The following is a 57,671-nucleotide window of genomic DNA, read 5'->3' as shown; positions in this document are numbered from 1 at the left end:
GTGGGTTAATAGGCATAGGAGGTGGGATTATCATGGTGCCTTTGCTGTTGCTTTTGGGATTGTCTCAACATGAGTCTCAAGGTACCAGTTTAGCCGTTCTTTCGGTACCTGTTACGGCTTTGGCTGCATTTAATTATTATAAAGAAGGATTTGTAGATTGGAAATATGCCGCAGTCGTGGCTGTATTTTTTGTAATTGGGGGCTATATCGGAAGCAAGTTTGCAATTAATATTGATGAGAAAATGCTAAAAAAAATCTTTGGATTTATTTTGCTACTTGTTGCCGGAAAACTTTTATTGGGTAAGTAGAAGTTAGGATTTAATTGGTAACCAACATGCCCTTTCTTTCTTCTTTCATTTTTATAAGTTCAGAAAGACGATCACTAAAAACGACATAGTGCATTTCCATTGCTTTTTTAGAAGGAGTTTTATATGGTGTAAGAGCTGCTCCTCTTTTAATATTGACTACTTGTAAGTTTTCATCTATCATGTAAGAAGTTGGAAAACCTAAAGTTTCCCGCATGTTTTCTACAATTTCATTATCATTTTTATAGTTTTTATGAGCATAACAAATCTCAATATGACTATTAAATTTTTTTGCAAATTTTTTTACTTCGTGTTTTTTACCCCAAACAATTACAATAAACTCGACATCTTTATTTTCTTTTGCTAATTTATTCAGAGCCGGAATTTCGCCTTTTCCGGGTACACACCAAGAAGAATAGGTGATTAGGAAAATAGGTTTTTTAACTTTACTCATTTTAAGTTTTCGGTTGGAAACTCTTTTGAGCGTATAGTCATTAAATTTAGAACCAATAAGTTGATTTTGTACTAGACTGTCAAATAAAAACTGACCTCTCTCAAAGTCTCCCAAACGATAGGCTTCATTACTTTGGGATTTAAATTTATGGAAGTTTGCACGAACAGCTTCTGTGAATAATTTTGGAGAATCCTCAACGGTTTGACTTAGAAGGGCTAAGTTTGAGGCAACAAATACTAATATGAGAATAATTTTTTTCATATTTGAAGTAATTTGATTCAAACAAAGCTATTTAATTTTATTAACAAATCCAAAAAATAACGGTTAATAACCTGTTGATAACTCGAATAGTAAATAAATAGCTACAAAAGAAGAGGTTTATTTCACAATCATCTTTTTAACACTCTTTTTATTTCCTTGATAGACTGAAACAACATACATACCTTTTGGTAAATTTTTGATATTTATGGGTTCGTTTAAAGTTGAAGAAACTAAAACCAACTTACCGAGTAAATTGTGAATTTCTATTTTGTCAATTGGAACAGTTGAATTTATATGTATGTATTCTTTTGTCGGATTTAAAAAAGTAAATAAATCAGTTTCAGTTGTAGGATTAATGGTTAACGTGCAATCATCTCCAACTAAATAAGAAAAATACTTTGTAACAGATAATCCACCGGCATAAGCAAATTTAACCGCATAACTGATTGTTGTACCAATGCTTTGTTCAGTTATCGTGTAAGTAAAATTATTACCCGACAAATTTGTCATTTGGTATTCGGTAAAAGGATTTTGCCTCCATAAAAAGGCAACTACGCCCACTTTATCGGTATCTAACAATTCAAAAGTAATTTGTACATCATTGCCAATTGTCTCAAATGAATAGCTATAACCGATTGAAAAAGAGCCTTGCTGAGCTTCAGTATCTGTTCCGGAACAACCTGTAAATCCTGTTGTTGTGGCACTAAGAAGAATAGGGTTATTAGCGTATTCGTTTCCGGTAACATCGCTAGCAGCAACTGAAAAATCATAGGTAGTGTTCGATGTTAAATTCGGAATGATAATTGATTTTTCTTCCCCCGAAGGGTTTGCCGTGGTAATGTTTTCGTCACCATAACTAATCGTGTAGGTTACATTGCCTGAATTGTCTTCAGCATTAAGTAACAACTCAATGGTACTGCTTGTCACCTCACCAACAGATGCAGTAAAATTAATGGGAGCTTCGTTATCATCCAATATATTTTGATAGACTCTCACGTAATCAATTTCCATTGTTGCTTGAGAAAAATTGGAAGGAATATTGCCTGCAATTCCACCCATAGCAATGTTTAATAAGATATATTGCTCAGAATCAAAAGGCCAAGTTTGTGGGTTTTTAACTGCTGGATTATAAGTGTAAAAAGCTACACCATCCAATAAAAATGTAATTTCAAAAGGCGACCAATTCATAGAATACACATGAAAATCATTTCCTAGGTTAGCAGCAATAGTTCCACCATGATTTACAGTACTTCCAAATGAAGAAGGTGTATGAATGGCACTTTGAATGTAACCTTCAGGTTGCGATTGCGTGATACCGTGCTCCATGATATCAATTTCACCGCAAGCAGGCCAACCGGTATTTCCAAATTCTGCATCAAAAAAACCACCGTCTTCGTTTACGTTTTTTCCTAACATCCATAAAGCAGGCCATGTTCCCTGATTGGTTGGTATTTTTGCTCGAATATCAACACGACCATATAGAAATGCAAATTTTGAATTTAAACGTGCCGATGTAAATTGTTTGGTAACACCTTGATTAGTATAGTTTTCTCTCTTTGCCACAATGTTTAAAAAACCATTGTTTACAAAGGAGTTGGTGATGAGGTTAGTATAGTGTTGTACTTCACCATTGAACCAACTTCCTCCGTTAGGAAGTTGTGTTTGATGATGCCATTTAGTAGAATTGATTGCACCATTTGTCTCAAATTCATCAGACCAAACCAAATCGTTGTATACTACATCAACTTGTGCATTGACTGCAAAAGGAGTTAGTATTATTAATAGAAAAAGTACTAAAAATAGGTTGTTTTTTATACTAAATAAATATTTTTTCATAGCATTTTTTTAAAAGGAAAAACCTTTAGTTAATAAATTTATAGTATAAAAAAAATTGGTGTTTTTTTATTTTTTTTCTTGGTATTTTAATTCCTCATTTTTATCCCACAATCCCCAGTAAGCACCGACTTCGCCTTCCGGTCCAACTTTCCATGATTCATCAAAAGATGAAAAATAAAAAATTTCAATATCGTTTTGGTCTGACCAATTCTGTGTATCGATAAAATATTTCATGGCATTTTCATGTGAAGCAAACGCACCTTTGAGTGACCCTCCTTGGCTAGGCCATCCGGTTTCGGTAATAATTACGCGTTTTCCGTTTCCGGCCTGTTTAGCGGATTCATACATGCTTTTCATGTGATTGAAAGCATACTCAATAGGACATCCTTCCCAGTAAGGATAACAGTTGGTTAAAATAACATCACAAGCTTCCGTAATTCTTGGACGATGGGAAAACTCGTAATACGCATCCACGTAGCCAACAGGAATGTTTGGAAGAGCTTTTTTTACTCGATATATGTATTCCAATAATTGATCTTCGGTTAAATCGTTTCGGTACATTACTTCATTGCCAACGGCAGCGATTGTAACACAACCTTCGTTAGCCAGTGAAATTAAAGCTTCGATTTCAATTTCATTTTTTTCTAAATCATTTCCCAACCAAGCACCAACTAATGTTTTCATTCCATTTTGATGAGCAATTCTTGGAATATGTTCGTTGCCTTCTATACATGAAAAAGACCGTACCCATTTGGCATAGGGTTTTAAGATTTGAATACGTCGGTTTACTTGTTCGCCATAAATAACATCACCCGGTTTTTGATGGTTTTCATACATACTGAAACAAATACCATGCATTCCTTTTTTTAAGGTTTTTAACCATAATTTGGATAATTCTTCTGTTGTATACTCTGCGATTTGTATTTCCTGATGATTATTTTCACCATCAACATAATTTCTATTTTCATCAAATGAAAAATAATGACCTTCTCTAAATGACATACGTACCTGTTTTAAGTGCAAATTTTAGCTTTTCGTTTTTATCCCAAATTCCCCATGCGGTTCCAACTGTTCCCTCTTGTTTTACTTTCCATGATTCGTCGAACGATGAGAAATAGAATAATTCAATGGTGTTATGGTTGGCCCATTCCTGTGCTGCTATAAAATAGTTCATAGCATTTACTTCAGACGGAACAGCTTCTTCAACATTTTCTCCTTTGCTAGGCCAGCCCGTTTCAGCGATAATGATTTTCTTTCCATTGGCCACTGATTGTGTGATTTCTAACATGTTTTCTAAATAGGATAGAGCATAATCGGCATTCGCACCTTCCCAAAAAGGATAGAAATTTACTAAAAGTACATCACATGCAGATACTAATTCGGGTTTGTATAGGTAATGTATAGGTAAGTAATTTAAAATAGTTTTACAATTAAATTCTTGCTTACCAATTAGTTTATTCAAAATGAATTTCTGCTTAGAAAAAAATATGCTGTAAATTAATTATCAAGAAATTTAAGATTTGAATAAAAAAAATCGATTCATACTAGCAATGAATCGATTTAATAATTAATTGTATTTTTTTGTCTAATTAAATTTTCTTCAACTGTTGTTTCATCATTGTTATTTGTTCTTTCAGCATATTTTGTTTGTCAAGCTTATTCGCTTCATTTAATAAATTGGTTGCCTCTATTTTTCTTCTTCTAGACATAGCAATTCCGGCTAAATTTAATTTAGCTACTGCCAAATCCATATCCATCGAAAGTCCTAATTCAATTGCTTTTTTGAAAAATTTCTCAGCTTGATTTAAATTGGTTTGAGAAACCATCAATCCATGAAGATAGTTGTAATATCCTTGTTGTTTTCTTACCAAGGCAGTTTCAGGATTTTTGATTTTATCTAACCAATTTTTAGCACCTTCAAAATCTTGCTTTCTTAATTTTAAAAAAGCAAGTAAAATAAATTCATTTTTAAAATATAAAAAAACTGGAATAGCAATTAATAAAATTATGAATATACCATTTCCAATGTTATTTTCGGTAAATTGCCAAATGGCGGTTGCTAATAGAAATGCAGCAAAAACTAATTTGATATTTTTATGAAACATAATCAGGGATATTAATTTGTGGTTGCAAAGGTAATAAAAGAAATGAAAATATTTTTAGAAAACCACTTGCGAGAAAAAAAAGTCTTTGTATATTTGCACTCGGTTTTTTAGGAACCTGTTAAATGATAATTATATTACGATTTTAAAGATACAAAACAATGAGTAAGAGAACGTTTCAACCATCGAAAAGAAAAAGAAGAAATAAACACGGGTTTATGGATAGAATGGCTACTGCAAATGGTAGAAAAGTCCTTGCTCGTAGAAGAGCCAAAGGAAGACACAAATTGACTGTTTCCTGCGAACCAAGACACAAAAAATAATGATTAGAAATTAATCAAATATAAAGGCGTTACTCTTTTAGGTAACGCCTTTTTTTTATACCTTGTCAACTTAAAAACTACTAAACTTCTATAACACAACAACATGCCTAAAGACAATTCTATTCAATCGGTTTTAATTATTGGTTCAGGTCCAATTGTTATTGGACAAGCCTGTGAATTTGATTACGCAGGATCTCAAGCTGCTCGTTCCATCAGAGAAGAAGGTATTGAGGTAATTTTAATTAACTCCAATCCGGCAACAATTATGACTGATCCAACGATGGCAGATCATGTCTATTTGTTACCCTTAACCACAAAATCAATTATTGAAATTCTCAAAAAACACCCCAATATTGATGCTGTTTTGCCAACGATGGGAGGTCAAACTGCGTTAAATTTATGTTTAGAAGCAGATGAAAAAGGAATCTGGGCTGATTTTAATGTAAGGTTAATCGGGGTAGATATTAACGCTATAAATATTACCGAAGATAGAGAACAATTCAAACAACTATTACAAAAAATAGGAGTTGGGGCCGCTCCGGCAAAAACAGCTACTTCCTTTTTGAAAGGGAAAGAAATTGCTCAAGAATATGGTTTTCCTCTAGTAATCAGGCCATCGTTCACGTTAGGTGGAACCGGTGCAGCTTTTGTTCATAGAAAAGAAGATTTTGATGAACTACTGACGAGGGGTTTAGAGGCTTCTCCAATACATGAAGTGCTCATAGACAAAGCATTATTGGGTTGGAAAGAATACGAATTGGAACTCCTTCGGGATAAGAATGACAATGTGGTGATAATTTGTTCCATCGAAAATATGGATCCAATGGGTATTCATACCGGAGATAGTATAACAGTTGCTCCGGCAATGACATTATCCGATACTACTTTTCAAAAGATGAGGGATATGGCCATATTAATGATGCGAAGCATTGGGAATTTTGCGGGAGGTTGTAACGTACAGTTTGCAGTATCTCCTGATGAAAAAGAGGATATTGTAGCCATTGAAATTAATCCGCGTGTTTCTCGTTCTTCAGCTTTAGCCTCAAAAGCAACAGGTTATCCGATTGCAAAAATTGCCTCAAAGCTAGCCTTAGGATACCATTTAGATGAACTTCAAAATCAAATCACTAAATCGACATCTGCTCTTTTTGAACCTACACTTGATTATGTTATTGTAAAAATTCCCAGATGGAACTTTGATAAATTTGAAGGTTCAGACAGAACATTGGGACTTCAAATGAAATCGGTTGGTGAAGTGATGGGAATTGGGCGTTCTTTTCAAGAAGCGTTACACAAAGCAACACAATCATTAGAAATTAAAAGAAATGGTTTAGGAGCTGACGGAAAAGGATATAAAAATTATGAACAAATAATCGATAAATTGACGCATGCTAGTTGGGATCGCGTTTTTGTGATTTATGATGCTATTCAAATGGGCATTCCGTTAAGTAGAATTCATGAGATTACTAAAATAGACATGTGGTTCTTAAAACAATATGAGGAATTACATTTATTGGAAAAAGAAATTTCTAATTATTCCATCGATTCTATACCAAAAGAGTTATTGTTGGAAGCTAAACAAAAAGGATTTGCAGACAGACAAATTGCGCATATGATTCGTTGTTTAGAAAGCCAAGTACATAAGAAAAGAAAAGAACTTGCTATTAACAGAGTGTATAAGTTAGTAGATACTTGTGCCGCAGAGTTCAAAGCTTTAACACCTTATTATTACTCAACTTTTGAGGCTGATATTCAAACATCCAATGGAGAAAAGTATGTGCACAATGAAAGTGTTGTAACAAAAAGAAAAAAAGTGATTGTTCTGGGATCGGGACCTAATCGAATTGGACAAGGCATCGAATTTGATTATTCCTGTGTCCATGGTGTTTTAGCTGCGAAAGAGTGTGGGTATGAAACCATTATGATTAATTGTAATCCGGAAACAGTTTCAACTGATTTTGATACTGCTGATAAGTTGTATTTTGAGCCGGTTTTTTGGGAACATATTTATGATATTATTCAACATGAAAATCCCGAAGGTGTAATTGTTCAATTAGGAGGTCAAACAGCTCTTAAACTAGCTGAAAAATTAGATCGTTATGGCATTAAAATATTGGGGACTAGTTTCGATGCGTTAGACTTAGCTGAGGATAGAGGTCGCTTTTCTGAATTATTGGCAGCATTAAAAATTCCGTATCCAAAGTTCGGAGTTGCAGAAAACGCAGATCAAGCTGCTGCATTAGCAGATGTGTTGGATTTTCCTTTGTTGGTTAGACCTTCTTATGTATTGGGTGGACAAGGCATGAAAATCGTTATAAACAAACAAGAACTTGAAGAGCATGTGATTGATTTATTAAAAAATATACCCGGTAATAAACTGCTTTTAGATCACTATTTAGATGGAGCCATCGAAGCAGAAGCGGATGCCATTTGTGACGGTGAAAATGTATATATCATTGGGATTATGGAGCATATTGAGCCTTGTGGTGTGCATTCGGGTGATAGTAACGCAACTTTACCTCCGTTTAACTTGGGTGAGTTCGTTATGCAACAAATAAAAGAACATACTAAAAAAATTGCACTAGCATTGAAAACAGTTGGCTTAATCAATATTCAATTTGCAATTAAAGATGATATTGTTTACATCATTGAAGCTAATCCAAGAGCTTCCAGAACGGTTCCGTTTATTGCGAAAGCGTATGGCGAACCGTATGTAAATTATGCTACTAAGATCATGTTAGGTGAGAATAAAGTAACCGATTTTACTTTTAATCCACAACTTAAAGGTTATGCCATTAAGCAACCTGTTTTTTCTTTCAGTAAATTCCATGGGGTAAACAAAAAATTAGGACCTGAAATGAAATCAACCGGCGAAAGTATTTTGTTTATCGACGATTTAAAAGACGATCAATTCTATGAATTGTATTCCAGACGAAAAATGTATTTAAGTAAATAAATGAAAAATCCCAAGCATTAAACACTTGGGATTTTTTATTTTAAAACAAATTTTTTTGGTATACTTTATTTGTTTTTAAAATATTTCCAAGGTACAACTAACATTCCAAAGCATTCGCCATCTTCTTTACCAAGATGCTTGTGATGCATTTTGTGTGCTCTTCGTACAGCTTTGGCGTATATATTATTGGCGTTTCTAAATAGCTTAAAGCGTTGATGAATAAAAATATCATGTACAAAAAAATATGCAACACCGTAAGCAAATATTCCAATACCAATAGCTAATCCGATTTCTAGGATGTTATATTTCCATAGTAAAAAGAAACTAATACTCACGATAGCATAGAAAATAAAAAAAGCATCATTTCGCTCAAACCATGAGTCATGATCTTTTTTATGATGATCGGCATGTAAATGCCATAAAAAACCATGCATAACGTATTTATGGGTAAACCACGCCATAAATTCCATCATAAAAAAAGTAAGAAAAAAAACTAATAAATGAATCCAAATGCTCATGATTAAATGATTTTAAAATGATAGTTTAAATAGCATTTTGCTAATAGACCAACTTTTTCATAGTCAGGAACTCTAATTCTGGTATTTTTGATTGACAATGAAGGTGTATTTTTAAGTTTAGAAAGTAACTTTTTATAATAGACATATGCAGTATATACACCAAATTTCGCTTCAATCGGCAGATTTCGAATACCTATATAGCCAATTTCAAAATCATTTTCAATTTCAGTTATAATATTTTGTTTTGCTATTTCGTCTAATTGATTTAAATCGGTATTAGGGAAATAAGTACGGTTTAATTCTTCAAAATCAGCTTTTAAATCCCTAAGAAAATTTACTTTTTGGAAAGCTGAGCCTAATCGCATGGCACTTTCCTTCAATTCGTTATATTTTGTAATATTTCCATTTACAAAAACTTTCAAGCACATTAATCCAACTACATCGGCCGAACCATAAATATAATTGTGATATTCCTCAGTGGTTTTGTATTCCGTTTTATATAAATCTAATTTCATACTTTCCATAAAAGCATCTATTAATTCGGCAGGAATAGCATACCGATTTACTGTATGTTGAAATGCATTCAATATAGGATTTAAACTAATTTTATAACGAAGAGCATTTTTTAAATCTGTTTCAAATAAAGCAAACAGTTCTTTTTTGTCATAATCACGGAAAGAATCTACAATCTCGTCTGCTAACCGAACAAATCCATAAATATTGTAAATATCCTGACGGATAGATGGGGCTAACATTTTTACTGCCGAAGAAAAGGAAGTGCTGTACGTTTTTGTCACTTTTCTGCTGCATTCATAGGAAAGAGTATCAAATAAAGATTTCATAGCAGTATTTTTTTAGATTTGTTTACTTTTTTTAAAATCATTTCAGAAACTAATTTTCCTGAAATTAATGAAGGAGGCACTCCGGGACCGGGCACAGTAAGTTGACCTGTAAAATATAAGTTGTCTACTTTTTTACTTTTTAACTTAGGTCTTAAAAATGCAGTTTGAAACAAGGTATTGGCCATTCCATACGCATTTCCTTTGTATGAATTATAGTCTTTGATAAAATCATTTACACAATACGAAGCTTTAAAAAGAATATTTTCTTTAACAACTTGACCGGTAAGTTTTTCAAATCTATCCATAATAATAGTGAAGTATTTTTCTCTTATCTCCTCATTATCTTTTATTCCAGGAGCAAGAGGAATTAAAAATATACCGGCCTCCTTTCCTTGTGGAGCTGCAGAATCATCTGTTTTGGAAGGAAAACTGGCATAAAAAAGAGGTTCTTCAGGCCAATCAGGGTTGTCATAAATTGCTTTTGCGTGATTTTCAAAAGGAACATCAAAAAATAGAGTATGATGTTCAACGTGGTCAATTTTTTTGTCAAATCCTACATAGAAAAGTAGGGAAGAGGGTGCAAATATTTTTTTCCCCCAATATTCTTCAGTGTAACTTCTATAATTAGCATCTAAGAGTGATTCAGAATGATGATAATCTGCCCCACTCAATACGATATCGCAATCCTTTTTTTTACCGTTTACGATGATTCCGGTGGTTTTCTTATTTTCAACTACAATTTTTTGAACGGGAGAATTTGTTAAAATGGTAACCCCAAGTTCTTTAGCTAATTTTTCTATTGCTAGAATAACACTGTACATTCCATTTTTCGGATGCCAAGTACCCATACCAAAGTCAGCATAATTCATGAAACTATAAAAGGCGGGAGTATCTTGAGGTTTTGCTCCTAAAAACAATACGGGAAATTCTAGCACTTGAATTAATTTTTTATTTTTAAATCGCTTTCTGACTTCTTTGCTGATATTAGAAATAAATTGTCCAATTTTAAAAGCCGTTTCTGGGGTTAATAATTCTAAAGGAGAAACACCGGGTCTGTAGACTAAATCTTTTATGGCGATTTCATAGTTTGTCTTTGCTTGCTCCATAAATTTTTTTAACTCACTACCACTACCTTTTTCAATGTTTTCAAAAGTGTTGATGATGTCCGGTAGATTATCTGCAATGGTTATAAAATCTCTTATGCCATAGTAAACTTGATAAGCAGGTGATAGTTTTATGAGTTGGTAATAGTCAGATGGTTTTTTTTGAAAGTCGTTAAAGAAACGTTCAAAAACATCGGGCATCCAATACCAAGTTGGTCCGATATCAAATGTAAACCCTTCTTTCTTGTACTGACGGGCTCTTCCACCTATAGTAGCGTTTTTTTCAAAAACAGTCACCTTGCAACCTGCTTTGGCTAAATAGCAAGCGGCAGCTAAAGATGAAAATCCTGAACCTATAATAAAAATGTCTTTTTTCATATTGTTTAACAAATATATACAAAATGTTAAACAAAAAAAAGATTTAAGTAAAATTTATAAATTTTTTGCTAGTTCTAAAATTGAATCAAAAACTTTTACGTTTGGATGGTCTTCTTGCTTAATAAATTCAGTTAATCGTCCAATTGTCCATAATTCAGCATGAGAACTCTCTAAAATTTCGTTATGAATATCCTTCAAGTATTTATTTATTTCATCTTTTGTGGGTTCAACAGTCATATACGAAACATAGGTAATATTGTCAAAATATTTTTTGATATCCTTCAAGCTATCTATAGGAACACTTTCTCCTAAATATATTGTTTTATAACCATTTAATATAATCTCATAATTGAGATACATTAAACCCAATTCATGAACTTCATTCAAAGGAAGAAAAAGTACAAAAACCCTATTTTCTTTTGTTGGATCTAACAATTGTATTTTTTCGGTATTAACTAATATTTTTTGTTTGACCAAGTAACTGATAAAATGTTCATGAGCTGGCGAAATAGTTTCTGATTGCCATAATAAACCGATTTCATTCATCAATGGAATAAAAATATCATAAAAAATTTCACGAAATGATTTTTCAGATAATAAATTATTGTAAGTTTTAAAAAATAGTGTTTGATCAAAATTCATCATAGCCATTTTAAAAGCATTGATAGCATGATGTTTTACACTTTTTTCATTAACAATCTCTCTAACTAAAACGGTTATCTTGTCTGGAGTAAGTTTCGATATTTTAGATATTTTGTAACCGTGATTATGAAGAAGTGTAATATTTAAAAGTTTTTGAAGAGCAGGTAAATCGTAATAGCGAATATTAGTGTCAGTCCGCATTGGCTCTAAAACATTATATCGTTTTTCCCAAATCCGTATCGTGTGTGCTTTTATTCCTGATAAATTTTCAAGGTCCTTGATGCTGAAAACATTTTTAACACTGTTCATTTTTTATGTAAATTTGTTAAACAAAATTAGAAAAAATATTCATATAAACTATTTTTTCCTGTGTTTTTTACAAAATTCATTTTGATTTATCTGAAGAAACAACTGTGTGTAGTTAAAAAGCAAACGGTTTGCTCGTTTTTTATTTGATAAAGGAGGTAAAATAAAAAAACGCTAAGAGAAACTTAACGTTTATTAATTTGAATGTGACCACGATGGGATTCGAACCCATACGCCTTGCAGCACCACCCCCTCAAGATGGCGAGTCTACCAGTTTCTCCACGTGGCCAAAAAAAGGAAAGACGTTGCATGCAACGTCTTTATAGTGACCCGACTGGGGCTCGAACCCAGGACCCCAACATTAAAAGTGTTGTGCTCTACCAACTGAGCTATCGAGTCATTGCATTTAGAAATTTCAATAATAATTGTGACCCGACTGGGGCTCGAACCCAGGACCCCAACATTAAAAGTGTTGTGCTCTACCAACTGAGCTATCGAGTCAAATGCAATTTCTTGAATGCGGGTGCAAATATACGGTCTTATTATTTATTTTTCAAAGTAAAATTGTCTTAAATTTGGATTTTTACATTAAACTTTTTTAATGTACTATTATACAAGGATTTATTATGAAAAAAAAAATAATTTTGCTTGGATACATGGGTTCAGGTAAAACAATAATAGGATCAAAACTAGCAAATGAATTACAAATTCAGTATTTTGATTTAGACGATTTTGTTGAAAAACAAGAAAACAAATCAATTACTTCTATTTTTGAAACTAATGGAGAGTTGTATTTTAGAAAAGTAGAACACCTTGTTTTGAAGCAAATTGTGACCACAAAGAATGATTTTGTTTTGAGTTTGGGTGGAGGAACCCCTTGCTATGCGAATAACCACCTTTTTTTACAAAATCATGATATTATTTCAATTTATTTAAAGACTTCTGTTGGAGAGCTAAAAAAACGTTTAAAAGAGGAAAAGTTAGCCAGACCGTTAATTTCAAATGTAAAAGAGGAAGAACTCGAAGAGTTTATAGCAAAACACCTTTTTGACAGAAGTTTTTATTACCATCAAGCCAAACACATTGTTGTAACGGATGGCAAATCAATACAAGAGGTTGTAAATGAAATCAAGAATTTAATTACTTAAATAAGCATAACTTGTGTTCTGCTCAAAAATAACATGTACGTGTTCGTGCAGGGAAGTCGAAAGTGAAATACCTTTAAAGTCAGCTTTTACAGGGTATTTTTTATGGTTTCTGTCAACCAAAACAGCGGTTTTAAATTTCTTTAACGGTACATCCAAAAAGTGTCTTACTCCATACACTAAAGTTGTTCCGGAGTGTAACACATCATCTATTAAAACCAATCCTTTATTTCGGTATTCATCTTTTGAAAGTGAAGTGGTAATGGGTTCAAACGGATTATTTTTATTAATTTTTACTTCACATAATTCAATTTCTAATGAAGAAATTTTATTGAGTTCTTTTGCCAATTTTTCAGCTAAAATATAACCGTTTTTGGTAATTCCGGCTAATACAATTACTTTTTCGTCAACAAAAGTTTCATATATTTGATAGGCAATTCGCTTGATCTTTTGCTCAATTTCCTGATGAGTAAGAATTGTAATTTGAGGCATCGTTTTTTATTTCAAATATATGAAGATAATCCCACAAGAAAAATGTAATATGAAAGTATTTTTAATAATGAAAATACAAACTATATGAATTAATATCAGATTCGGTTTTGAACAAGACTATAGAAGTTGAATGTAAAAGAATTTTAATCAGAAAGAATAAAATAAAAAGAGTTACCATTTAAGGTAACTCTTTATGTTAAGTAAGTTGAATCGGGTTATAAAAACGTTTATTTAACTTTTTTCACAATAGCTTTAAAAGCTTCCGGATGATTCATTGCTAAATCAGCAAGTACCTTACGGTTTAATTCAATACCGTTAGATTTTACTTTTCCAATAAATTGTGAATAACTCATTCCTTCCATTCGGGCACCAGCATTAATACGCATAATCCACAATGATCGGAAGTTTCTCTTGTTTTGTTTTCTGTCACGGTAAGCATAAATCATGGCTTTTTCAACCGCGTTTTTAGCTACCGTCCAAACGTTTTTACGTCTACCAAAGAAACCTTTGGCTTGCTTTAATACTTTTTTTCTTCTTGCTCTTTTAGCAACTGAATTTACTGATCTTGGCATAATTTTCTTGTTTTTTGTAGCAGGCGTCCCGAATTAAATCAAGGGAACTTGTTAGCCATACTCCAAGGTTATTAAATTGTTTTAACCTAAAGGGTAAAAGTTCTCAGTTTTCAGTCTCAGTTAACAGTTTTAAACTGTTTACCGTGACTGTGACTGGATACTTAGATTATCCTTAATTGTTCTTTTACACTTTTCATGTCAGATGAATGTACTAACGCTGAATGTGTTAAAGCTAATTTTCGCTTTTTAGATTTTTTAGTCAAAATATGACTTTTGAAAGCGTGCTTTCTCTTGATTTTTCCAGAACCGGTTACTTTAAAACGCTTCTTAGCACTGGATTTTGTTTTCATTTTAGGCATAATTTCCCAAATTTATTTGTGATTTAACTTACTTACTATTTTTAGTTTCTGAGTGACTAAGTAACGGAAAGTAAACTCAGTAACTCAGAATCTCAGTTGCTCAGCAACTTATTTCTTCTTCTTAGGAGCGATATACATAATCATTCGCTTACCTTCTAAAACCGGTAAAGCTTCCACTTTTCCAAGTTCTTCTAAATCTTGAGCTAATCTTAACAATAGAATTTGACCTTGTTCTTTATATATAATAGAACGTCCCTTGAAGAATACAAAAGCTTTTAACTTTGCACCTTCTCTCAAGAACTTTTCTGCATTTTTCTTTTTAAATTCGTAGTCATGTTCATCTGTTTGAGGTCCAAATCGAATTTCTTTTACAACAATTTGTGTTGATTTGGCTTTGAGCATTTTTTCTCTTTTCTTTTGCTCATAAATGAATTTGCCGTAATCCATTAATTTACAAACGGGAGGTTCTGCATTTGGCGAAATCTCGACCAAATCTACCTCTAACTCCTCTGCTAATCGCAAAGCTTCGGTTATTTTGTAAACACCCGGTTCTATGTTTTCACCAACCAACCGTACTTCAGGAACTCTAATTGAATTATTTATCCTATGAGTTTCCTTTTTTTCTACTCTGGGTTGATACCCTCTGTTGTTTCTAATTGCTATGACTTTAAAATTTTAAGTTAAACAATAAATGGTTTTAATGTTTTGCTAATTTCATTCGCTACAATTTCAGCAAATTCTTCTACTGTTACCGAAATGTTGCCTTTCCCTTCTTGACCATGTCTTCTAACAGAAATGGTGTTATTTTTCTCTTCCTCTTCACCTACAATAATCATAAACGGAATTTTTTTAACTTCCGCATCCCTTATTTTCTTTCCAATAGTTTCATTTCTATTGTCAATTAGGCCGCGAATTTCGTTATTTTCTAGCAAAGTTAAAACTTTTTGAGCATAATTTTCATATTTCTCGCTCAAAGACAAGATTATAGCTTGCTCAGGCATTAGCCATAGTGGGAAATTTCCTGCAGTATGTTCTAATAAAATCGCAATAAAACGCTCCATAGATCCAAAAGGTGCTCGATGAATCATCACCGGACGATGCATTTCGTTGTCTGCTCCTTTGTAACTTAATTCAAATCGCTCCGGTAAATTATAATCAACTTGAATTGTTCCTAGTTGCCACTGCCTTCCCAAGGCATCTTTCACCATAAAGTCTAATTTAGGACCGTAAAAGGCTGCTTCTCCATATTCCACAACTGTATTCAAACCTTTGTCTCGAGCCGCATTAATTATTGCATTTTCGGCTTTTTCCCAATTTTCATCACTACCTATATATTTATCTCTGTTTTCTTGATCTCTCAAAGAAATTTGAGCAGTAAAATTTTCAAATCCTAGAGAACCGAACACATAAAGCACTAGATCGATGACATTTTTAAACTCAGCATCTAATTGCTCCGGAGTGCAAAATATATGGGCATCATCCTGAGTAAAACCGCGAACCCGTGTCAAACCATGTAATTCACCACTTTGCTCATATCGATAAACTGTTCCAAATTCCGCATATCGCTTCGGTAAATCTTTATAACTCCAAGGCCTGGTGTTGTAGATTTCACAGTGGTGCGGACAATTCATTGGCTTTAACAAAAATTCTTCGCCTTCTGCCGGCGTGTGAATTGGCTGAAAACTATCAGCACCATATTTTGCATAATGTCCCGAAGTAACATAAAGCTCTTTCTGACCAATATGAGGTGTTACCACTTGCTCATAGCCAGCTTTCTTTTGTGCTTTTTTTAAAAATTGTTCCAAGCGGTCACGTAATGCAGCTCCTTTGGGTAACCATAACGGCAAACCTTGACCCACTTTTTGTGAAAAAGCGAATAAGTCTAGCTCTTTTCCTAATTTTCTGTGATCTCTGCGTTTCGCTTCTTCCAGTAATTCTAAATATTCCGTCAGTTCTTTTTGTTTAGGAAACGAGATGCCATAAACGCGAGTCAATTGCTTATTTTTTTCATCACCTCGCCAATAAGCTCCGGCAACACTCATGATTTTCATAGCCTTAATTAATCCCGTATTAGGAATATGGCCACCACGACATAAGTCAAAGAAATTAGAATGATCACAAAATGTAATCGTACCGTCTTCTAAATTAGAAATCAATTCCGTCTTATATTCATTATTTTTATATACTTCCAAAGCCTCCGCTTTCGAAACCGAACGCATTTTAAACTCATGTTTTTCTCTCGAAATCTCTAAAACACGATCCTCAATGGCTTTAAAATCGGCTTCTGTAATTTTTTTATCACCAAAATCTACATCATAATAAAACCCATTATCAATTGCTGGTCCAAGTGTTAGCTTAATTCCTGGATATTGCTCCTCTAAAACCTGAGCCATCACGTGCGAAGTCGAATGCCAAAAAGCCTTTTTACCTTCCTTATCATTCCACGTATATAATATAAGTGAACCGTCGGTGGTCAGTTCCGTCGTTGTTTCTACAATAGTGCCGTTATAGGACGCAGAAATCACATTTCTTGCCAAACCTTCACTTATACTTCTCGCAACATCCATCGGAGTCGAATTCCTCTCAAACTCCTTAACTGAACCGTCAGGTAAACTAATTCTTAACATGCCTAAAATTTTATGGACTGCAAATATATAAGATTACAAAATCCCATACAATATATATAAGTAATATTAAAATAAGATTTTTATTTTCCAGAAGCTATTTCCCGCTTTGCATTCCAAGCTTGTTTGTCTTGTTGTTTTTTTTCTAAGACCAAAAGAGCTTCCGTTGGTCGCTTTTTTTCGCCAAGAAAACATACATCAATCCTTCACTAGGCTTTCCATTTCAATCGGGGCTAGGGGTAGCAGAGATAAAAAGAAGTTTCAAGTTTCAAAGCTTCGTGTTTTGATTTCTTAGTGGTAAAAACAATCAACCATTGTGAAGCAATCCTTTTCTGTGTATTTTGTGTTTTCCGTGCGAAATAAAGTTTTCCACCAACCCACCCCTGCAACTTTAAGCCCACCAGCTAAAACCTCAAAGAAAAAAAACTTTCGTTTATTTTCGTCTCAGATTCAGCGAGTTAAAAAAAAGATTAAAAGAGTTTAAAAAAGATTTTGAAAGGCGAAAAAGAGTGCTACTTTTGCACCCGCAATAAGGGGCGATGTTCAGCATAGTATATTGTGAGAAAAAATCTATAAAAGATTTGGTAGGAGAGTAGAAAGAGTAATATCTTTGCCCTCCGCAAATGCCAAAATCAGGGTTTAGAAAAAGGGAAAAAGAAAAATAAATTTTTTTTCGAAAAGTTTGCCTAATCAAAAGAAGTTGTACTTTTGCACCCGAGAGACAAGCAGAATAAAATAAGTAGATACGTTCATAGACATATTGATTGACAGCACAATTAGACAGTGATGTTTAATTGAAAAAAGAGAGAGAAGGTTAATCGAGAGATTAAGAAAAGACTAGTAATCTTTGTCTAAAAACAGTTTGGTTAATATAACCAAACGAACAATATACGATGAAGAGTTTGATCCTGGCTCAGGATGAACGCTAGCGGCGGCCTAACACATGCAAGTCGAGGGGTATAGTAAGCTTGCTTACTAGAGACCGGCGCACGGGTGCGTAACGCGTATGCAATCTACCTTGTACAGGGAATAGCCCAGAGAAATTGGATTAATGCCCCATGGTATAGTTGACGCATCATTTGACTATTAAAGTTTCGGCGGTACAAGATGAGCATGCGTCCCATTAGTTAGTTGGTAAGGTAACGGCTTACCAAGACGATGATGGGTAGGGGTCCTGAGAGGAGATCCCACACTGGTACTGGAGACACGGACCAGACTCCTACGGAGGCAGCAGGAGGAATATTGGGCAATGGGCGGAAGCCTGACCCAGCCATGCCGCGTGCAGGAAGACGGTCCTATGGATTGTAAACTGCTTTATACGGGAAGAAACACTCCGACGTGTCGGAACTTGACGGTACCGTAAGAATAAGATCGGCTAACTCCGTGCCAGCAGCCGCGGTAATACGGAGGATCCAAGCGTTATCCGGAATCATTGGGTTTAAAGGGTCCGTAGGCGGCCTTATAAGTCAGTGGTGAAATCTCCTAGCTCAACTAGGAAACTGCCATTGATACTGTAGGGCTTGAATTTTTGTGAAGTAACTAGAATATGTAGTGTAGCGGTGAAATGCTTAGATATTACATGGAATACCAATTGCGAAGGCAGGTTACTAACAAACGATTGACGCTGATGGACGAAAGCGTGGGGAGCGAACAGGATTAGATACCCTGGTAGTCCACGCCGTAAACGATGGATACTAGCTGTTCGGATTTATCTGAGTGGCTAAGCGAAAGTGATAAGTATCCCACCTGGGGAGTACGAACGCAAGTTTGAAACTCAAAGGAATTGACGGGGGCCCGCACAAGCGGTGGAGCATGTGGTTTAATTCGATGATACGCGAGGAACCTTACCAAGGCTTAAATGTAGAGTGACAGTTCTGGAAACAGGATTTTCTTCGGACACTTTACAAGGTGCTGCATGGTTGTCGTCAGCTCGTGCCGTGAGGTGTCAGGTTAAGTCCTATAACGAGCGCAACCCCTGTTGTTAGTTGCCAGCGAGTAAGGTCGGGAACTCTAGCAAGACTGCCGGTGCAAACCGTGAGGAAGGTGGGGATGACGTCAAATCATCACGGCCCTTACGCCTTGGGCTACACACGTGCTACAATGGTAGGTACAGAGAGCAGCCACAACGCAAGTTGGAGCGAATCTATAAAACCTATCTCAGTTCGGATCGGAGTCTGCAACTCGACTCCGTGAAGCTGGAATCGCTAGTAATCGGATATCAGCCATGATCCGGTGAATACGTTCCCGGGCCTTGTACACACCGCCCGTCAAGCCATGGAAGCTGGGGGTACCTGAAGTCGGTGACCGTAAGGAGCTGCCTAGGGTAAAACTAGTAACTGGGGCTAAGTCGTAACAAGGTAGCCGTACCGGAAGGTGCGGCTGGAACACCTCCTTTCTAGAGACAAAAGAAGGATAGGAATTTTTAAGATTAATTTACTCTCGCTGTTAGTTCAAAATAAAACAAAAGCAAAATACAGAGTCTCGTAGCTCAGCTGGTTAGAGTACTACACTGATAATGTAGGGGTCCCCAGTTCGAGTCTGGGCGGGACTACTATTTTTAAGAAGCTTAAAGGAAATTCTGGAGGTTGGCTAACCGTTTTAGTTACTGTTAACTGATAACTGTTAACTAATCACTGAAAGCGGGGATTAGCTCAGCTGGCTAGAGCGCCTGCCTTGCACGCAGGAGGTCACCGGTTCGACTCCGATATTCTCCATATTCTAGTGAATAGTAATGAGTAAATAGTCCTTAGTCTTTTGACTAAGTGCTAATTACTGCGGACTAATGACTAGAAAAAGTTCATTGACATATTGAGATAAAAAACATTTAAAAAGTAGAAAACACATATAATTGTAATTATTTACGATTATATAATAATAGAGTAGAGTCGTGACAATGTTACGATTTTACAGAAAGGTCTTGTTATGAAAATAGCAAGGCGGCACATAAGCAAAATAAGGGCGTATGGGGATGCCTAGGCTCTCAGAGGCGAAGAAGGACGTGATAAGCTCGCGAAAAGCTACGGGGATTGGCACACACGAGATGATCCGTAGATATCCGAATGGGGCAACCCAATGCATTGAAGATGCATTACACCGATAGTGAGCAAACCCGCTGAACTGAAACATCTAAGTAGGCGGAGGAGAAGAAAACAAAAAGTGATTCCGTAAGTAGTGGCGAGCGAACGCGGATTAGCCCAAACCAGAGTTGTTACGGCAATTTTGGGGTTGTAGGACCACGACATTTCTTGCTAATTGAATTAGAACTACTTGGAAAGGTAGACCAAAGAGGGTGATAGTCCCGTATAAGTAAGAGGATAAGGATAGTGGTATCCTGAGTAGGGCGGGGCACGTGAAACCCTGTCTGAATTTGGCGGGACCATCCGCTAAGGCTAAATACTCTGAGAGACCGATAGTGAACCAGTACTGTGAAGGAAAGGTGAAAAGAACCGTGAATAACGGAGTGAAATAGATCCTGAAACCATACGCTTACAAGCGGTCGGAGCAGAATTATCTGTGACGGCGTGCCTTTTGCATAATGAGCCTACGAGTTAACGTTGCCGGCAAGGTTAAGTGATTCAGTCACGGATCCGTAGCGAAAGCGAGTCTGAATAGGGCGAATTAGTCGGTAGTGTTAGACGCGAAACCGTGTGATCTACCCATGGGCAGGATGAAGCTGTGGTAACACATAGTGGAGGTCCGAACCGGTTGACGTTGAAAAGCCTCGGATGACCTGTGGGTAGGGGTGAAAGGCCAATCAAACTCGGAAATAGCTCGTACTCCCCGAAATGCATTTAGGTGCAGCGCTGATCGTAAAGTTATATAGAGGTAGAGCCACTGATTGGATGCGCTTCACCGCCTACCAATTCCTGACAAACTCGAATGCTATATAATGTTTATCAGCAGGAGGGCTTCGGTGCTAAGGTCCAAGTCCGAGAGGGAAAGAACCCAGACCATCAGCTAAGGTCCCCAAATGTATGCTAAGTTGAAAAAACGAGGTTTGTCTGCCCAGACAGCTAGGATGTTGGCTTGGAAGCAGCCATTCATTTAAAGAGTGCGTAACAGCTCACTAGTCGAGCGGACGAGCATGGATAATAATCGGGCATAAGCATACTACCGAAGCTATGGATTTGTAGTAATACAAGTGGTAGGGGAGCATTCTATGTGGGTTGAAGGTGTAGCGTGAGCTATGCTGGACCGTATAGAAAAGAAAATGTAGGCATAAGTAACGATAAGCGGTGCGAGAAACACCGCCACCGAAAGATTAAGGTTTCCGCAGCTATGCTAATCAGCTGCGTTAGTCGGGACCTAAGGCACACCCGAAAGGGGAAGTCGATGGCCAACGGGTTAATATTCCCGTACTACTTATTATTGTGATGGAGTGACGCAGTGGTGAAAGTACCGCGGACTGACGGAAGTGTCCGTTGAAGGTTGTAGCTAAACGATTTATAGGCAAATCCGTAGATTGTGGCAAAGACTGATAGTACTCGGAGTCTTCGGACAAAGAGATAGTGTACCTAAAGGCTGCCAAGAAAAGCTTCTAAACTTAGATAATAAGTACCCGTACCGTAAACCGACACAGGTAGTCGAGGAGAGAATCCTAAGGTGCTCGAGAGATTCATGGCTAAGGAATTAGGCAAAATAGACCTGTAACTTCGGGAGAAAGGTCGCCTCTAGCAATAGAGGCCGCAGTGAAAAGGTCCAGGCGACTGTTTATCAAAAACACAGGGCTCTGCAAAATCGTAAGATGAGGTATAGGGCCTGACACCTGCCCGGTGCTGGAAGGTTAAGAGGAGATGTTATCTTCGGAGAAGCATTGAATTGAAGCCCCAGTAAACGGCGGCCGTAACTATAACGGTCCTAAGGTAGCGAAATTCCTTGTCGGGTAAGTTCCGACCTGCACGAATGGTGTAACGATCTGGACACTGTCTCAGCCATGAGCTCGGTGAAATTGTAGTATCGGTGAAGATGCCGATTACCCGCAGTGGGACGAAAAGACCCTGTGCACCTTTACTATAGCTTAGTATTGGTCTTGGATAAGTGATGTAGGATAGGTGGGAGACTGTAAGCGGCGTCGCCAGGCGTTGTGGAGTCATTGTTGAAATACCACCTTGTTTATCTGAGGTCTAACCCGTCTAAGGCGGGGACATTGCTTGCGGGTAGTTTGACTGGGGTGGTCGCCTCCAAAGAGTAACGGAGGCTTTAAAGGTCCCTCAGCACGCTTGGTAACCGTGCGTAGAGTGCAATAGCATAAGGGTGCTTGACTGTGAGACATACAGGTCGATCAGGTACGAAAGTAGAGCATAGTGATCCGGTGGTTCCGCATGGAAGGGCCATCGCTCAAAGGATAAAAGGTACGCCGGGGATAACAGGCTGATCTCCCCCAGAGCTCATATCGACAGGGGTTTGGCACCTCGATGTCGGCTCGTCACATCCTGGGCTGGAGAAGGTCCCAGGGTTGGGCTGCTCCGCCCATTAAAGTGGCACGCGAGCTGGGTTCAGAACGTCGTGGACAGTTCGGTCTCTATCTACTGCGGGCGTTAGAAATTTGAGTGGATCTGATTCTAGTACGAGAGGACCGAATTGGACAAACCGCTGGTGTATCTGTTGTTCCGCCAGGAGCACCGCAGAGTAGCTACGTTTGGAAGGGATAAGCGCTGAAAGCATATAGCGCGAAACCCACCACAAGATGAGATTTCTTTAAAGGGTCGTGGAAGATGACCACGTTGATAGGCTATAGATGTAAAGGCAGTAATGTCATAGTCGAGTAGTACTAATAACCCGTAAGCTTATGTGAATAAAGTTCCCCTGATGCAAGTCGGGGGATGAAAACCTTTTCTACAACATTAATTTTTATCCAGTATGTTAAGATATTAGCCTCGTTTTATAACGAGATAGTTAGGAGTTGAGAGTTAGGAGTAAGTAGTGAAAACTGATTACTGTAAGCTGAGAACTGAAAACTAAAAATTTAAGGTGGTTATTGCGGCGGGGCTCACCTCTTCCCATTCCGAACAGAGAAGTTAAGCCCGCCTGCGCAGATGGTACTGCATTTTGTGGGAGAGTATGTCGCCGCCTTCTTTTGAGTAGGGTTGTCCAAATAGGATAACCCTATTTTTTTATAGGGCGTCGCAGTCGCAAGGCTCGTGTCGCCGCCTTCTTTTGAGAATCCTCATTCACTAGAGCGAATGGGGATTTTTTGTTTTAGTTTTGCCTGAATCAAAGAAAGGCACTCGTCTTAGGTTGATTTAGAGCTTAGCAGTGTGCTTTTTTAAAAGCTTTATATACTGAATGTTTGCATCAGGGATAGCAGCACAAAGCCCACAGAGAGGAACACTAACGACGAATAATAGCCCGACCCGAAATTTGTACTTGTTGAAGGGGAATGCTTAAATTGAATTAGATGTTTATATCAAGGCTTTTTATATAATCTTCGTGTTCGTAGAAAAAGTATTCAAAAGACTCCATTTTCACAGCAAAAAAACTGAAAATTGTCTTCCAAGTGGATTTGTTGTTGATGCTGATGTTATTGATTTCGACCCAAATGCGGCTGATTATTTTTCCGTTATCTAAGTTGTAATTTTTCTCGAAGTAGGCATCTTGCAAATAGTTTTCTAACAATATAGTTTTGAGCGATTCTATTTTCTCATAGTAGATTTTGCGGTGTTCTTCGTCTTTGGATTCAATATCTAAAGAAACCATCGCTTTTTTGTTATCGACATGAAATTTAAAGGTTACATCTTTAATCTTGGTATTGTAAAGCAACCACTTTTTAGGGTATTCTTGAGCAAAAGTTATCCAAAATTCACGTTTTATTTTTTGTGCTTCTTCTTTACTGAACATTAGTTGACAATGCTTATTTTGATTTTGATATTTAATAATGGAAATTCCTTCTTATCTGTTTCTTGGGAGGCAATTATATTCATGACTTCAAATCCTTTTGTTATTTTTCCGAAAACAGTGTGTTCATTATCAAGGTGGTGGGCTCCATTTTTATTTTGAACGAGATAGAATTCAAAGGGATTGCTAAGTTTATGAGGGTTGTCTTCCCATAATCTTGCTGCTGCCAATGCTCCGTAATGGTGTTTAAGTGTCTTATTGAATTCAGAAGGAATGAGGTACTTGCCAATACTTTTTCTATCTTTTTTAGTAATGGATTCATCAGAACTTCCGCCCTGAATAATAAAATTTTTAACCACTCGGTGAAAATAGGTTGTATTAAAATATTTTTTTTTCACTAAATAAATAAAATTGGCTCTGTGTAAAGGTGTTTTGTCAGATAGTTCTACTTCGATATTTCCATATTCTGTCGAAATAAGTACTTTGTTTTCTGGGTTTTGCAATCCATACCATGTTAAAAAATCAACTACATTTTCATCTGTAAGTACAATAGTTTCTAAATCATATTTTGGTTTTGACGTATTATTTATAGACTGAACTGTATTATTTTTTTGCTCTCTATTTTTTTCTGTAGTATCTTTAATCTTATTTTTACATGAAACGAATGCGAAAAAGCTAAAAAAAATGAAGGCTTTATGGAATTTCATAGTTTTTTAAAATATGTTCCAAAAATAGCAAAAGAATCACTTCCTGCTACAAGTGCTCATTTAAAAATGACACCATTATTCAGGCATGAGTTGATGAGAGCAATAAACTATGATTCCTTACAACCCAAAAAAGCAGCAGTGTTGATGCTGGTTTATCCCAAAAATAATGAAACACATATAGTGTTGATAGTGAGGAATACCTATCCCGGTGTTCATTCTTCACAAATAGCCTTTCCAGGTGGAAAAGTTGAATTAGAAGATGATTCATTAGCTCACACTGCTCTACGTGAAGCAGAAGAAGAAATCGGTGTAAATCGAATGTATGTTGAAATTATAAAATCATTTACAGAAGTATATATACCTCCGAGTAATTTTTTGGTTTCACCTTTTTTGGGAATAAGTACGCAAGAGTTAAATTTCGTCAGACAAGAGAATGAAGTAGCAGATATCATTGAACTTTCTATGAACGATTTTTTAGATGATAGTAATGTAGTTATGCGTAAATTGACGACGTCCTATGCAAATGAAATAGATGTGCCGGCTTTTTTAGTAAAGGAGCACATCGTTTGGGGAGCGACCGCTATGATGATGAGTGAGTTAAAAGAAACTATTAAAAAGGTACTATAATTGATTTGATTTTTATACATTCGCATTCAATTTTACCAATTCAAAACGATTATGGGATTGTTTAAAAGAAATCCTTTCGGTCATATATTGTTTTTAAAAAAATGGCTCATCCGTATTTTTGGAGTCATGACGCATCAACGTTACAGAGGTTTTAATGAAATGCAAATTGAGGGTTCGGAAATTTTGAAGAACCTTCCACAAGAAGGAGTTTTGTTTATCTCTAATCATCAAACTTATTTTGCCGATGTTGTAGCAATGTTTCACGTTTTTAATGCAAGTTTGAGCGGACGTGTAGATACGATTAAAAATGTAGGTTATTTGTGGAGTCCCAAGTTAAATATCTATTATGTTGCTGCAAGTGAAACAATGAAAGAAGGTTTGCTACCCCGCATTCTAGCTTATGCCGGAGCAATTACAGTTGAGCGAACTTGGCGTGCGAAAGGAAAGGATATTAAAAGAGAAGTTAATCCTAATGATACAGAGAACATCAAAATGGCGTTAGACGACGGTTGGGTAATTACATTTCCTCAAGGAACAACTCGGTCTTTCAAACCCGTTCGCAAAGGAACAGCACACATCATTAAACAACATAAACCCATTGTTGTTCCGATTGTTATTGACGGTTTTAGACGTTCATTTGATCGAAAAGGACTTCGCATCAAGAAAAAAGGAATTCTTCAGTCAATGGTGATTAAAGAACCACTTCAGATTGATTATGATAATGAATCAATTGAATCGATTGTAGAAAAAATTGAATATGCCATAGAGCAACACCCTTCTATGTTAAAGGTAATTCCTATTGAGGTCTTAGAGGAACAGAAAGAATTAGACAAAAAGAGAATGTGGGAATATTAAAAAACAGGATCTACTTTATAACCTGCTTTACGGAGTAAATTTATTACGCCATTTTCACCACCAAGGTGGCCGGCACCAACCCCAAAAAAAGTAGGTTTTTCTTTTGCAATACTAATTATTCTGGGAACCCATTTTTTATTTCTTTCAGTTAACATTATCGTTTCGAATTTTGAGCTAATTTCATTTTCAGAAGTTCTCATTAAGGTTATCATCGCTTCAATATCTTCCGATTGATAGGTTTCGAAAAGCAAATCGATTTCTGACTTATCCCCTTCTAAGTTGTTTTTTGCCGACTTAATTAATTCGTTCATTTGTACTTCGTAAGGAATTGCATCGAAAACAGCCAGTTGCTCATCAATTGTTTCTAAACCATAAATTTCTTCATTTTGTTCTTTGGATAAGGAAACCAAACCTTCTTCAACTGATTTCATTTCACAATCAATCATTTTAGGATAAAGCATAGCACTTACCATAAAAGGTTTGATGGAGTTTAGCATTTGGGCAGATAGACCGAGTTGTTTTTTTAAAAAATCATCAACAATTCTAAAATCTTCTTTTGTGGCTAAAGAACTCATAGTGGTGCCTTCTTTCATCATCATACCATTCATCATTGCCATTTGCAGCGAAGGGTCATCCATATCTAATTCTAAATAAAGCTGTTTGGTTTCCTTTAATGCATGAATAACTTTGACAGGTAATTCCTCTTTACAAGTAATGTGAATGGTGCCGAATAGGAAGGAAGTCTCTTTGATTTCATTTCCGGTTATTTTCCACAAAAGTGTTTTTTCTAAAGATTGTCCAAAAGTCTGATGTGATATGACAAATAAAATTAATAGTCCTATTTTTTTCATGATTAAAAGTCTATTTTTTTTAATTCTTCATAATTTTTGAGGAGTCTTCTCATTAAAAAACCGTAGATTAAACGATAGAACAACCAGAATAATCCTAGTGTAACGGTAAATAACACAAAATAGGTTAGTCCAATCACTATCCAAAAGGCCTGGGGATTGCTATCTTTTGTGTTTTCTAAAACTGAATTAATATTTGGGTCATAAATAATTTGCGAAATAACTACAATGATAAAAATAACGGCAAACATTGCTAAATTGTACCAAATATAATATTGAACAGTTTTTCTGGTTCTAATAATGGAACGCATTAATTTTTTTATTGTATCGGTTGAGGATATCGTTTTAAAGTTTTTATAAAACTTGTAAATAAAAATAAAAACAATAATATAATTTACAACGGTTAATACTTTAAATAAGCTGTCAATGTGATACATTTCTAAAGTTTTCAGGTAATCTTCATCCACAGTAAACAAACTTATGCATGCCCATAAAATTAACTCAGCAATACTAATCATCAAAATCCATTTCACTATGGAAGATGATCGTTTGTGAATCATTTTATAAATTTGGTTTTCCGTCACCTGCTCGTAAGCATGTGGGTCGTTTCGCCAAGCTTTTTTTAATAAATCCAATTCCTCAGTCATAATTACTTATGGATTAACGATTTTTTTTAATTTTCCTTTAATTCTATTCATTTTCACTCGTGCATTCACCTCGCTGATACCTAACGTTTCGGCAATTTCTTCATAATCCTTATCCTCTAAATACATAAACACCAACGCTTTTTCAATATCATTCAATTGTTGCACGGCTTTGTATAACAATTTAATTTGTTCTTCTTCTTCGAAATTATAATCATCCGGTGCAATGAACTGTTTTTTGCCTTCCATGTCTGTTGTAGCAATTGATCGGGTACTTTTTCGATATAATGTAATCGCAGTATTTAACCCGACACGATACGCCCAAGTCGAAAATTTCGAGTCGCCTCTAAATTTTGGATAAGCCTTCCACAACTGGATGGTAATTTCTTGGAATAAATCATTATGAGCATCTTCACCCGATGTGTACAAACGACAAATCTTGTGAACGATGTTCTGATTTTCCTTTAATTGGGTAACAAAAGATTGCTCTAGTGAATTACTCATGCTGTGTTAGTAGTCGGATGGTGAAATTTGTTACAAGATAGTATTTTTTCAGAAGCTATTCCCGCTATCCGTTCCAAGCTTTTTTGTCTTGTTGCTTTTTTCTAAGGTAAAAAAAGAGCTTCCTTTGGTCGCTTTTTTTTGCCAAGAAAAAATAAAACAATCCTGCAAAAGGCTTTCCACTCCTATCGGGGCTAAAAGTTGTGGTTGAAAAGTTTCAAGTTTCAAGTTTCAGGTTTTCCGATACTTCGTGCCTTGTCTTCTTCATGGTAAAATCACAAACCCAAAAATGATAAAATTCAGTTAAATTTTGATCTATCAAAAAAACGAGTAATTCATCAAATGTTAAAATCAACTATCTTTGTCATACAAAAATCTCAGTGGCTGATTAATTCAGCAACTCAGTAACTCAAAACTATGAATATCCCAAATACCAATCTTCCCAGAATCGTCATCATCGGTGGCGGATTTGCCGGAATTGCACTCGCCAAAAGCCTCAAAAATAAACGGGTGCAAGTCGTCTTAATTGACAAACATAATTATCATACTTTTCAACCGCTTTTGTATCAAGTCGCCACGGGCGGACTCGAAGCCGGTTCCATCGCTTATCCCATTCGGAAAGTAGTTCAGGAATACCAAAACTTTTATTTTCGTTTAGGTTTTGTCAACGAAATCGATACCCAAAATCAAAAAGTAAAAGCCGACATTGGCGAATTGCGATACGATTATTTGGTGTTAGCTACCGGTTCCAAAACCAATTTTTTTGGCAACAAAGAAATTGAAAGAAACAGTGTGGCAATGAAAACCATTCCGCAATCACTCAACATTCGCAGTTTGATTCTCGAAAATTTTGAACAAGCATTGTTGACCAACGATATTCACGACCGACACAGTTTGATTAATTTCGTGCTTGTGGGTGGCGGACCCACCGGAGTTGAATTGGCCGGAGCTTTGGCCGAAATGAAAAAAGCTATTCTCCCAAAAGATTATCCTGATTTGGATGTGCGAAAAATGCAAATCAACCTCATTCAATCCGGAGAGCGAATTTTGGATACGATGAGCGAAAAATCATCGCAAGAAGCAGAAGATTTTCTTATCAATTTGGGCGTAAATGTGTGGAAAAATGTTCGTGTGACCGGTTACGACGGTAGTACAGTGACTACCAATACCGATTTAACGTTTAATTCGGCCACGGTGATTTGGACAGCCGGAGTGCAAGGTGCTTTACCGGCCGGAATTGATTCCAATGCGGTAATTCCACGTGCTGAACGCTTGAAAGTAAATGAATTTAACCAAGTTGAAGGCTACGAAAACATTTTTGCTATCGGAGATATTGCGGCGATGATGACTGAGCAATATCCAAAAGGTCATCCGATGATGGCACAACCGGCCATGCAACAAGGTAAATGGTTGGGAGAAAATATTGTCAAAAAAATTAATAAGCAACCTCTCAAGCCTTTTGTTTACAGCGACAAAGGTTCGATGGCAACCATCGGCAGAAACAAAGCTGTTGTGGATTTACCGAAGTTTCATTTTAGTGGCGTATTTGCTTGGTTTGTTTGGATTTTTGTGCATTTATTTTCGCTTATTGGATTTAAAAACAAAGCAGTTGTGTTAACCAATTGGATTTATAATTATATCCGTTTAGACCGCGAAGGACGATTAATTATCAGACCTTTTAAAAAGAAAAATGTGACGTCTTTTGTGGCGGATGAAATTTAAGTTGATAGTTATTAGTTTGGAGTAGGTGGTATGGAGTAATTCTCCCAACTAATAACTCCTTACTCCATACTTCTCTCCATCCCAATCATCAATCCCACAAATTTGCTATAGCCTTCCAACCCGTCTTTTTGTTGGTTGAATTTTAAGAAGTTGTCGTAAAAGGTTTTGAAAATCGGTTCTAAAAACGTTTTATATTCTTCATGGAATTGTTTGCTTTCTTCAAAGTTTTTGATAACTCCGAGATTGAGTAATGGTAGAAATTTTTCACTTCGCCCTTCTTCGATGCGTTCTAAATTTCGTAGGCAATGTTTCACCGCAAAACTATAACCGGAATATTGAAAGTAAAGATCATCACTTTTGATAGAAGCTAAAAACCCGATAAAATTGGCTTCGCTTTCGCTGGCATATCCAATTTGATGAGCCATTTCGTGCAACGTAGTAGTTGGAAAATTATACTTCGGCAAACAATCATTCACTTGAGCTTCATTGGTAAATGGATTCAAATAACCGCCAAATCCCATATAACTCAGCGGTACACTGATTAATGAGGGTTTGATACTTGGCTTTTCATACAATAGAAAAGGAAATTCTTTTTCAACAGAAGTATAGCTTTTTAAACTCAAGTTAAAAATTTCTTCAGTAGAGTAGGGAACGACCACTTTCACAGAATCATTTTTTGTAATTTGTTTATGAATTGCATTGGTTTTTTTAAGCAATTTTATGGTAAAAGCTTCTAATTCTTCGGTTGAATATTCTTTATCGATTTCTAATTTTACATACATCGGAATCCGATGATAATTGGTTGCCCACAACAAATGAAACAGAAAATAAAAAACAGAAGCAAAACTTGCGACTTTCAACAAATTGTCTTTCCAATTGGTTTTCCACGTTTTTCGCACCTTCCAAAACCATCGGAAAACTAAAAACAAAACGATTCCGTAAAGTAAATCACCAATGGAAATCGACGTAAATCCAAACGTGGTTCTCGAAATTTTTGAAATAATTGGGTACATTCCATTACTGTAATATTCTTCTATAAATTTTGGAAATAATGAAGCGATTTTTAATACAATGATTTGTATTAAAAGGAATAGTGGAAGAATGTATTTTTTTTGAATCATCATGGATGTAAAGATAGAGATTTTGGATTGTTCGATCTTTGGATTTTTAGATTGTTTGAATGTTTGATTAGTAGATTATTAGATTTCCGCCAAGTCTTTCATTCTAATAATCCGATAATCTAAAAATCCTTTTCCATCCAGTCTTTCATTCTAACAATCCAACAATCTAAAAATCTAACAAAAAAATTAACTTATTTATTTAGAATAAATAAGAATAATATTTTTACTTTTGTGACATCATTTTTCAATCATGGGAAAAGCAAAAAAATCGGAAAAAGTAATTTATTTCTGCGACGGCAAAAAATGCTGTAAATACAACAAAGAAATCAAAGATTGTCTGAAAGACTTGGTAAAAGACAATGGCTTAAAAGAAAAAGTTGCGATTGAAAAAATGAAATGCCAAGGCATGTGTAAACAAGCTCCTGTTTTGTGTATCCACAAAAAAGAATGTGTGGGCAAAGTTTCTAAAAAGGATGCTAAAAAACTCTTCGAAAAGCATATCGCATAATCACTCGTTTTTTTGTAACTTTGTAATTCAAAAAATAAGTTCCAATGGAATATATTTCAGACAGAATTACAATTGATGACAAACTTTGTAATGGTAAACCAACCATTCGAGGATTGCGAATTTCTGTGCAAACAATTTTAGAATTTTTAGGAGCGGGAGAAACAAAAGATGAAGTTTTAAGGCAATATCCATCTTTGGAAATGGAAGATATAGATGCTTGCTTGAAATTTGCCTCCGCTTTGATGAATAGAAATTACACCATCAAAAAAGTAGCTTAAATGGTTAAATATTTGATTGATGTAAATCTTCCTTATTATTTTTCACTTTGGAATTCAGAAGAGTTTATTCATCAAAAAGATATTAATGATCAATCATCCGATGAAGAAATTTGGCAGTATGCTAAAAATAATAATTTGACGATTATTACAAAGGATGTTGATTTTTCCAATAAAATTCTATTGCACGAACCACCTCCAAAAGTGATTCATATTCGTTTTGGAAATATGAAAATGAATGAATTTTTTGCTACAATGAATAAACTTTGGAAACATACTTTAGAAATAAATGATACTCATAAATTAGTAAACGTTTTTGTAGATAGAGTTGAAGGAATTAACTAAAAACTTAGCAACTCAGAATCTCAGCAATTCAGAAAAAATGAACCAAGAAATCAGAAACTTAGAACCCAAAGCACTTTGGAATAAATTTGCCGACTTAAACGCTGTTCCTCGTCCGTCTAAAAAAGAAGAACGCGTAATTGCTTTTATGATGGATTTCGGAAAGCAATTAGGCTTAGAAACCATGAAAGATGCCGTCGGAAACGTCATCATCAAAAAACCGGCTACTCCGGGTATGGAAAATAGAAAAACCATTGTGATGCAATCGCATTTAGACATGGTGCATCAAAAAAATAACGATACGACTTTCGACTTTGACAAGCAAGGCATCGAAATGTATGTGGATGGCGATTGGGTGCGTGCTAAAGGAACGACTCTTGGAGCAGACAACGGTTTAGGCGTGGCGACTATCATGGCGATTTTAGAAAGCAAAGACATTCCGCATCCGGCCATTGAAGCCCTTTTTACCATTGACGAAGAGACTGGAATGACAGGAGCAATGGGTTTAAAAGGAGGTTTGCTGAATGGAGAAATTCTGTTGAATTTAGATACCGAAGAAGATGATGAAATTGACATCGGTTGTGCCGGTGGAGTAGATGTAACCGCAACCCGAAATTATCAAGAAGAAGGAACTCCTGAAAATTCGTTAGCTTTCATCATAACCGTAAAAGGTTTAAAAGGCGGTCATTCGGGGATGGATATTCACAAAGGTTTGGGTAATGCCAACAAAATCATGAACCGTTTGTTGTTTGATGGTTTTGAAAATTTCGGTTTGCAAATTGCGGAAATTAATGGAGGAAGTTTGCGTAACGCCATTCCAAGAGAGAGTGTAGCAAAAGTGATTATTTCGGCGATTTATGAAGGAGCATTTCAATTGGATATGCAAGAAGTGATTGACGATATTAAAAGAGAATTTAAAACCACGGAACCTAATTTAACCATTGAAATCACCGCATCCGAGTTGCCTGAAAAAGTGATGGAATTAGGCGTTCAAGAAGGATTAATTCGTGCGATTTATGCGGCTCATAATGGTGTGTATCGCATGAGTGCTGATATGGCTGATTTGGTGGAAACCTCCAATAATATTGCGAAAGTAACTGTGAAAGACGGACAAATCTCTGTGCAATGTTTGACTCGTTCCTCGGTGGAAACCTCTAAATTTGATTTAGCAAATGCCTTGCGTTCTGCGTTTGAATTAATGGGTTGTGAAGTGACTTTTGGCGGAAGTTATCCGGGTTGGACACCGAATGTAAATTCACCCATTTTGGATGTTTTAGTCAATATTTACGAAAAACAAAACGGAACAAAACCCAATGTTGTAGCGTGTCACGCCGGTTTAGAATGTGGTATTTTGGGAACCAATTATCCAGATATGGATATGATTTCGTTTGGCCCAACGATTCACGGAGCTCACTCTCCGGATGAAAGAGCTTCGATTTCATCGGCACAAAAATATTGGAAATTTGTGATGGAGATTTTGGAGAATATTCCGTTGAAAGGGTGAGAATATGGAATATAGAAAATAGAGAATCCCGATGTGAGTCGGGATTTTTTTGTTTTGTACTTTAGTAATGGAGTAGCTATTAACAATTTTTTTGAACGTGTCTACGCTTAATAATCTTGTCGATCTAAGCTAACTAAGTTCTAATTACCATGATAATATTTCTTCGTGTAATAAAGATCATACTTTATCTAAAATCTCGACAATATCTTGAAACGGATGTTACCAGCTGCCTTTGTTTTGAACGAAACTTTCCCATCTTAATTTGTTTTCATTTAAATCCTCTTCTCTAGAGTAAAATGATTCTTCATTTTTTAAAAAAAGATTTAGTTGATTGTAAACAATATAAAGTTTTTTACCTTCAATAACTTCACTAGATATAACCTCGCCAATTTTTTTTCTCCAAATCTCAGTTAAAATAAAATGTGCAATTATTCCTTTTTCATTATCAGTTAATAAAGAAATCAATTGAGGTGTTACTTTCTTTCCAAGTTTAACAATTTCATCACCAGTTTTACTTCTCATTTCAGCACCCCAAATACGCCCAGTCGTAACTACTATTTGACTATTATTAATACTATCAGAAAGTTCATTGAAACTTTTATTTTGCCCGATTGAAATTTGAAAAAAAAGGATTAAGAAAGTTGAAATAAATATCTTCATAATTCAAGGGATTTTTATACGGTTGCTGCGGAATGGTTTATATGTCTGATAAAATCAATTTTTTGTTTACCAAAAATAATAGAATAGTGACAGTTTTTATAAACTTCAACAACAAAAAAACCACCAATTCACCAATCAAAAATCAGAAAATCTTGAACAATTAAACACTTTCCAAATCTTGATACTTTGTTTGCAAAGAATAAATTTCCTTTCCATCATAATCAAACAACTTACTACAATCCATCACGTTTGGAATGTTGTCAAATTTGCAGAGTAAAGCGATTACGGCTTCTAAACCGTTAAATAAAACCTTTTTGCCTACCTTTTTTGAGGAAAAAGTGGTGTGGTGAAGGGGAAGCTGATATCCACACGCTTGCAAGAACGTTTTTTCAATTTCCAATAATTCCAATGGGGAATAACCATTGAATTTTCTTTCCAGTCGCTGGTGAACTAATCCAACATAGTTTAATTGTAAGCTGCCATTAGCATCTGAAAACTCTTTCCAATACGTTTTGTGGTCTAAAATCGTTCCCACAGCACAATGCTGAAAAGACAAAGGTTTTAAGTTATTTTCGTGAAATGCTTTGTACAATTTATTGACAGCCTCATTAAATCTTTTTGAAGTTTCCATGACGTAATAGTTTGAATACAATCAAATTTAAGCATAATTTCATAAACCATCAATGGAACAATCGTTAACTCTTCAGGACAAAAAATTAATGTACTTTCTTAAACGGAAAACCTTGTTTTTTTCCATTACCACTAATTTCTGCATACAAACTGTCTTTGTTGACTAGTTTATAGGTAATTTTTTTGGGAAAATCGTGTTCGGGATTTTCAAAAACTAAATAATCTGAAGTGGAAGAGGTTAATTTAAACGCTACCGGTTTTTCTTCATTTTGATTAGGAACGGATACGATATAAAATAAATCATTCTCTTGTTGTTTCAATCGAACAGTTTCGGCAAATAACGTGTCTTTTCCGTTAATGAAATAACTTTCACCTACCAAAACAGAGTCATTTTCTATTTTCCATTCTTCGGAGAAAATTCCCTCAGGCGTTTTGTTTTCCCATCGACCTAAAAACCAGTTGACTTTTTCTAATTCTGCGTAAGTTGCTGATTTTTGTTCACAAGAAAAACAGCAAATTGCAAGTAGAAACAGGACGTAAATTTTATTTTTCATAACCAAAGATTTTGCTAAACAATACTACAACAAAACATTGAAATGTTAAACTTGAAACTTGAAACAAAAAATCGTACTTTTGCACTCCAAAATAGAGTACTACAACTATGTTAGACAGATTACAATATGTAAAACAACGTTTCGACGAGATTTCCGACTTGATTATTCAACCGGATGTGATTGCCGATCAGAAGCGTTATGTGCAATTGAACCAAGAATACAAAACCTTAAAAGGGTTGGTAGACAAACGTGAAGAATACATCCGTTTAACCCAAAATATAGCAGAAGCCAACGAAATTATTGCTGATGGTTCAGATGCCGAAATGGTGGAAATGGCTAAAATGGAATTGGATGATGCCAAACAACGCCTTCCTGAATTAGAAGAAGAAATAAAGTTCATGCTCATCCCGAAAGACCCGGAAGATGCTAAAAATGTGATGGTGGAAGTTCGTGCCGGAACCGGTGGCGACGAAGCCTCCATTTTTGCAGGAGATTTATACAGAATGTACACCAAATATTGTGAAAGCAAAGGTTGGAGAACTTCTGTAGTAGATATGAACGAAGGAACAGCCGGAGGTTTCAAAGAAATTATTTTTGAAGTTACCGGAGAAGATGTGTACGGAACTTTGAAATTTGAAGCAGGCGTTCATCGTGTACAGCGAGTTCCACAAACGGAAACACAAGGACGAGTGCATACATCAGCAGCAACCGTTATGGTTTTACCTGAAGCGGAAGAGTTTGATGTTCAAATCGATATGAATGATGTGCGAATTGATTATTTCTGTTCGTCAGGTCCAGGTGGTCAGTCGGTAAACACGACAAAGTCTGCTGTTCGGATGACGCACATTCCAACCGGATTAGTAGCTCAATGTCAGGACGAAAAATCGCAGCATAAAAATAAAGACAAAGCGTTAACGGTTTTGCGTTCGCGTTTGTATGAATTGGAATTGGCCAAAAAACAAGCGGAAGATGCGACTAAGCGTACGTCACAAGTGAGTAGTGGTGACCGTTCGGCGAAAATCCGTACGTATAATTATGCTCAAGGTCGGATTACCGATCACCGCATTGGATTGAGTATTTTTGACTTAGACGGATTCATGAACGGAAATATCCAAAAAATGATTGACGAATTACAGTTGGTAGCGAATACTGAAAAACTAAAAGAATCGGAAGTATTTTAAACCAAATAAATCACAAGAAGCCCACTCTAAATGTTGGGCTTTTTTTACACCCAATAATTCATATTTTTTTGAGAACTTTGTAACAAACCAGAACGATGACCACCCCACAACTTATTGAACAAATTCAGCAAAAAAAATCATTTTTATGCATTGGTTTGGATGTTGATTTGACTAAAATTCCGAAACATCTTTTAGCTACTGACAATCCTATTTTTGAATTCAACAAAGCCATTATTGATGCTACACATGATTTGTGTGTTTCCTATAAACCCAATACCGCCTTTTATGAAGCATATGGGTTAAAAGGGTGGCAATCCCTACAAAAAACAATTCAATATATCAACGAAAATTATCCTGAAATGTTTACCATAGCCGATGCGAAGCGAGGCGATATCGGCAACACTTCGACCATGTATGCCAAAGCTTTTTTAGAAGATTTGAATTTTGATTCGGTTACGGTTGCTCCTTACATGGGAAAAGATTCAGTAGAACCGTTTTTGGCTTTTGAAAATAAACATACGATTTTATTAGCTTTAACTTCCAACGAAGGTGCATTCGATTTTCAAACGAAACTTTCCGGTGAAAAGGAAATGTATAAACACGTTTTAGAAACTTCCAAAACCTGGAAAAACAGTCAAAATTTGATGTATGTGGTGGGGGCAACAAAAGCAGACTATTTCACTGAAATCCGAAAAATTGTTCCCGATAGTTTTCTTTTAGTTCCCGGCGTAGGAGCACAAGGCGGAAGTTTGGAAGAAGTTTGTAAATACGGAATGAGTGACAATATTGGCTTGTTAATCAATTCTTCCCGTGGTATTATTTATGCTTCAAATGGAACTGATTTTGCTGAAAAAGCAAGAGCAGAAGCGTTGAAGTTGCAAAAGGAGATGGAAGAAATTTTGAAGAGATAATGCTGAATTTTGTTGACCAAATAGGAGTCGAACATACTTTCAAAGCCACTCCCAAACGAATCGTTTCCCTCGTTCCTTCTCAAACGGAATTGTTATACGATTTAGGATTGGAAGAGGAAATCGAGGGCATCACCAAATTTTGTGTCCATCCCAAACATTTGAAAGCAACCAAACAAATAGTTGGCGGAACTAAGCAAGTGAAAATTGATAAAATAAAAGCCCTTCAGCCCGAAATCATCATTGCCAATAAAGAAGAAAATACAAAAGAAATTGTCGACGAATTGAGTAAAATTTGTCCGGTTTGGGTGACCAATATTGTTACTATTGAAGACAATTTTCAGATGATTTCAGATTTTGGAAAGCTCTTTAACAAACGCACGGAAGCTCAAAAATGGAACGATAAAATTACTTTTGCGTACAATGATTTTCAACAATTTATCAAGGATAAACCTTTTCGAAAAGTGGCTTATTTTATATGGGCAAATCCGTATATGGTAGCCGGTAAAGAAACCTTTATCAATGAATTGCTCAGGTTGAATCGTTTTCAAAATATTTATGAAGAAAAAGGACGTTATCCCGAAATTGAATTGAAAAAAATTCGAAAAGAAGGTGACCCGGAAATTGTTTTTTTATCCTCAGAACCGTTTCCGTTTAAAGATGAACATGCTTTTGAAATAGGTAGACATACACACCACGCTAAAACAATTTTTGTAGATGGGGAAATGTTCTCTTGGTATGGAAGTCGGTTATTGAAAGCGTTTAACTATTTCAAACAACTTCATCAAAAACTATAGTTCAACTTCATCAAAAACGAGTTCCTCTTTTTGCGGAGTAGAAGCTTTTTTTATTTTATCACTTGGATTTTGTTTTTTCTTTTTTATGAAGGTTGAGAACTCTTCTTTTAAAAAAACCAAGTCTTTATTTTCTTTAAATACGCCTTTCATTGGGGTTGAAATTTCTTTTGACAAAGATACATTATTAAATGATTAATTTTTCTTTAAGATTTGTTAAGATTGATTTTGTGGATAAAAAGACTAATTTTGCCCAAAACTTACAGTATTGATTGCGCATACAGTTTATAAAAATAAGAACAGTTCAGAATGGGTTACTTTTGTCCATGGTGCCGGCGGAAGTTCTTCTATTTGGTATAAACAAATCAGGGCATTTCAGAAGCATTTCAATGTTTTGTTGCTTGATTTGCGTGGACACGGCGAGTCTAAACCCACTTTCAAAAACGAATTCAAACAAAGGTATACGTTTCAATCGATTGCTCAAGATGTTCACGAAGTAATCAATCATTTAAAAATAGAATCATCTCATTTTGTTGGTATTTCACTCGGAACCATTGTGATCAGGCAATTGGCAGAAATGCATCCTAATCGGGTAAAATCGATGATTATGGGAGGAGCAATTTTAAAAATGAATTTCAGGTCCCAAATTCTGATGCGTTTAGGAAATATTTTTAAATACCTTTTGCCATATTTACTATTGTATCGCTTTTTTGCATTTGTGATTATGCCGAAAAAAAAACACAAACAATCTCGTTTACTTTTTATCAATGAAGCTAAAAAGTTGTATCAAAAAGAATTTATCAAATGGTTTAAATTAACAGCCGAAATTAATCCGGTTCTTCGATGGTTTCGTCAAGTTGAAATTAATATTCCTACCCTTTATGTGATGGGTGATGAAGATTATATGTTTTTACCTTCTGTAAAACAAGTGGTTGAAAAACACAATAAAACAGCAGAATTATTTGTAATAGAAAACTGTGGACACGTAGTGAACGTGGAACAACCAAATCAATTTAACGTAGAAGTAATTTCTTTTTTAAAATCAAAAGCATAAAAAAAAGTCAGCGGTCTCAATCACTGACTTTCTTTCTTACTAACTAACTCTAACCAAACAAACTTTTATGATACAAATATCGGAAGAAATTTGAAGAGTTGGTGTTAAGTATTTGTTATATATATGTTATTGATTATTAAAAATTTAGGTATCTCATATTTCAACCTGAAACTTCTATTTGTTATCCTGCATTGCAAAAACCTTTCTCAATAAATCAGAACTTCTTGCACTCAAATTTGTGCGAATTTCTTTTTCTTCTACGGCAATCATTTTAAAAACACCTTCCATCGCTTTGTTTGTGGTGTAATCGGTTAAATCAGGATTTACTTTTTTTACCAATGGAATAGAATTGTATCGCGTAATAATATTCTCCCAAACTTTATCAGCTCCCACCTTACCAAACGAATTTTTAATAACCGGGTTAAATTTACCATACAACGCCGTAGAAGTCGAATTCTGTAAATACGTGGTGGCCGCCGTTTGATTGCCCATCAAAATATTTTTCGCATCATTAAATGTCATTTGCTTCACCGCATCTACAAAAATCGGAGTGGCTTCTTTAACAGCGTCTTCTGCAGCACGATTCAAAACTTTCAAACCTTCATCTGCCAAACTCGATAAACCAATAGCTCGCAATCGGGAATCAACCATTTTTAATTCATCAGGAAGTAAAATTTTTACTGCTTCATTCTTAAAAAAACCATCTGTTTTGGTCAATTTCGAAACTTGTTTGTTGATTCCGTTGTTCAACGCTTCTCTCAGTCCGCTAGCAATATCGGCATTGCCGAGTATACCACTGGTTTGAGGAAGTTGAGCAGCAATTTGTTGCATTTCCGCACAACTAAAAAAAGTAAAGGCACATAAAAATAAAATTGTTTTTTTCATAGTAGATAAAATTTAATGTGTCAAAAATAAGCAATTACTATGCCTTTTTTAGCGTTGGGGCAGATAAGTTTCAGGTTTCAGGTTTCAAGTTGATGCGTTCATTTTCCATAAAAGACTTATTGCGAAGCATTCTTTTCTGTGCTTTCCGTGTTTTCTGTGAGATAAAAAACCACACAAAAATTTCTTCTCCGCACCAAAATCAAACTTAAAACCTGAAACTTGAAACCTGAAGCAAAAATCATTAACTTGAAACTTGAAACCTGAAACAAAAAAAACATAATATTTTTTATTAATTCCGTAAATTGCACCCTCAAAAACATCATTTTATTATCAATGGAACAAGCAACTCCTTATATTCCTAAAAATAAAGTAAGAATTGTAACTGCCGCATCCCTTTTCGACGGACACGATGCTGCCATCAACATTATGCGTCGTATCATTCAAGCCACTGGTGTAGAAGTGATTCATCTTGGTCACGACAGAAGTGTGGAAGAAGTTGTAAACACGGCTATTCAAGAAGATGCCAATGCCATTGCCATGACATCCTACCAAGGTGGTCACAACGAATATTTCAAATACATGCATGATTTGCTCAAAGAAAAAGGAGCCGGTCACATCAAAATATTTGGTGGTGGAGGAGGCGTAATCCTTCCTGAAGAAATCAAAGAATTACACGAATACGGCATCACCCGAATTTATTCTCCCGATGACGGACGTGCCATGGGTTTACAAGGAATGATTAATGATTTGGTCCAACAAGCTGATTATCCTATTGGCGACAATTTGAATGGTGAAGCGAATCACTTGGAAGAAAAAAATCCAAGAGCCATTGCCAGGGTGATTTCTGCCGCAGAGAATTTTCCGGATATTGCTAAAGAAACCCTCGATGCCATTCACAAGAAAAACGAAACTTCCAAAATCCCCGTTCTCGGAATCACCGGAACAGGTGGAGCCGGAAAATCATCATTAGTGGATGAATTAGTGCGTCGTTTTCTAATCGATTTCCCGGAAAAAACAATCGGATTAATTTCCGTCGATCCATCCAAACGAAAAACGGGTGGAGCATTGTTAGGCGACAGAATACGAATGAACGCCATCAATAACCCTCGCGTTTACATGCGTTCGTTGGCCACTCGTCAGTCGAATTTAGCGTTATCCAAATATGTTGCCGAAGCCATTCAAGTGCTCAAAGCAGCCCAATACGACATCATTATTTTGGAAACCTCCGGAATTGGTCAAAGCGATACTGAAATTTTAGAACATTCTGATGTTTCATTATACGTGATGACACCTGAATTCGGTGCCGCAACCCAATTGGAAAAAATCGATATGTTGGATTTTGCTGACTTGGTTGCCATTAACAAATTCGACAAAAGAGGTTCACTCGATGCTCTACGTGATGTGAAAAAACAATACCAACGAAATCACAATCTTTGGGATGCCGATTTAGATTCGCTACCCGTTTTCGGAACCATTGCTTCGCAGTTTAATGATCCTGGAATGAATACGTTGTATAAAAAAGTGATAGACAAAATCGTCGAAAAAACAGAAGCGGATTTGCAATCTACCTTCGAAATCACACGTGAGATGAGCGAGAAAATTTTCGTCATTCCGCCACACAGAACGCGTTACCTTTCTGAAATTTCAGAGAATAACCGCAAGTATGACGAAACCGTTTTATCACAAGTAGGAGTCGCTCAAAAATTATACGGCATTTATAAAACCATCGAATCGGTTGGTCATATCAATACATTAGGTTTAACCAAATACGGCTTGAATGAAGAGCAACTGCAAGCGGCTCAATCTTCAACCAATCAAGAATTTTTGAGTTTACTAACCAAAGAATTCGACCGAGTAAAAATGAACCTCGACCCTTTCAATTGGGAAATCATTTTGAATTGGGACGAAAAAGTAAACAAATACAAAAACCCGATTTATTCGTTTAAAGTTCGCGACAAAGAAATCAAAATTCAAACGCATACCGAATCCCTTTCGCATTCGCAAATACCAAAAGTTGCCTTACCCAAATACCAAGCGTGGGGCGATATTTTAAAATGGAATTTACAGGAAAACGTTCCCGGAGAATTCCCCTTTGCTTCCGGATTGTATCCGTTTAAGCGAGAAGGCGAGGACCCCACCCGAATGTTTGCCGGAGAAGGCGGACCGGAGCGAACCAACCGTCGTTTTCATTACGTGAGTTTGGGAATGCCCGCCAAGCGTTTATCCACTGCATTTGACTCGGTAACCTTGTATGGAAATGACCCGGATCATCGTCCGGATATTTATGGGAAAATTGGAAATGCCGGAGTTTCCATTTGTTGTTTGGATGATGCCAAAAAGTTGTATTCCGGTTTTGATTTAAGTCATCTGATGACTTCGGTGAGTATGACGATTAACGGGCCGGCTCCAATGTTATTGGGCTTTTTTATGAATGCTGCCATCGACCAAAATTGTGAAAAATACATTTTGGAAAACAATTTGCAAGATGAGGTGGAAGAAAAAATCAACGAAATTTACAAGAAAAAAGGTTTCGAAAGACCTCGCTATAACGGAGAACTTCCCAAAGGAAACAACGGTTTAGGCTTGATGCTTTTAGGCGTAACCGGAGACCAAGTGTTGCCGATGGAAGTGTACAACGATATTAAAATGAAAACCTTAGCACAAGTTCGCGGAACGGTGCAAGCCGATATTTTAAAAGAAGATCAGGCACAAAACACCTGTATTTTCTCCACTGAATTTGCACTTCGATTGATGGGCGACGTGCAGGAATATTTCATTCAAAAGAATGTGCGTAACTTCTATTCGGTTTCTATTTCGGGTTATCACATTGCAGAAGCAGGAGCAAACCCGATTACGCAATTGGCGTTCACGTTGGCGAATGGTTTCACTTACGTGGAATATTATTTGAGTCGTGGCATGAATATCAACGATTTCGGACCTAATTTATCCTTCTTTTTCTCCAACGGAATCGACCCGGAATATGCCGTGATTGGCCGTGTGGCAAGAAAAATTTGGGCAAAGAAACAACCAAAAAAATAAATACGGAGCCAACGAAAGAGCTCAGATGTTGAAATACCATATCCAAACCTCGGGACACGTTCGTTGCACGCTCAGGAAATTGATTTTAATGACATCAGAACGACGTTACAAGCGTTGTATACGATTTACGACAACTGTAACTCGTTGCACACGAATGCGTATGACGAAGCCATCACCACACCAACTGAAGAATCGGTGCGTCGTGCAATGGCGATTCAGTTGATTATCAACAAAGAATTAGGTTTAGCTAAAAACGAAACCCAGTCAAGGTTCGTTCATCATTGAAGAGAATTAACCGATTTAGTGGAAGAAGCCGTTTCTGAGAATTCGACCGCATCACAGAACGTGGTGGTGTGTTAGGTGCGATGGAAACCATGTACCAACGTTCTAAAATTCAAGAAGAATCAACTGTATTATGAAACCTTGAAACACTGCAATTGAATTCCCAATTATTGGGGTGAATACGTTTTGAGTTCCAAGGTTCGCCCACGGTGATTCCGGCAAGAGTAATTCGTGCCACTGAAGAAGAAAAACAATTTCAAATTAAAACCTTGGAAACCTTACATCAGCTACGCCGAAAAGGTAAAAGAGCAGTTGAACAATCTGCAGGAAGCCGCCGTCAAAACAAAAACATATTTATGAAAAACTGATGAAGCCACCAAATATTGTTCGCTGGGACAAATTACGAGTGCGTTGTTTGAAGTGGGTGGGCAGTATGGGAGGAATATGTAATATAACTTTATATGATTTTAAAAGGACGACGGGAGTTGTCCTTTTTTTTGTTCTTGTTAATAAGAGGCTGTGTCATTTCTTAATAAGGAATTATTATTTGTTTCGAAGTCAGAGACATTTGGAAGAGCAGCGGTCAGAGACATTCGATGGGCAAGTTTAGTTTTTGAAAAGATTTTGATGGTTACTTATACTAGGATTAAGTACTTTGCATCTTAAAAATTTTCTTTTATCTTTATAAAAAAATTAACTTATGAATGTTTCTCAATTTAGCATTATTATAAAAAATGTTTGGAATCAATTAAATCTTAGGAATTATTCTAAAGATAAGGTTTTAAAATTTGATTTGTGTCAATTAAAAGATTGTGTTATTAACGAAACACAAGTTTTTATTGAAGTGAACTCTCCTGAAGATATTTTAGATATTTTAAAGCATTTTAATTTGGCGTGGAATTTAAAAGAGTCAGATGTTGATAATATGGTAAAAAAAAACAGTTAAAAACTATTGAAGGAGTTTGTCTGATTCTTGAAATACAATAGATTCACCACAGTTGAGAAAGTTGACTTTCACAGCCATTTTTATCAACTAAAGTTTGGATGCATAAGATAGTAAAAGTTGATTGTTTTTTGGATACCAGCGTGACGCTGCAGGGAAAATAGGTCAGCATATTTAAAAAAATCTTTAGCTCTAATTAATTATCTGGAATAATAGTTTATCTTCTATTAATTCGGTGTAGATTATAATTTTTTGATAAACATTATTGATTTCAGTTGAATACCAAGTTTATAGTTTTATAGTCTTTGTCGAATGTTATAGTTTGTCCATAATTATCTAAATAAAAAATGTCTTTGTGATGTTTCATCATAATTTTGATAAGTCCAAAGGTATAGCCACTTATTTTCACCTCTTTTAAAAAAATAATCATCAATGTTAAAATATAACTTTGATTGAATATTTAATTCGCTTATTAATTCATATTCTTTTTAAAGTATTGTATTTATATTCTAAAATTTTGTTAGTTTTATATCCGCCAGTTATATAATTGGATTTTTTATTTTATCTTTTTGTATATTATTGTTTCTCAATTTTTCTATTAATTACATCCTTGATTTAATCCTAAATCACAACTTTTTACAAAATCACTTTTTGCATTTCTAAATCCTTTTTGTAATAATAATTTAAACCTCTAGTAATGTATGAATTTGGCAATTTGGGTTCTCTCTCTATTAAAATGTTTATATATTTTGTGGACAATTCATAATTTTCATTTTCTTGATGGATTTTTAGATAAAGACAAATAAACCTCATTAGCTTTACCATAATTAATATCATACATAAAGTAATTTTGTTCATTTTTGTTAATATCGATAAATGTTAAATATTCTTCTACTGATTTTATAGTTCATTTTCTTTTCAAATATTTTACCTAAATAAAAATATGGTAAAGCTAATCTAGGATATACTCTTTGAATAAATTTTTGCTTTTTCAAAAGTACTTAAAATTGCATATTCTAAATCATTAGTTTCATAGTATGATAAAGCTTTGTAAAAAATATCGCCTTTAGTAAATGTTTGTAGTTCGAATTATTAATGTCATCATCTGTTAATTAAAATTCAAACGCTAACACTGCGGATTTATAATTTCCACTTAAAGTCTGGTTTATAAAATTTCATCAAGGCAATTTTGTCGTTTTCGTTTGAATTCATGTACCTTATAAAAGTCTTTTGATGCTTTTGAAAAATCTTCCATTTTTTCAAAAGTAACTCCTCAGTTAAAATATAAAAAATCTCCTATTGCTAAATTATCATTAATCGTTATATTCTCTAACTTTTTGTAATCATTTATTGCCTGAGAATATAATTTAGCTTTTGAATAGCTATTGCTCTTAATGCAATTGGAAAGAAATTATTTTCTTTATTCAATGTAATTGATGTGATAAAATTATCTATTGCATTTTCTATATTATTATTTCGTAAATCTTCTTGTCCTTTCATAAAATATTCTATCAAAAAGAGTATTCAGTAATTCTGATTTTATTTTGCCAATAAAATAATTTTTGTTTTTCAGCAGTAATCTCGTAACCTTCTTTAATTGCGGATAATCTTTTTTAGTTTGATGGGCGACGTGCAGGAATATTTCATTCAAAAGAATGTGCGTAACTTCTATTCGGTTTCTATTTCGGGGTATCACATTGCAGAAGCAGGGGCAAACCCGATTACGCAATTAGCGTTCACGTTGGCAAATGGTTTCACGTACGTGGAATATTATTTGAGTCGTGGCATGAACATTAACGATTTCGGCCCTAATTTATCCTTCTTTTTCTCTAACGGAATTGATCCGGAATATGCCGTGATTGGTCGTGTGGCAAGAAAAATTTGGGCAAAAGCTTTAAAACATAAATACGGAGCCAACGAAAGAGCTCAAATGTTGAAATACCATATTCAAACCTCGGGACGTTCATTGCATGCTCAGGAAATTGATTTTAATGACATCAGAACGACGTTACAAGCGTTGTATGCGATTTACGACAACTGTAACTCGTTGCACACGAATGCGTATGACGAAGCCATCACCACACCAACCGAAGAATCGGTGCGTCGTGCGATGGCGATTCAGTTGATTATCAACAAAGAATTAGGTTTAGCCAAAAACGAAAACCCTATACAAGGTTCGTTTATCATTGAAGAATTAACCGATTTGGTGGAAGAAGCCGTTTTACAGGAATTCGACCGCATCACGGAACGTGGTGGTGTGTTGGGTGCGATGGAAACCATGTACCAACGTTCAAAAATTCAAGAAGAATCACTGTATTATGAAACCTTAAAACACACGGGTGAATTCCCGATTATTGGGGTGAATACGTTTTTGAGTTCAAAAGGTTCGCCAACGGTGATTCCGGCGGAAGTAATTCGTGCCACCGAAGAAGAAAAACAATTCCAGATTAAAACCTTGGAAACCTTACACCAACTGCACGCCGAAAAGGTAAAAGAACAATTGAACAACCTGCAAGAAGCCGCAATCCAAAACAAAAACATTTTTGAAAAACTGATGGAAGCCACTAAATATTGCTCATTAGGTCAAATTACGAGTGCGTTGTTTGAAGTGGGTGGGCAGTATAGAAGGAATATGTAAACTAATTATTGAAAATATGTGAGTTTATTTATGTATTTTCTTTTAAACTTATGGATTCACTCAGTCAAATCGTTCTCGGTGCCGCAGTGGGCAATCAAGTGCTTGGTAAGAAGATCGGCAACAAAGCCATTCTTTATGGTGCCATCATCGGAACGATGCCGGATTTGGATGTGTTGTATGGAAAGTTGTTAGACCCGTTAACGGCTACTGAAATTCACCGTGGTTTTAGTCATTCTACTTTACTTTTTCTATTTCTTTCCCCCATTTTAGGATGGATTTTACAGAAGATGGAACATAAAAAAGGAGTACATTTCAAAGAAGCAACGCTGTTTTCGTTCCTTATTTTGCAAACACATTCCTTACTCGATTTGTTTACCACGTGGGGAACGCAGTTGTTTTGGCCGTTGGAAACCCGGTTTTCATTGCAATCCATTTTTGTGATTGATCCCATGTATACGTTGCCGTTTTTGTTTTTTCTAATTCTTTCCATGAAGAAAAATAAACAAGACCCCAAAAGAATGTTTTGGAATAGAACGGGATTAATTGTGAGTACATCGTATTTGTTTTTCACGCTTTTAGTACAATCGATTGTAACCAATAAATTTGAAAAGCAATTAAAAGTAGACAACATTACCTTTCAGGAAATTGTCGTCAAACCAACGCCGTTCAACATTATTTTATGGACAACCAATATTAAAGTTGATAACGGATATTACATCGGCGATTATTCTTTTTTTGATACAAAACCGATTCAATTTCAATTCATTCCCACCCAAAAAGAATTGATAAATAACATTGAAGATGCCGCCGTCATTCAACAATTAAAACGAATTTCAGAAGGCTGGTACTGCATCACGCAAAAAGAAAATCAATTGCTTTTTAACGATTTGCGTTTTGGGGTGATGAATGCGGATAAAAACGACATGCAGTTTTCGTTCAGTTATCACATTACGGAAGAAAATGGGGAAATCAAAGCCAAAGAATTACCCAATAAAAATAGGGCACAGGCGAAGAAATTGTTGGGGAAATTATGGGTGCGATTACAAGGAAATTGATATAAGTTGGTTACAAGCTTTCATCACTATTAAACTTCTTCACAATCGCCTTCAACTTTTCCTTTCTCGCCATTTCCTTCTCTTTTTTCTTGGCTTGTTCTTTGTGCAACTTGTCGTTATGAATTTTGATGTTTTTCGGATTATTTCTGCCCATCTTTCAATAATTTATCAATTTTTACGTAACCAATTTCCAGAACATCTTTTTGATTGGATTCCGATTTAGAAATTTTCAATTGGAATTTTTCTTTAAATTGTGGTGATAAAATATCTTCAATTTCATAAATATCATCAACATCCACACCATATTTGTCATCAATGTGAGAAGTAGCTCCTTTAAAACCGCAATGTTTGTAGAACGAAGTGGCTTTGGCTTTTTTGATGGCTTCGGTTTTGTTCTGAGCAACGGTTATTACTTTATAATGGTATTCCTCAAACTCATTTTCTTTGTAACCACCCAGATTGATGAAAAATAATTTTTCGGTGTTGTGAATGTTTTTGTCGCGAGATATAACTTCAATTGTATAATCCTCAACACAAGTCACTTTTCGCCACGCATCAATATGAATTTTGCCTTTTGCTTCCGGCCAAAAGGCTTTCATGTCGGGAATTAATACTTTTAAACTTTCACCTATTCCAAAAAAAATATCGTGTTGTTCGGTCAATCTTCCGGGTGGAGTAGCACCCAGCATAACCATAAAAAGGGTTTGGTTTTCTTTCATTTTCAAAAGTAAGAAAAAATAAATTAGGGTAAATGGCTCAAAAAAAATAACTTTGGCATGAGTATTGGAAAGAACTTACTATCATTAATCAGTAAAAATTAAAAGTATGAAAAAAATTACATTCGTTTTAATGTTAATCGGGATGATAACATTACAAAGTTGCGAAGGCCCTGAGGGTCCGGCAGGTAGAGATGGCTATACCGTTGAAGCAGAAGTGATCGAAGTAGGAAACGTTAATTTTACCCCACAAAATAATTTTGAGTTTCAAATATTTTTAAATCCACCAACACTACCAGCTGATAAAATTTTGATTTACCGACTGATTGCGGTTGATGGCGGTCAAGACGTTTGGAAGTTATGTCCGGAGTATCATTTTTTTGAAGACGGAACATTAAGTCATGCTTATAATTATGATTTCACACGTTCAGATGTGCTTTTTTATATGGAAGGTTTTGATTTAGCAGGACTATCCACTTCTGTTCGAACAAATCAAATATTTAGAGTGGTAATTATTCCAGGCTATGGGTCTAATTTTAGAGCAGATTTTAACGATTACAATCAAGTGATGACAATGCTTGGTCTTTCAGAAGCTGATGTAAAGCAGATAGCTGAACGATAATAAAGTCAAAATAAATTTGAAAAGGTCTTTTCGAAGACCTTTTTTTATGCGTATAATTTTCCTAATTTCGCAACACTTTTAACGGTAGTTATGGATTATCTTTTTATCATTGTAGGGTTGGTTCTTTTGGTTTTAGGTGGCGATTGGTTGCTCAAAGCTGCAGTTGGAATGTCACTTCGACTCAATATATCCAAAATTGTTATCGGAATGACAGTGGTCTCTTTTGCTACATCAGCACCTGAATTGATAGTGAGTGTTAAATCGGCTATCGATGGTTTTCCCGATATTGCGTTGGGTAATGTTGTTGGTTCTAATATTGCGAACATTGGTTTGATTCTCGGTATTGTGATGATTATCAGTAAAATGCAAGTTGATAATTCCTTTTTCAAAATCGATTGGCCGGCTATGATGATGAGCTCTTTATTGCTGTATGGAATGTTACTTTTTGATGGACAAATTAGCCGAATTGACGGATTTATTCTGTTTGGTTTAATTATAACTTTTGTAATTTATCTTATCAAATCCAATAATAATATGGATGAGGTGGAGATACCACTCGAAGAAACTATGAAAATGTACCAAGTGATTGGATTTCTTGTCATTGGTGGAGCTGCTTTGTACGGAGGTTCAGAGTTTTTAATCAAAGGAGCTGTCAATGTTGCACACGCGTTTGGTGTCTCAGACAGAGTTATTGCTGTAACGGTAGTAGCTATCGGCACTAGTATACCGGAGTTAGCAGCCTCTCTTATTGCTGCCATCAAAAAAGAAAGTTCAATCTCTATCGGAAATGTGTTGGGGTCTAACATATTTAATATACTCTCCGTACTTGGACTTTCAGCTATTATTCACCCAATTAAATTAGTCGATAACCGTTTGCTTTCTTTTGATATTTTCTGGATGTTAGGGTTTGCTTTCATTTTATTGCCTTTAGTCTATCTGCCCCAAAAAGGATTTCTTGACAGAAAAGCCGGAGTAATATTGTTGGCAGGTTATATTTTGTTTGTCTATCTCACATTTGCTTAATTTTTTTCAGAAGCTAATCCGGCTATCCGTTACAACTCCTCAGCCTAAAAGCTATTTTTCTACGGCTTTTTCATGGCTTCTTTGGACGCCCCAAAAAGCCAAGAAAAATTACCTTTTCGTCTTGTGGGGTTTACACTACTATCCGGGCTAAGGGAGCAGTGGTTTTAAGTAGTTTCAAGTTTCAGGTTAAAAAATATCATACATTTTTAACCTTTTCTTTATTGTTTTAAATTATGAAATGAGAAGAATAATAGGCATTAACCTGAAACCTGAAACTTGAAACTTGAAACTTGAAACCTGAAACAAAATCATCTTCAAACTACTAATCTCTCAAAATTCACTCACAATTAATCGATTATTTTTACATTTTATAGATTTTACCCCTAAAAAAATAGGGGTATGATTGATTTAAAATAAATTTTGAATATATTTGCACCGTAAAATAACATGGTTAAACCTTTAAAAACAATTTTATGTCAACTTTACGTTTCCAAGCATTAAACGATGCATCAAACAGAAAACCTGTAAAATTTGATGAATCAGGAAGAAAATCAGAACTTTTTGGTTCTAATGTGTTCAACGACAAAGCGATGCGTCAGTACCTAACTGCCGATGCTTATAAAGGAGTGAAAGATGCCGTACAGCACGGAACTAAAATTGACAGAAAATTAGCAGATTACATTGCCTTAGGAATGAAAGAATGGGCATTGTCAAAAGGTGTAACGCATTATACGCACTGGTTTCAACCACTTACTGGCTCAACAGCTGAAAAGCACGATGCCTTTTTTGAGACTTCATACGATGGTTCAGACCCGGTTGAAAAATTTGGTGGTGGACAATTAGTGCAACAAGAACCAGATGCTTCTTCTTTCCCAAATGGTGGAATTAGAAATACTTTCGAGGCTCGCGGGTATACGGCTTGGGATCCAACTTCGCCGGCATTTATTTTCGGAACAACATTGTGTATTCCTACGGTATTTATTTCATATACAGGTGAGGCATTAGATTATAAAACACCTTTGTTAAGAGCATTGAACTCAGTTGACGAAGCAGCAACGGACGTATGTAAATATTTTGATAAGAATGTTAAAAAAGTAACAGCTACATTAGGTTGGGAGCAAGAGTACTTTTTGGTGGATTCTGCTTTAGCAAACTCTCGTCCGGACTTAACATTAACAGGAAGAACACTTTTAGGGCATACTTCAGCTAAAGGACAACAATTAGATGATCATTATTTTGGTTCTATTCCTTCGAGAGCATTGGCTTTCATGAGAGAGTTGGAAGAAGAATGTATGTTATTAGGTATACCGGTTAAAACAAGACACAACGAAGTGGCTCCTAACCAATTTGAGTTGGCTCCGATTTTTGAAGAAACCAATTTGGCTGTTGACCACAATTCATTATTAATGGATGTAATGTCTAAAGTGGGAGAACGCCATGATTTTAAAGTGTTGTTTCACGAAAAACCATTCAAAGGAGTTAACGGTTCCGGTAAACACAATAACTGGTCAATGGCAACCGATACGGGTGTAAATTTATTGTCGCCCGGTAAAACCCCAATGAGTAATTTACAATTCTTATCGTTCTTTATCAACACTATTAAAGCGGTTCAAGAATATGAAGAATTATTGAGAGCTTCAATTGCAACTGCAAGTAACGACCACCGTTTGGGAGCAAACGAAGCACCTCCGGCCATTATTTCCGTATTCATTGGTGACCAATTAACCAAAGTTTTAGAGAATTTAGAAGGTGTTTCTAAAGGAAAACTCTCACCGGAAGAAAAAACAGATTTGAAATTGAATGTAGTGGGTAAAATTCCGGATGTAATGTTAGACAACACGGACAGAAACAGAACGTCTCCATTTGCTTTTACCGGAAATAAATTTGAATTCAGAGCAGTTGGTTCTTCAGCGAACTGTGCAAACGCTATGACTACCCTAAACTCAATTGTTGCCAAGCAATTAAGAGATTTCAAAAAAGAAGTAGATACTTTAATCGAGAAAAAAGATTTAAAGAAAGACGAAGCAATTTTTAATGTGTTGAGAGAGTACATTAAATCGACCAAAAATATTCTTTTTGAAGGAGACGGATACAGTGAGGCTTGGGAAAAAGAAGCGAAAAAACGTGGGTTAAGTAATCATAAAACTACTCCATCTGCTCTAAAAACAAAAATTTCTAAAAAAGCATTGGAATTATTCAGTGAATTAAACGTAATGAACCACGTTGAGGTAGAAGCTCGTTACGAAATTGAATTGGAAGAATACACCAAAAAAATCCAAATTGAAGGAAGAGTTTTAGGTGATATTGCTAGAAATCACGTAATTCCAACCGCTATACGTTATCAAAATACGTTAATTGAAAACGTTCGTGGTTTAAAAGAAATCTTTGGAAAAGATTTTGAAAAAATTGCCAAAGAGCAAATTTCTTTAATCAAAGAAATTTCAGCACATATCGAAGGAATTAATTCCAATGTAGAGGCAATGACCGAAGCTCGTAAAAAAGCAAATGCGTTAACCGATGCTCAGAAAATGGCAGAAATGTATTGTGATAAAGTAAAACCATACTTTGAAATCATAAGAGAACATTGTGATAAATTAGAACTTTTGGTTGACGACGAAATCTGGACATTAACAAAATATAGAGAGTTACTGTTTACAAGATAGTATTTTAAAAGCCACGTTTTAAATGTGGCTTTTTTGTTTTAATAGCTTTTATTTAAATAAAATTATTGATTATTAAAATAATTTTATATTTTCGTATTGCTTTTGTAAACAAACGCTTGTTTTGAAAATAGCAAATTATGCCCCAAGCATAAAAAATCTAAATAAATAATCGTGGGAAGTATAGTGGTATTTTAACAGTGAGTTTTCTGTGTTCAAAAATACTACATCAAAATCTTTTTTGATTTTGATCACAACAAAACTAAATTTCCAACAAATTAACACTAAAGCGGGTGGGGTAACGAAAGTTATCCCACTTTGTTTTTTTAAGGAGGTTTTAAAATTATTTCGTTGTATTTTCGTTATCCTAAAAATGCTTAACATGAAATCTGTTCTTTTTTTGCTTCTTTTTTTATTTATAACAAAAAGTATTTCTGCTCAGGAACAGACTTCCTATTATTTTGATTCCAATAAATTTGAATTAAAAAATACCGAAATTCAGAAGTTGAACGATTGGATATCAAAAAACCAGGATGTCAAAATCGTTGCCATCAACGGTTATACTGACGAAGATGGAACAATAGGTTTTAATGATACGTTGGCTCAAAAACGAGTAGATTTTATTTATAAATTAGTAAAAGATAAAGTCAAAATTCGTGAAGATTTTAAGACCAGAAGTTTCGGGAAACTACACCAACATTCAGATAATAAAGCAGAAAACAGAAGAGTAACTATTTACTACATTGAAGCAAAAGATTTACTCAGAGAAGACGAAATTTTAGGAATCAAGAAAGAAGAAATCACTCCAAAACCCAAACCAAAAAAACAATTTCCGGAAGCCATTGTTATTCAAAATCCGAACGGAACGGAATCAACTTTTGATCTTGATGTAGCTTTTATGCAACAAGTTGATGCGGCAAAACCAGGAGATAAATTAAAATTAGATAATCTCAATTTTCAATTAAATACGTTTGCAATTGTTAATGAAAGTCGCGGAAAATTATATGAATTACTCATCGTTTTGCAACAAAACCCTGAGCTTTCCATCGATATTCAAGGGCACTTATGTTGTATGGCAACAGACCGAACAAATTTATCTTATCAAAGAGCCAAAGCAATTAGCCAGTTTTTACGAATGAATGGAATTGAAAACTCACGTGTAACATATCAAGGATTTGGCAGTAGTCAACCTATTTATCCGTTACCAGAAAAGAACGAAGAAGAAAGAGCGGCAAATCGACGAGTAGAAATTGAAATTATCAAAAATTGAAAATTTTAATTTATTTATATAGTCTACTTTTTATTCTTCCACTTCTAGCCCAAGAGAAAGTTGATGTTTTTTTTGATTTTAACAAAGCCAATCCCAATTCAAATTCTATTCAAATTTTAAATCACTGGATAAAACAAAATCCTACCGCAGAAGTATATAAAATCGAAGGATTTTGTGATACAGTAGATTCAAAAACCTACAATTATAAATTAGCCGAACGACGAATCCATACTATCGAAACTATTCTAAAACTCAATAAAATAATAGTTGTTGATAAATTAGAAAGAACTCCTTTTGGGGAAGATTTCGATTTTTCTTTAAACCAAGATGAAAATCGAAAAGTTTCGTTTTTTTTTCAAACACCATCGACAAATTCTTTTTCCGAAAAGGTAAAAAATGCTAAAGTTGGTGAGTTATTAAAGTTGAAAGGATTGAATTTTTATAATATGAGTGATGAGGTGCTTCCTGATTCGAAACCAATTTTGAATGAATTACTTGAAATCATGAACAATAATCCAACGTTAAAAATTGAAATTCAAGGTCATATTTGTTGTAAAGAAGTGGAAGTAGAGGATATTTCCATAAAAAGAGCCAAAACAGTTTATAATTTTCTTTTGTCTAACGGAATTTCAGAAAATAGAATTTCATTCAAAGGATTTGCTTCTACAAGACCAATTTATCCGTTACCGGAAAAAAATGAAGAAGAACGTGTTGCCAACCGAAGAGTTGAAATGCTGATTCTTGAAAAATAGCACTTCAGTATGCATTTTAAAATTGCTACTTTTTCACATTAATCCTATCTTTGCCAAACACAACAACACAACTATGAGTTCTGATACTAGCAAACGTTATGCTCTTCGCGGAGTTTCTGCCGCCAAAGAAGATGTGCATAATGCCATCAAAAACATTGATAAAGGTCTTTTTCCAAAAGCATTTTGCAAAATTGTTCCCGATTATTTAACCGGAGATGAGGAGTATTGTCTCTTAATGCACGCTGATGGTGCCGGGACAAAATCTTCGTTAGCGTATTTATATTGGAAAGAAACAGGCGATGTTTCGGTTTGGAAAGGAATCGCTCAAGATGCGTTAATCATGAATATTGATGATTTATTGTGTGTGGGTGCAACTGATAATATTATGATTTCCTCCACAATCGGAAGAAACAAAAATTTAATTCCGGCTGAAGTTATTTCTGCCATCATCAATGGAACGGAAGAATTGATTCAAGAGTTAAAATCGTTTGGCGTTACCATTCATTCCACTGGAGGGGAAACGGCCGATGTAGGTGATTTAGTTAGAACAATCATTGTAGATTCTACCGTGACAGCTCGCATGAAACGAAGTGATGTGATTGATAATGCCAACATTAAACCCGGCGATGTAATTGTTGGATTGGCTTCGTTCGGACTAGCCTCTTACGAAAAAGAATACAACGGCGGAATGGGAAGTAATGGTTTAACTTCGGCTCGTCACGATGTTTTTGCTAAGTATTTAGCCGAAAAATATCCGGAAAGTTTTGATGCGGCTGTTCCTTCTGATTTGGTTTATTCCGGTCAAGTAAAATTGACTGATGAAGTGGAAAAAAGTCCAATTGATGCTGGAAAATTAGTGCTTTCACCAACGCGAACTTATGCTCCAATTATCAAAGCGATTTTAGAGAAATATTCGCCAAAAGAAATTCACGGAATGGTGCATTGCAGTGGTGGAGCCCAAACGAAGATTTTACATTTTATTGACAATTTACATATTATCAAAGATAATTTATTTCCGATTCCACCCTTATTTAAATTGATTCAAGAACAATCTAAAACCGATTGGAAAGAAATGTATCAAGTGTTTAACTGCGGTCATCGAATGGAATTGTATGTTTCGGCTGAAATTGCAAACGATATCATTGATATTTCAAAATCATTCAATGTTGATGCCCAAATTGTTGGCAGAGTAGAAGCTTCTGAAACAAAAAAACTGACCATTTCTAGTGAATTTGGCTCTTTCAATTACAAATAATAACCCATAACTCATAACTCATATTTTTTTCTATATGGACTTACCAAAATTCGTTTTAGCAGACAATACTGATTTTCCTGAAGATATTTTTATCATTCACTTAGATTATCCACGTTTTTTAATTAATTTAAAAGACGACGAAGTCGAATTTCTTGAAGAAATTGACGAAGAAGATGAAAAAGAATTAGAAACCGAAATGGAAAAGCTAATTGAATTGGCAGGAGCATTTTATGATAGGGAAATGGAACGATATGAGGAGTAAATTGTAACTAACTCTTTTTAAAATATTTATCTAATAATTCCAGAGCCGCTGCAAAAGGTGAAAGTGAATTGTTTAGGACGTCTTTTTTCTTTTCGCCCAAGAGTTTTGTAATTTGAGGATGCGTATAAAAATGATTTTTCAATTGTTCATTAATGGTTTCCATCATCCAATAGCGATTTTGGTCTTTTCTTTTTTCTTGAAAATAGGCATTCGATTGTGTAAGTTCTAAATAATCTGAAATGGTTTTCCAAACGTCATCAATTCCTTCTTTGGTTATCGAACTGCAAGTGGAAACCGTTGGCATCCAACCCGATTTTTTTGCCGGAAAAAGATGTAAAGCTCGGTTAAATTCAGTTTTGGCTAATTTAGCTTTTTTGATGTTATCGCCATCGGCTTTGTTGATGACAATGGCATCGGCCATTTCCATTATGCCGCGTTTGATGCCTTGTAATTCGTCACCAGCACCAGAAATTTTTAAAAGTAAAAAAAAGTCGACCATACTATGAACTGCAGTTTCACTTTGTCCAACACCAACGGTTTCGATAATAATAGTGTCAAAACCAGCAGCTTCACATAAAATTATTGTTTCTCTTGTTTTTCGAGCTACTCCTCCTAATGTGTCACCCGAAGCACTTGGTCGAATATAGGCATTTTCATCTTTTACTAATTCTTCCATTCGGGTTTTATCGCCCAAAATACTTCCTTGTGAAATACTACTACTAGGATCAACCGCTAAAACGGCCACTTTTTTCCCTAACGAAGTTAAATGTTTTCCAAAAGCT

The 57,671-nt window shown here is 35.4% G+C and carries 52 protein-coding genes, 5 tRNA genes, 3 rRNA genes and 3 pseudogenes (1 of these 63 running past the window's edge); 32 read left to right on the top strand and 31 right to left on the bottom strand.

The window, feature by feature from the left end:
• Positions 1–308, top strand: partial view of a TSUP family transporter gene (locus R2782_RS12165; protein ID WP_371268520.1) — the 3' portion only. It extends 64 nt beyond the left edge of the window; 308 of the gene's 372 nt are visible here — the last part of the coding sequence; its start codon lies beyond the left edge, outside the window; it ends in the stop codon at positions 306–308.
• 10 nt (positions 309–318) lie between these two features.
• On the opposite strand, the gene R2782_RS12160 is transcribed toward R2782_RS12165, so the two are convergent.
• The 5 genes from R2782_RS12160 to R2782_RS12140 all read right to left on the bottom strand — a co-directional run bounded on the left by R2782_RS12160 (position 319) and on the right by R2782_RS12140 (position 4,961).
• The gene (locus R2782_RS12160) at positions 319–1,020 is read right to left on the bottom strand and encodes a TlpA family protein disulfide reductase (protein ID WP_371268519.1); all 702 of its coding nucleotides are present in this window, start codon (positions 1,018–1,020) and stop codon (positions 319–321) included.
• A gap of 117 nt (positions 1,021–1,137) precedes the next feature.
• Positions 1,138–2,856, bottom strand: a complete 1,719-nt coding sequence (locus tag R2782_RS12155; protein WP_371268518.1) for a family 16 glycosylhydrolase — start codon at positions 2,854–2,856, stop codon at positions 1,138–1,140.
• 66 nt (positions 2,857–2,922) lie between these two features.
• Complete coding sequence (locus tag R2782_RS12150; protein ID WP_371268517.1) at positions 2,923–3,858, bottom strand: glycosyl hydrolase family 17 protein; 936 nt, start codon at positions 3,856–3,858, stop codon at positions 2,923–2,925.
• On the bottom strand, positions 3,848–4,318 hold the full coding sequence (locus R2782_RS12145; protein WP_371268516.1) for a glycosyl hydrolase family 17 protein: 471 nt from the start codon (positions 4,316–4,318) through the stop codon (positions 3,848–3,850). Before R2782_RS12145 ends, R2782_RS12150 begins: the two co-directional genes overlap by 11 nt.
• A gap of 127 nt (positions 4,319–4,445) precedes the next feature.
• On the bottom strand, positions 4,446–4,961 hold the full coding sequence (locus tag R2782_RS12140; RefSeq protein ID WP_371268515.1) for a DUF2892 domain-containing protein: 516 nt from the start codon (positions 4,959–4,961) through the stop codon (positions 4,446–4,448).
• A gap of 158 nt (positions 4,962–5,119) precedes the next feature.
• Here R2782_RS12140 and rpmH point away from each other — a divergent pair, with 158 nt between their 5' ends.
• Both rpmH and carB read left to right on the top strand, forming a co-directional pair.
• Positions 5,120–5,281 carry a 50S ribosomal protein L34 gene (gene rpmH, locus R2782_RS12135; RefSeq protein WP_026710894.1) on the top strand — a complete coding sequence of 54 codons (162 nt, stop codon included), beginning with the start codon at positions 5,120–5,122 and terminating at the stop codon, positions 5,279–5,281.
• 103 nt (positions 5,282–5,384) lie between these two features.
• Positions 5,385–8,237, top strand: a complete 2,853-nt coding sequence (gene carB, locus R2782_RS12130) for a carbamoyl-phosphate synthase large subunit (RefSeq protein ID WP_371268514.1) — start codon at positions 5,385–5,387, stop codon at positions 8,235–8,237.
• 65 nt (positions 8,238–8,302) lie between these two features.
• On the opposite strand, the gene R2782_RS12125 is transcribed toward carB, so the two are convergent.
• The 7 genes from R2782_RS12125 to R2782_RS12095 form a co-directional block, all read right to left on the bottom strand.
• Complete coding sequence (locus R2782_RS12125; RefSeq protein WP_371268513.1) at positions 8,303–8,755, bottom strand: beta-carotene hydroxylase; 453 nt, start codon at positions 8,753–8,755, stop codon at positions 8,303–8,305.
• A gap of 2 nt (positions 8,756–8,757) precedes the next feature.
• Positions 8,758–9,597, bottom strand: coding sequence for a phytoene/squalene synthase family protein (locus tag R2782_RS12120; protein WP_371268512.1), 840 nt, complete (start codon positions 9,595–9,597; stop codon positions 8,758–8,760).
• Positions 9,594–11,078 (bottom strand): phytoene desaturase family protein, encoded by a 1,485-nt coding sequence (locus R2782_RS12115; protein ID WP_371268511.1) that lies wholly within the window; start codon positions 11,076–11,078, stop codon positions 9,594–9,596. Before R2782_RS12115 ends, R2782_RS12120 begins: the two co-directional genes overlap by 4 nt.
• A 54-nt stretch (positions 11,079–11,132) precedes the next feature.
• A complete protein-coding gene (locus R2782_RS12110; RefSeq protein WP_371268510.1) occupies positions 11,133–12,029 on the bottom strand; it encodes a MerR family transcriptional regulator in 897 nt (298 codons plus the stop codon).
• Between the two features lie 204 nt (positions 12,030–12,233).
• Positions 12,234–12,315: transfer RNA gene (locus R2782_RS12105), tRNA-Leu, on the bottom strand.
• 37 nt (positions 12,316–12,352) lie between these two features.
• Positions 12,353–12,425: transfer RNA gene (locus R2782_RS12100), tRNA-Lys, on the bottom strand.
• Positions 12,426–12,454: 29 nt separating this feature from the next.
• Positions 12,455–12,527 (bottom strand) — tRNA-Lys (locus tag R2782_RS12095).
• A 125-nt stretch (positions 12,528–12,652) separates the two neighbouring features.
• Between R2782_RS12095 and R2782_RS12090 the strand changes: the two genes are divergently transcribed.
• Complete coding sequence (locus R2782_RS12090; protein WP_371268509.1) at positions 12,653–13,174, top strand: shikimate kinase; 522 nt, start codon at positions 12,653–12,655, stop codon at positions 13,172–13,174.
• On the opposite strand, the gene R2782_RS12085 is transcribed toward R2782_RS12090, so the two are convergent.
• The 5 genes from R2782_RS12085 to thrS all read right to left on the bottom strand — a co-directional run bounded on the left by R2782_RS12085 (position 13,163) and on the right by thrS (position 17,221).
• Positions 13,163–13,663 carry a phosphoribosyltransferase domain-containing protein gene (locus R2782_RS12085; protein WP_371268508.1) on the bottom strand — a complete coding sequence of 167 codons (501 nt, stop codon included), beginning with the start codon at positions 13,661–13,663 and terminating at the stop codon, positions 13,163–13,165. The two genes, R2782_RS12090 and R2782_RS12085, sit on opposite strands and share 12 nt — an antisense overlap.
• Before the next feature lie 227 nt (positions 13,664–13,890).
• Positions 13,891–14,235: a 50S ribosomal protein L20 gene (gene rplT, locus R2782_RS12080; protein ID WP_371268507.1), complete on the bottom strand. Its 345-nt coding sequence runs from the start codon at positions 14,233–14,235 to the stop codon at positions 13,891–13,893.
• A 161-nt stretch (positions 14,236–14,396) separates the two neighbouring features.
• Complete coding sequence (gene rpmI / locus R2782_RS12075; RefSeq protein ID WP_371268506.1) at positions 14,397–14,594, bottom strand: 50S ribosomal protein L35; 198 nt, start codon at positions 14,592–14,594, stop codon at positions 14,397–14,399.
• A gap of 108 nt (positions 14,595–14,702) precedes the next feature.
• Positions 14,703–15,251 (bottom strand): translation initiation factor IF-3, encoded by a 549-nt coding sequence (gene infC / locus R2782_RS12070; protein WP_371268526.1) that lies wholly within the window; start codon positions 15,249–15,251, stop codon positions 14,703–14,705.
• A 23-nt stretch (positions 15,252–15,274) separates the two neighbouring features.
• Positions 15,275–17,221: a threonine--tRNA ligase gene (gene thrS / locus R2782_RS12065; RefSeq protein ID WP_371268505.1), complete on the bottom strand. Its 1,947-nt coding sequence runs from the start codon at positions 17,219–17,221 to the stop codon at positions 15,275–15,277.
• Positions 17,222–18,108: 887 nt separating this feature from the next.
• Here thrS and R2782_RS12060 point away from each other — a divergent pair.
• The 5 genes from R2782_RS12060 to rrf all read left to right on the top strand — a co-directional run bounded on the left by R2782_RS12060 (position 18,109) and on the right by rrf (position 23,293).
• Positions 18,109–19,613 (top strand): 16S ribosomal RNA (locus tag R2782_RS12060).
• 82 nt (positions 19,614–19,695) lie between these two features.
• A tRNA-Ile gene (locus R2782_RS12055) sits at positions 19,696–19,769 on the top strand.
• Positions 19,770–19,859: 90 nt separating this feature from the next.
• Positions 19,860–19,932: transfer RNA gene (locus tag R2782_RS12050), tRNA-Ala, on the top strand.
• 227 nt (positions 19,933–20,159) lie between these two features.
• Positions 20,160–23,012 (top strand): 23S ribosomal RNA (locus R2782_RS12045).
• 172 nt (positions 23,013–23,184) lie between these two features.
• Positions 23,185–23,293: ribosomal RNA gene (gene rrf, locus R2782_RS12040) — 5S ribosomal RNA — on the top strand.
• Together the 16S, 23S and 5S rRNA genes with 2 tRNA genes alongside form the textbook arrangement of a ribosomal RNA operon.
• Positions 23,294–23,611: 318 nt before the next feature.
• On the opposite strand, the gene R2782_RS12035 is transcribed toward rrf, so the two are convergent.
• On the bottom strand, positions 23,612–24,055 hold the full coding sequence (locus tag R2782_RS12035; protein ID WP_371268504.1) for a DUF4268 domain-containing protein: 444 nt from the start codon (positions 24,053–24,055) through the stop codon (positions 23,612–23,614).
• Positions 24,055–24,759 (bottom strand): peptidylprolyl isomerase, encoded by a 705-nt coding sequence (locus R2782_RS12030; RefSeq protein ID WP_371268503.1) that lies wholly within the window; start codon positions 24,757–24,759, stop codon positions 24,055–24,057. Before R2782_RS12030 ends, R2782_RS12035 begins: the two co-directional genes overlap by 1 nt.
• Between R2782_RS12030 and R2782_RS12025 the strand changes: the two genes are divergently transcribed.
• Positions 24,748–25,386: a CoA pyrophosphatase gene (locus R2782_RS12025; RefSeq protein ID WP_371268502.1), complete on the top strand. Its 639-nt coding sequence runs from the start codon at positions 24,748–24,750 to the stop codon at positions 25,384–25,386. The two genes, R2782_RS12030 and R2782_RS12025, sit on opposite strands and share 12 nt — an antisense overlap.
• Before the next feature lie 51 nt (positions 25,387–25,437).
• A complete protein-coding gene (locus R2782_RS12020; protein WP_371268501.1) occupies positions 25,438–26,241 on the top strand; it encodes a lysophospholipid acyltransferase family protein in 804 nt (267 codons plus the stop codon).
• Here the strand turns inward: R2782_RS12020 and R2782_RS12015 are convergent.
• Genes R2782_RS12015 through R2782_RS12005 form a run of 3 tightly spaced genes read right to left on the bottom strand, consistent with a single transcriptional unit; the run spans position 26,238 to position 28,237 of the window.
• Positions 26,238–27,092: a TraB/GumN family protein gene (locus tag R2782_RS12015; protein ID WP_371268500.1), complete on the bottom strand. Its 855-nt coding sequence runs from the start codon at positions 27,090–27,092 to the stop codon at positions 26,238–26,240. The two genes, R2782_RS12020 and R2782_RS12015, sit on opposite strands and share 4 nt — an antisense overlap.
• 2 nt (positions 27,093–27,094) lie before the next feature.
• Positions 27,095–27,736 (bottom strand): hypothetical protein, encoded by a 642-nt coding sequence (locus R2782_RS12010; protein ID WP_371268499.1) that lies wholly within the window; start codon positions 27,734–27,736, stop codon positions 27,095–27,097.
• A 6-nt stretch (positions 27,737–27,742) separates the two neighbouring features.
• Positions 27,743–28,237, bottom strand: a complete 495-nt coding sequence (locus tag R2782_RS12005) for an RNA polymerase sigma factor (RefSeq protein ID WP_026711703.1) — start codon at positions 28,235–28,237, stop codon at positions 27,743–27,745.
• A 414-nt stretch (positions 28,238–28,651) separates the two neighbouring features.
• On the opposite strand from R2782_RS12005, the gene R2782_RS12000 reads away from it, so the two are divergent.
• Positions 28,652–29,956: an NAD(P)/FAD-dependent oxidoreductase gene (locus tag R2782_RS12000; protein WP_371268498.1), complete on the top strand. Its 1,305-nt coding sequence runs from the start codon at positions 28,652–28,654 to the stop codon at positions 29,954–29,956.
• A gap of 59 nt (positions 29,957–30,015) precedes the next feature.
• Here the strand turns inward: R2782_RS12000 and R2782_RS11995 are convergent, their stop codons facing one another.
• A complete protein-coding gene (locus R2782_RS11995) occupies positions 30,016–31,080 on the bottom strand; it encodes a DUF3810 domain-containing protein (RefSeq protein ID WP_371268497.1) in 1,065 nt (354 codons plus the stop codon).
• Positions 31,081–31,327: 247 nt separating this feature from the next.
• Here R2782_RS11995 and R2782_RS11990 point away from each other — a divergent pair, with 247 nt between their 5' ends.
• The 4 genes from R2782_RS11990 to R2782_RS11975 are packed head-to-tail and all read left to right on the top strand — an operon-like array spanning position 31,328 to position 33,706.
• A complete protein-coding gene (locus R2782_RS11990) occupies positions 31,328–31,585 on the top strand; it encodes a (2Fe-2S) ferredoxin domain-containing protein (protein ID WP_371268496.1) in 258 nt (85 codons plus the stop codon).
• A gap of 44 nt (positions 31,586–31,629) precedes the next feature.
• Entirely contained in the window at positions 31,630–31,863 is a 234-nt protein-coding gene (locus R2782_RS11985) for a DUF433 domain-containing protein (protein ID WP_371268495.1), read from the top strand.
• The gene (locus R2782_RS11980) at positions 31,864–32,205 is read left to right on the top strand and encodes a DUF5615 family PIN-like protein (RefSeq protein WP_371268494.1); all 342 of its coding nucleotides are present in this window, start codon (positions 31,864–31,866) and stop codon (positions 32,203–32,205) included.
• A 37-nt stretch (positions 32,206–32,242) separates the two neighbouring features.
• The gene (locus tag R2782_RS11975; protein WP_371268493.1) at positions 32,243–33,706 is read left to right on the top strand and encodes an aminoacyl-histidine dipeptidase; all 1,464 of its coding nucleotides are present in this window, start codon (positions 32,243–32,245) and stop codon (positions 33,704–33,706) included.
• Positions 33,707–33,925: 219 nt separating this feature from the next.
• Here R2782_RS11975 and R2782_RS11970 read toward each other — a convergent pair whose 3' ends face one another.
• From R2782_RS11970 to R2782_RS11960, 3 genes are all read right to left on the bottom strand, one after another.
• On the bottom strand, positions 33,926–34,366 hold the full coding sequence (locus R2782_RS11970) for a hypothetical protein (protein ID WP_371268492.1): 441 nt from the start codon (positions 34,364–34,366) through the stop codon (positions 33,926–33,928).
• Between the two features lie 160 nt (positions 34,367–34,526).
• On the bottom strand, positions 34,527–34,997 hold the full coding sequence (locus R2782_RS11965; RefSeq protein ID WP_371268491.1) for a Na(+)-translocating NADH-quinone reductase subunit F: 471 nt from the start codon (positions 34,995–34,997) through the stop codon (positions 34,527–34,529).
• Between the two features lie 85 nt (positions 34,998–35,082).
• Entirely contained in the window at positions 35,083–35,550 is a 468-nt protein-coding gene (locus tag R2782_RS11960) for a DUF6265 family protein (protein WP_371268490.1), read from the bottom strand.
• Between the two features lie 107 nt (positions 35,551–35,657).
• Between R2782_RS11960 and prfA the strand changes: the two genes are divergently transcribed.
• The 3 genes from prfA to R2782_RS11945 all read left to right on the top strand — a co-directional run bounded on the left by prfA (position 35,658) and on the right by R2782_RS11945 (position 38,436).
• The gene (gene prfA / locus R2782_RS11955; RefSeq protein ID WP_333696599.1) at positions 35,658–36,731 is read left to right on the top strand and encodes a peptide chain release factor 1; all 1,074 of its coding nucleotides are present in this window, start codon (positions 35,658–35,660) and stop codon (positions 36,729–36,731) included.
• Between the two features lie 95 nt (positions 36,732–36,826).
• Positions 36,827–37,642: an orotidine-5'-phosphate decarboxylase gene (gene pyrF, locus R2782_RS11950; protein WP_371268489.1), complete on the top strand. Its 816-nt coding sequence runs from the start codon at positions 36,827–36,829 to the stop codon at positions 37,640–37,642.
• The gene (locus tag R2782_RS11945; RefSeq protein ID WP_371268488.1) at positions 37,642–38,436 is read left to right on the top strand and encodes an ABC transporter substrate-binding protein; all 795 of its coding nucleotides are present in this window, start codon (positions 37,642–37,644) and stop codon (positions 38,434–38,436) included. The genes pyrF and R2782_RS11945 overlap by 1 nt, the downstream gene beginning before the upstream one ends.
• Here R2782_RS11945 and R2782_RS11940 read toward each other — a convergent pair.
• Entirely contained in the window at positions 38,431–38,610 is a 180-nt protein-coding gene (locus R2782_RS11940; protein WP_371268487.1) for a hypothetical protein, read from the bottom strand. The genes R2782_RS11945 and R2782_RS11940 overlap by 6 nt on opposite strands.
• A gap of 91 nt (positions 38,611–38,701) precedes the next feature.
• On the opposite strand from R2782_RS11940, the gene R2782_RS11935 reads away from it, so the two are divergent.
• Complete coding sequence (locus R2782_RS11935) at positions 38,702–39,487, top strand: alpha/beta fold hydrolase (RefSeq protein WP_371268486.1); 786 nt, start codon at positions 38,702–38,704, stop codon at positions 39,485–39,487.
• 174 nt (positions 39,488–39,661) lie between these two features.
• Here R2782_RS11935 and R2782_RS11930 read toward each other — a convergent pair whose 3' ends face one another.
• Positions 39,662–40,372 (bottom strand): DUF4197 domain-containing protein, encoded by a 711-nt coding sequence (locus tag R2782_RS11930; RefSeq protein WP_371268485.1) that lies wholly within the window; start codon positions 40,370–40,372, stop codon positions 39,662–39,664.
• Positions 40,373–40,705: 333 nt separating this feature from the next.
• Here R2782_RS11930 and R2782_RS11925 point away from each other — a divergent pair.
• The 5 genes and pseudogenes from R2782_RS11925 to R2782_RS11905 form a co-directional block, all read left to right on the top strand.
• Positions 40,706–42,112 (top strand): annotated as a pseudogene (locus tag R2782_RS11925) (cobalamin-dependent protein); the annotation flags it as partial.
• A gap of 120 nt (positions 42,113–42,232) precedes the next feature.
• Positions 42,233–43,696: pseudogene (locus R2782_RS11920) on the top strand (methylmalonyl-CoA mutase family protein).
• Positions 43,697–44,393: 697 nt separating this feature from the next.
• The gene (locus R2782_RS11915) at positions 44,394–44,639 is read left to right on the top strand and encodes a hypothetical protein (protein ID WP_371268484.1); all 246 of its coding nucleotides are present in this window, start codon (positions 44,394–44,396) and stop codon (positions 44,637–44,639) included.
• 1,615 nt (positions 44,640–46,254) lie between these two features.
• Positions 46,255–47,274 (top strand): annotated as a pseudogene (locus tag R2782_RS11910) (methylmalonyl-CoA mutase family protein); the annotation flags it as partial.
• A gap of 50 nt (positions 47,275–47,324) precedes the next feature.
• The gene (locus R2782_RS11905) at positions 47,325–48,329 is read left to right on the top strand and encodes a metal-dependent hydrolase (protein ID WP_371268483.1); all 1,005 of its coding nucleotides are present in this window, start codon (positions 47,325–47,327) and stop codon (positions 48,327–48,329) included.
• 10 nt (positions 48,330–48,339) lie between these two features.
• Here the strand turns inward: R2782_RS11905 and R2782_RS11900 are convergent, their stop codons facing one another.
• Both R2782_RS11900 and R2782_RS11895 read right to left on the bottom strand, forming a co-directional pair.
• Entirely contained in the window at positions 48,340–48,483 is a 144-nt protein-coding gene (locus tag R2782_RS11900; RefSeq protein WP_371268482.1) for a hypothetical protein, read from the bottom strand.
• The gene (locus R2782_RS11895; protein ID WP_371268481.1) at positions 48,470–49,048 is read right to left on the bottom strand and encodes a DUF1543 domain-containing protein; all 579 of its coding nucleotides are present in this window, start codon (positions 49,046–49,048) and stop codon (positions 48,470–48,472) included. The genes R2782_RS11900 and R2782_RS11895 overlap by 14 nt, the downstream gene beginning before the upstream one ends.
• A gap of 106 nt (positions 49,049–49,154) precedes the next feature.
• Between R2782_RS11895 and R2782_RS11890 the strand changes: the two genes are divergently transcribed.
• The 7 genes from R2782_RS11890 (at position 49,155) to R2782_RS11860 (ending at position 56,889) form a co-directional block, all read left to right on the top strand.
• Positions 49,155–49,667 (top strand): hypothetical protein, encoded by a 513-nt coding sequence (locus R2782_RS11890; protein ID WP_371268480.1) that lies wholly within the window; start codon positions 49,155–49,157, stop codon positions 49,665–49,667.
• A 90-nt stretch (positions 49,668–49,757) separates the two neighbouring features.
• Positions 49,758–50,690 carry a calcium/sodium antiporter gene (locus R2782_RS11885; RefSeq protein ID WP_371268479.1) on the top strand — a complete coding sequence of 311 codons (933 nt, stop codon included), beginning with the start codon at positions 49,758–49,760 and terminating at the stop codon, positions 50,688–50,690.
• A gap of 473 nt (positions 50,691–51,163) precedes the next feature.
• The gene (locus R2782_RS11880) at positions 51,164–53,353 is read left to right on the top strand and encodes a glutamine synthetase III (RefSeq protein WP_371268478.1); all 2,190 of its coding nucleotides are present in this window, start codon (positions 51,164–51,166) and stop codon (positions 53,351–53,353) included.
• Between the two features lie 379 nt (positions 53,354–53,732).
• Complete coding sequence (locus R2782_RS11875) at positions 53,733–54,620, top strand: OmpA family protein (protein WP_371268477.1); 888 nt, start codon at positions 53,733–53,735, stop codon at positions 54,618–54,620.
• Entirely contained in the window at positions 54,617–55,372 is a 756-nt protein-coding gene (locus R2782_RS11870) for an OmpA family protein (protein ID WP_371268476.1), read from the top strand. Before R2782_RS11875 ends, R2782_RS11870 begins: the two co-directional genes overlap by 4 nt.
• A 73-nt stretch (positions 55,373–55,445) precedes the next feature.
• Positions 55,446–56,627: an AIR synthase related protein gene (locus R2782_RS11865; RefSeq protein ID WP_371268475.1), complete on the top strand. Its 1,182-nt coding sequence runs from the start codon at positions 55,446–55,448 to the stop codon at positions 56,625–56,627.
• A gap of 34 nt (positions 56,628–56,661) precedes the next feature.
• Positions 56,662–56,889: a hypothetical protein gene (locus tag R2782_RS11860; RefSeq protein WP_371268474.1), complete on the top strand. Its 228-nt coding sequence runs from the start codon at positions 56,662–56,664 to the stop codon at positions 56,887–56,889.
• A 7-nt stretch (positions 56,890–56,896) separates the two neighbouring features.
• Here R2782_RS11860 and meaB read toward each other — a convergent pair.
• A partial coding sequence (gene meaB, locus R2782_RS11855) for a methylmalonyl Co-A mutase-associated GTPase MeaB (protein WP_371268473.1) occupies positions 56,897–57,671 on the bottom strand: 775 nt, incomplete at its 5' end.

The organism is Flavobacterium sp. (assembly GCF_041392085.1).
GTDB lineage: Bacteria > Bacteroidota > Bacteroidia > Flavobacteriales > Flavobacteriaceae > Flavobacterium.
Note: the sequence above shows the minus strand (reverse complement) of the source record. Positions and strands in the feature narration are given on the sequence as shown.

Bases quoted from the DNA above. Each gene is read 5' to 3' on its own strand.
- R2782_RS12120 (WP_371268512.1), bottom strand. From the start codon at position 9,597: ATGAAATCTTTATTTGATACTCTTTCCTATGAATGCAGCAGAAAAGTG.
- R2782_RS11980 (WP_371268494.1), top strand. From the start codon at position 31,864: ATGGTTAAATATTTGATTGATGTAAATCTTCCTTATTATTTTTCACTT.
- R2782_RS12140 (WP_371268515.1), bottom strand. From the start codon at position 4,961: ATGTTTCATAAAAATATCAAATTAGTTTTTGCTGCATTTCTATTAGCA.
- R2782_RS12015 (WP_371268500.1), bottom strand. From the start codon at position 27,092: ATGAAAAAAATAGGACTATTAATTTTATTTGTCATATCACATCAGACT.
- R2782_RS12005 (WP_026711703.1), bottom strand. From the start codon at position 28,237: ATGAGTAATTCACTAGAGCAATCTTTTGTTACCCAATTAAAGGAAAAT.
- R2782_RS12085 (WP_371268508.1), bottom strand. From the start codon at position 13,663: ATGCCTCAAATTACAATTCTTACTCATCAGGAAATTGAGCAAAAGATC.
- carB (WP_371268514.1), top strand. From the start codon at position 5,385: ATGCCTAAAGACAATTCTATTCAATCGGTTTTAATTATTGGTTCAGGT.
- R2782_RS12150 (WP_371268517.1), bottom strand. From the start codon at position 3,858: ATGTCATTTAGAGAAGGTCATTATTTTTCATTTGATGAAAATAGAAAT.
- R2782_RS12020 (WP_371268501.1), top strand. From the start codon at position 25,438: ATGGGATTGTTTAAAAGAAATCCTTTCGGTCATATATTGTTTTTAAAA.
- R2782_RS12000 (WP_371268498.1), top strand. From the start codon at position 28,652: ATGAATATCCCAAATACCAATCTTCCCAGAATCGTCATCATCGGTGGC.
- R2782_RS11965 (WP_371268491.1), bottom strand. From the start codon at position 34,997: ATGGAAACTTCAAAAAGATTTAATGAGGCTGTCAATAAATTGTACAAA.
- prfA (WP_333696599.1), top strand. From the start codon at position 35,658: ATGTTAGACAGATTACAATATGTAAAACAACGTTTCGACGAGATTTCC.
- R2782_RS12125 (WP_371268513.1), bottom strand. From the start codon at position 8,755: ATGAGCATTTGGATTCATTTATTAGTTTTTTTTCTTACTTTTTTTATG.
- rpmI (WP_371268506.1), bottom strand. From the start codon at position 14,594: ATGCCTAAAATGAAAACAAAATCCAGTGCTAAGAAGCGTTTTAAAGTA.
- rplT (WP_371268507.1), bottom strand. From the start codon at position 14,235: ATGCCAAGATCAGTAAATTCAGTTGCTAAAAGAGCAAGAAGAAAAAAA.
- R2782_RS12035 (WP_371268504.1), bottom strand. From the start codon at position 24,055: ATGTTCAGTAAAGAAGAAGCACAAAAAATAAAACGTGAATTTTGGATA.
- R2782_RS12010 (WP_371268499.1), bottom strand. From the start codon at position 27,736: ATGACTGAGGAATTGGATTTATTAAAAAAAGCTTGGCGAAACGACCCA.
- R2782_RS11960 (WP_371268490.1), bottom strand. From the start codon at position 35,550: ATGAAAAATAAAATTTACGTCCTGTTTCTACTTGCAATTTGCTGTTTT.
- R2782_RS11875 (WP_371268477.1), top strand. From the start codon at position 53,733: ATGAAATCTGTTCTTTTTTTGCTTCTTTTTTTATTTATAACAAAAAGT.
- R2782_RS12110 (WP_371268510.1), bottom strand. From the start codon at position 12,029: ATGAACAGTGTTAAAAATGTTTTCAGCATCAAGGACCTTGAAAATTTA.
- R2782_RS11990 (WP_371268496.1), top strand. From the start codon at position 31,328: ATGGGAAAAGCAAAAAAATCGGAAAAAGTAATTTATTTCTGCGACGGC.
- R2782_RS11890 (WP_371268480.1), top strand. From the start codon at position 49,155: ATGAAAAAAATTACATTCGTTTTAATGTTAATCGGGATGATAACATTA.
- R2782_RS11900 (WP_371268482.1), bottom strand. From the start codon at position 48,483: ATGGGCAGAAATAATCCGAAAAACATCAAAATTCATAACGACAAGTTG.
- R2782_RS11885 (WP_371268479.1), top strand. From the start codon at position 49,758: ATGGATTATCTTTTTATCATTGTAGGGTTGGTTCTTTTGGTTTTAGGT.
- R2782_RS11995 (WP_371268497.1), bottom strand. From the start codon at position 31,080: ATGATGATTCAAAAAAAATACATTCTTCCACTATTCCTTTTAATACAA.
- R2782_RS11945 (WP_371268488.1), top strand. From the start codon at position 37,642: ATGCTGAATTTTGTTGACCAAATAGGAGTCGAACATACTTTCAAAGCC.
- R2782_RS11970 (WP_371268492.1), bottom strand. From the start codon at position 34,366: ATGAAGATATTTATTTCAACTTTCTTAATCCTTTTTTTTCAAATTTCA.
- R2782_RS11860 (WP_371268474.1), top strand. From the start codon at position 56,662: ATGGACTTACCAAAATTCGTTTTAGCAGACAATACTGATTTTCCTGAA.
- R2782_RS12155 (WP_371268518.1), bottom strand. From the start codon at position 2,856: ATGAAAAAATATTTATTTAGTATAAAAAACAACCTATTTTTAGTACTT.
- R2782_RS11905 (WP_371268483.1), top strand. From the start codon at position 47,325: ATGGATTCACTCAGTCAAATCGTTCTCGGTGCCGCAGTGGGCAATCAA.
- pyrF (WP_371268489.1), top strand. From the start codon at position 36,827: ATGACCACCCCACAACTTATTGAACAAATTCAGCAAAAAAAATCATTT.
- R2782_RS11865 (WP_371268475.1), top strand. From the start codon at position 55,446: ATGAGTTCTGATACTAGCAAACGTTATGCTCTTCGCGGAGTTTCTGCC.
- R2782_RS12115 (WP_371268511.1), bottom strand. From the start codon at position 11,078: ATGAAAAAAGACATTTTTATTATAGGTTCAGGATTTTCATCTTTAGCT.
- R2782_RS12090 (WP_371268509.1), top strand. From the start codon at position 12,653: ATGAAAAAAAAAATAATTTTGCTTGGATACATGGGTTCAGGTAAAACA.
- rpmH (WP_026710894.1), top strand. From the start codon at position 5,120: ATGAGTAAGAGAACGTTTCAACCATCGAAAAGAAAAAGAAGAAATAAA.
- R2782_RS11930 (WP_371268485.1), bottom strand. From the start codon at position 40,372: ATGAAAAAAACAATTTTATTTTTATGTGCCTTTACTTTTTTTAGTTGT.
- R2782_RS11975 (WP_371268493.1), top strand. From the start codon at position 32,243: ATGAACCAAGAAATCAGAAACTTAGAACCCAAAGCACTTTGGAATAAA.
- R2782_RS11915 (WP_371268484.1), top strand. From the start codon at position 44,394: ATGAATGTTTCTCAATTTAGCATTATTATAAAAAATGTTTGGAATCAA.
- R2782_RS12160 (WP_371268519.1), bottom strand. From the start codon at position 1,020: ATGAAAAAAATTATTCTCATATTAGTATTTGTTGCCTCAAACTTAGCC.
- R2782_RS12025 (WP_371268502.1), top strand. From the start codon at position 24,748: ATGGAATTTCATAGTTTTTTAAAATATGTTCCAAAAATAGCAAAAGAA.
- R2782_RS11985 (WP_371268495.1), top strand. From the start codon at position 31,630: ATGGAATATATTTCAGACAGAATTACAATTGATGACAAACTTTGTAAT.
- R2782_RS12030 (WP_371268503.1), bottom strand. From the start codon at position 24,759: ATGAAATTCCATAAAGCCTTCATTTTTTTTAGCTTTTTCGCATTCGTT.
- R2782_RS11895 (WP_371268481.1), bottom strand. From the start codon at position 49,048: ATGAAAGAAAACCAAACCCTTTTTATGGTTATGCTGGGTGCTACTCCA.
- thrS (WP_371268505.1), bottom strand. From the start codon at position 17,221: ATGTTAAGAATTAGTTTACCTGACGGTTCAGTTAAGGAGTTTGAGAGG.
- R2782_RS11880 (WP_371268478.1), top strand. From the start codon at position 51,164: ATGTCAACTTTACGTTTCCAAGCATTAAACGATGCATCAAACAGAAAA.